At 41.4% G+C, this 57671-nt stretch carries 50 protein-coding genes (1 of these 50 running past the window's edge); 16 read left to right on the top strand and 34 right to left on the bottom strand.

Features of this window, described 5'->3' with window-relative positions:
• The 3 genes from L1267_RS14035 to gltB all read right to left on the bottom strand — a co-directional run.
• Positions 1–139, bottom strand: the 5' portion of a protein-coding gene (locus tag L1267_RS14035) for a hypothetical protein (protein ID WP_235383196.1). Its footprint begins 131 nt before the window's first position; only the first 139 of its 270 coding nucleotides appear in the window; the start codon lies at positions 137–139; the stop codon falls past the left edge of the window.
• A gap of 234 nt (positions 140–373) precedes the next feature.
• On the bottom strand, positions 374–1789 hold the full coding sequence (locus L1267_RS14030) for an FAD-dependent oxidoreductase (protein WP_135924238.1): 1416 nt from the start codon (positions 1787–1789) through the stop codon (positions 374–376).
• A gap of 9 nt (positions 1790–1798) precedes the next feature.
• Positions 1799–6256, bottom strand: coding sequence for a glutamate synthase large subunit (gltB, locus tag L1267_RS14025; protein WP_235383195.1), 4458 nt, complete (start codon positions 6254–6256; stop codon positions 1799–1801).
• A gap of 697 nt (positions 6257–6953) precedes the next feature.
• Here gltB and L1267_RS14020 point away from each other — a divergent pair.
• The 6 genes from L1267_RS14020 (at position 6954) to L1267_RS13995 (ending at position 14170) form a co-directional block, all read left to right on the top strand.
• Complete coding sequence (locus L1267_RS14020) at positions 6954–8207, top strand: efflux RND transporter periplasmic adaptor subunit (RefSeq protein WP_235383204.1); 1254 nt, start codon at positions 6954–6956, stop codon at positions 8205–8207.
• A gap of 21 nt (positions 8208–8228) precedes the next feature.
• The gene (locus L1267_RS14015) at positions 8229–8936 is read left to right on the top strand and encodes an ABC transporter ATP-binding protein (RefSeq protein ID WP_054551528.1); all 708 of its coding nucleotides are present in this window, start codon (positions 8229–8231) and stop codon (positions 8934–8936) included.
• A 2-nt stretch (positions 8937–8938) separates the two neighbouring features.
• On the top strand, positions 8939–10252 hold the full coding sequence (locus tag L1267_RS14010; protein ID WP_062564569.1) for an ABC transporter permease: 1314 nt from the start codon (positions 8939–8941) through the stop codon (positions 10250–10252).
• Between the two features lie 10 nt (positions 10253–10262).
• On the top strand, positions 10263–11468 hold the full coding sequence (locus tag L1267_RS14005) for an ABC transporter permease (RefSeq protein WP_235383194.1): 1206 nt from the start codon (positions 10263–10265) through the stop codon (positions 11466–11468).
• An 81-nt stretch (positions 11469–11549) separates the two neighbouring features.
• On the top strand, positions 11550–12878 hold the full coding sequence (locus L1267_RS14000; protein ID WP_235383193.1) for a sigma-54-dependent transcriptional regulator: 1329 nt from the start codon (positions 11550–11552) through the stop codon (positions 12876–12878).
• Between the two features lie 38 nt (positions 12879–12916).
• A complete protein-coding gene (locus L1267_RS13995) occupies positions 12917–14170 on the top strand; it encodes a sensor histidine kinase (RefSeq protein ID WP_235383192.1) in 1254 nt (417 codons plus the stop codon).
• 77 nt (positions 14171–14247) lie between these two features.
• On the opposite strand, the gene L1267_RS13990 is transcribed toward L1267_RS13995, so the two are convergent.
• Positions 14248–14586, bottom strand: coding sequence for a Grx4 family monothiol glutaredoxin (locus L1267_RS13990; RefSeq protein WP_054551536.1), 339 nt, complete (start codon positions 14584–14586; stop codon positions 14248–14250).
• Between the two features lie 263 nt (positions 14587–14849).
• On the opposite strand from L1267_RS13990, the gene L1267_RS13985 reads away from it, so the two are divergent.
• From L1267_RS13985 to L1267_RS13965, 5 genes are all read left to right on the top strand, one after another.
• Positions 14850–15431, top strand: coding sequence for a superoxide dismutase (locus L1267_RS13985; RefSeq protein ID WP_054551537.1), 582 nt, complete (start codon positions 14850–14852; stop codon positions 15429–15431).
• A gap of 239 nt (positions 15432–15670) precedes the next feature.
• Entirely contained in the window at positions 15671–17593 is a 1923-nt protein-coding gene (locus tag L1267_RS13980; protein WP_135924231.1) for a PrkA family serine protein kinase, read from the top strand.
• Between the two features lie 26 nt (positions 17594–17619).
• Positions 17620–18906: a YeaH/YhbH family protein gene (locus tag L1267_RS13975; protein ID WP_135924230.1), complete on the top strand. Its 1287-nt coding sequence runs from the start codon at positions 17620–17622 to the stop codon at positions 18904–18906.
• Positions 18907–18926: 20 nt separating this feature from the next.
• Positions 18927–20441: a SpoVR family protein gene (locus L1267_RS13970; protein ID WP_235383191.1), complete on the top strand. Its 1515-nt coding sequence runs from the start codon at positions 18927–18929 to the stop codon at positions 20439–20441.
• 5 nt (positions 20442–20446) lie between these two features.
• Complete coding sequence (locus tag L1267_RS13965; protein WP_199525744.1) at positions 20447–21328, top strand: universal stress protein; 882 nt, start codon at positions 20447–20449, stop codon at positions 21326–21328.
• Positions 21329–21360: 32 nt separating this feature from the next.
• On the opposite strand, the gene L1267_RS13960 is transcribed toward L1267_RS13965, so the two are convergent.
• Positions 21361–22323, bottom strand: a complete 963-nt coding sequence (locus tag L1267_RS13960; protein ID WP_135924227.1) for a sensor domain-containing diguanylate cyclase — start codon at positions 22321–22323, stop codon at positions 21361–21363.
• Positions 22324–22326: 3 nt separating this feature from the next.
• A complete protein-coding gene (locus L1267_RS13955) occupies positions 22327–23331 on the bottom strand; it encodes a response regulator (RefSeq protein ID WP_135924226.1) in 1005 nt (334 codons plus the stop codon).
• Positions 23332–23536: 205 nt separating this feature from the next.
• Here L1267_RS13955 and tpx point away from each other — a divergent pair, with 205 nt between their 5' ends.
• The gene (gene tpx / locus L1267_RS13950; RefSeq protein WP_135924225.1) at positions 23537–24118 is read left to right on the top strand and encodes a thiol peroxidase; all 582 of its coding nucleotides are present in this window, start codon (positions 23537–23539) and stop codon (positions 24116–24118) included.
• Positions 24119–24193: 75 nt separating this feature from the next.
• On the opposite strand, the gene adk is transcribed toward tpx, so the two are convergent.
• The 10 genes from adk to L1267_RS13905 all read right to left on the bottom strand — a co-directional run bounded on the left by adk (position 24194) and on the right by L1267_RS13905 (position 33664).
• Positions 24194–24838, bottom strand: coding sequence for an adenylate kinase (adk, locus tag L1267_RS13945; RefSeq protein WP_036967590.1), 645 nt, complete (start codon positions 24836–24838; stop codon positions 24194–24196).
• 179 nt (positions 24839–25017) lie between these two features.
• Positions 25018–26931 carry a molecular chaperone HtpG gene (gene htpG, locus L1267_RS13940; RefSeq protein ID WP_199525745.1) on the bottom strand — a complete coding sequence of 638 codons (1914 nt, stop codon included), beginning with the start codon at positions 26929–26931 and terminating at the stop codon, positions 25018–25020.
• A gap of 160 nt (positions 26932–27091) precedes the next feature.
• A complete protein-coding gene (gene recR / locus L1267_RS13935) occupies positions 27092–27700 on the bottom strand; it encodes a recombination mediator RecR (RefSeq protein ID WP_054551546.1) in 609 nt (202 codons plus the stop codon).
• A 10-nt stretch (positions 27701–27710) separates the two neighbouring features.
• Positions 27711–28037, bottom strand: a complete 327-nt coding sequence (locus L1267_RS13930; RefSeq protein WP_036967566.1) for a YbaB/EbfC family nucleoid-associated protein — start codon at positions 28035–28037, stop codon at positions 27711–27713.
• Between the two features lie 59 nt (positions 28038–28096).
• Positions 28097–30547, bottom strand: coding sequence for a DNA polymerase III subunit gamma/tau (gene dnaX / locus L1267_RS13925; protein ID WP_235383190.1), 2451 nt, complete (start codon positions 30545–30547; stop codon positions 28097–28099).
• Between the two features lie 3 nt (positions 30548–30550).
• Entirely contained in the window at positions 30551–31096 is a 546-nt protein-coding gene (gene apt, locus L1267_RS13920) for an adenine phosphoribosyltransferase (protein ID WP_135924222.1), read from the bottom strand.
• Between the two features lie 151 nt (positions 31097–31247).
• Entirely contained in the window at positions 31248–31370 is a 123-nt protein-coding gene (locus tag L1267_RS23680) for a hypothetical protein (protein WP_254907726.1), read from the bottom strand.
• Positions 31371–31455: 85 nt separating this feature from the next.
• Positions 31456–32214, bottom strand: a complete 759-nt coding sequence (locus tag L1267_RS13915) for an HvfC family RiPP maturation protein (RefSeq protein ID WP_328247755.1) — start codon at positions 32212–32214, stop codon at positions 31456–31458.
• The gene (locus tag L1267_RS13910) at positions 32207–33070 is read right to left on the bottom strand and encodes an HvfB family MNIO-type RiPP peptide maturase (protein ID WP_235383189.1); all 864 of its coding nucleotides are present in this window, start codon (positions 33068–33070) and stop codon (positions 32207–32209) included. Before L1267_RS13910 ends, L1267_RS13915 begins: the two co-directional genes overlap by 8 nt.
• Positions 33071–33124: 54 nt before the next feature.
• A complete protein-coding gene (locus L1267_RS13905) occupies positions 33125–33664 on the bottom strand; it encodes an HvfA family oxazolone/thioamide-modified RiPP metallophore (RefSeq protein WP_235383188.1) in 540 nt (179 codons plus the stop codon).
• A gap of 170 nt (positions 33665–33834) precedes the next feature.
• Here L1267_RS13905 and L1267_RS13900 point away from each other — a divergent pair, with 170 nt between their 5' ends.
• Together L1267_RS13900 and L1267_RS13895 are read left to right on the top strand one after the other, a co-directional pair.
• Complete coding sequence (locus tag L1267_RS13900) at positions 33835–34812, top strand: tRNA-dihydrouridine synthase (RefSeq protein WP_235383187.1); 978 nt, start codon at positions 33835–33837, stop codon at positions 34810–34812.
• Between the two features lie 51 nt (positions 34813–34863).
• Entirely contained in the window at positions 34864–35199 is a 336-nt protein-coding gene (locus L1267_RS13895; protein WP_135924218.1) for a TraR/DksA family transcriptional regulator, read from the top strand.
• Between the two features lie 14 nt (positions 35200–35213).
• Here the strand turns inward: L1267_RS13895 and L1267_RS13890 are convergent, their stop codons facing one another.
• From L1267_RS13890 to pyrC, 10 genes are all read right to left on the bottom strand, one after another.
• Positions 35214–36221: a hypothetical protein gene (locus tag L1267_RS13890; protein ID WP_235383186.1), complete on the bottom strand. Its 1008-nt coding sequence runs from the start codon at positions 36219–36221 to the stop codon at positions 35214–35216.
• A gap of 56 nt (positions 36222–36277) precedes the next feature.
• A complete protein-coding gene (locus L1267_RS13885; RefSeq protein WP_138557978.1) occupies positions 36278–37537 on the bottom strand; it encodes a tetratricopeptide repeat protein in 1260 nt (419 codons plus the stop codon).
• Positions 37538–37548: 11 nt separating this feature from the next.
• A complete protein-coding gene (locus L1267_RS13880) occupies positions 37549–38166 on the bottom strand; it encodes an energy transducer TonB (protein WP_135924215.1) in 618 nt (205 codons plus the stop codon).
• Entirely contained in the window at positions 38166–38570 is a 405-nt protein-coding gene (locus tag L1267_RS13875) for an ExbD/TolR family protein (RefSeq protein WP_054551557.1), read from the bottom strand. The genes L1267_RS13880 and L1267_RS13875 overlap by 1 nt, the downstream gene beginning before the upstream one ends.
• A gap of 14 nt (positions 38571–38584) precedes the next feature.
• Positions 38585–39109, bottom strand: coding sequence for a MotA/TolQ/ExbB proton channel family protein (locus L1267_RS13870; RefSeq protein WP_135924214.1), 525 nt, complete (start codon positions 39107–39109; stop codon positions 38585–38587).
• The gene (locus L1267_RS13865; protein ID WP_135924213.1) at positions 39109–40473 is read right to left on the bottom strand and encodes a MotA/TolQ/ExbB proton channel family protein; all 1365 of its coding nucleotides are present in this window, start codon (positions 40471–40473) and stop codon (positions 39109–39111) included. Before L1267_RS13865 ends, L1267_RS13870 begins: the two co-directional genes overlap by 1 nt.
• Positions 40474–40479: 6 nt before the next feature.
• The gene (locus L1267_RS13860; RefSeq protein WP_135924212.1) at positions 40480–41250 is read right to left on the bottom strand and encodes a DUF3450 domain-containing protein; all 771 of its coding nucleotides are present in this window, start codon (positions 41248–41250) and stop codon (positions 40480–40482) included.
• 474 nt (positions 41251–41724) lie between these two features.
• Positions 41725–42339: a response regulator transcription factor gene (locus L1267_RS13855; protein ID WP_135924211.1), complete on the bottom strand. Its 615-nt coding sequence runs from the start codon at positions 42337–42339 to the stop codon at positions 41725–41727.
• Positions 42340–42829: 490 nt separating this feature from the next.
• Entirely contained in the window at positions 42830–43039 is a 210-nt protein-coding gene (locus L1267_RS13850) for a cold-shock protein (protein WP_036967526.1), read from the bottom strand.
• Between the two features lie 339 nt (positions 43040–43378).
• A complete protein-coding gene (gene pyrC, locus L1267_RS13845; RefSeq protein ID WP_235383185.1) occupies positions 43379–44425 on the bottom strand; it encodes a dihydroorotase in 1047 nt (348 codons plus the stop codon).
• Positions 44426–44615: 190 nt separating this feature from the next.
• Here pyrC and L1267_RS13840 point away from each other — a divergent pair, with 190 nt between their 5' ends.
• Entirely contained in the window at positions 44616–46988 is a 2373-nt protein-coding gene (locus tag L1267_RS13840) for a bifunctional diguanylate cyclase/phosphodiesterase (RefSeq protein ID WP_135924209.1), read from the top strand.
• 54 nt (positions 46989–47042) lie between these two features.
• Here L1267_RS13840 and L1267_RS13835 read toward each other — a convergent pair whose 3' ends face one another.
• Positions 47043–49322, bottom strand: a complete 2280-nt coding sequence (locus L1267_RS13835) for an acyl-CoA dehydrogenase (RefSeq protein ID WP_138557980.1) — start codon at positions 49320–49322, stop codon at positions 47043–47045.
• 169 nt (positions 49323–49491) lie between these two features.
• Here L1267_RS13835 and L1267_RS13830 point away from each other — a divergent pair, with 169 nt between their 5' ends.
• Positions 49492–51339: a M2 family metallopeptidase gene (locus L1267_RS13830; RefSeq protein WP_135924207.1), complete on the top strand. Its 1848-nt coding sequence runs from the start codon at positions 49492–49494 to the stop codon at positions 51337–51339.
• Between the two features lie 57 nt (positions 51340–51396).
• On the opposite strand, the gene L1267_RS13825 is transcribed toward L1267_RS13830, so the two are convergent.
• The 7 genes from L1267_RS13825 to nagB all read right to left on the bottom strand — a co-directional run bounded on the left by L1267_RS13825 (position 51397) and on the right by nagB (position 57645).
• Entirely contained in the window at positions 51397–52185 is a 789-nt protein-coding gene (locus tag L1267_RS13825) for a putative porin (protein WP_135924206.1), read from the bottom strand.
• Between the two features lie 219 nt (positions 52186–52404).
• On the bottom strand, positions 52405–52779 hold the full coding sequence (locus L1267_RS13820; protein ID WP_135924205.1) for a PH domain-containing protein: 375 nt from the start codon (positions 52777–52779) through the stop codon (positions 52405–52407).
• Between the two features lie 2 nt (positions 52780–52781).
• Positions 52782–53690: an ABC transporter ATP-binding protein gene (locus L1267_RS13815; protein WP_235383184.1), complete on the bottom strand. Its 909-nt coding sequence runs from the start codon at positions 53688–53690 to the stop codon at positions 52782–52784.
• Positions 53687–54505, bottom strand: a complete 819-nt coding sequence (locus tag L1267_RS13810; protein WP_235383183.1) for an ABC transporter permease — start codon at positions 54503–54505, stop codon at positions 53687–53689. The genes L1267_RS13815 and L1267_RS13810 overlap by 4 nt, the downstream gene beginning before the upstream one ends.
• 115 nt (positions 54506–54620) lie before the next feature.
• Complete coding sequence (locus L1267_RS13805) at positions 54621–55799, bottom strand: cystathionine beta-lyase (protein ID WP_135924202.1); 1179 nt, start codon at positions 55797–55799, stop codon at positions 54621–54623.
• A 19-nt stretch (positions 55800–55818) separates the two neighbouring features.
• On the bottom strand, positions 55819–56736 hold the full coding sequence (nudC, locus tag L1267_RS13800; RefSeq protein ID WP_135924201.1) for an NAD(+) diphosphatase: 918 nt from the start codon (positions 56734–56736) through the stop codon (positions 55819–55821).
• Positions 56737–56850: 114 nt separating this feature from the next.
• Positions 56851–57645, bottom strand: coding sequence for a glucosamine-6-phosphate deaminase (gene nagB, locus L1267_RS13795; protein ID WP_235383182.1), 795 nt, complete (start codon positions 57643–57645; stop codon positions 56851–56853).
• Between the last annotated feature and the right edge of the window lie 26 nt (positions 57646–57671).

The raw sequence follows: 57671 nt of genomic DNA, 5'->3' as shown, positions 1-57671 counted from the left end.
TAAGTAAATCATTTTCAGATTTTGAACTTGGTTGAAAACAGTTTAGTTGCTCATGATTAATGTGTTCGCAAAACATTTTCTTTTTTTCCATGTTGTTAGCATCAAATGTCCATACTGGATCCAAACTTCTTTGGAACATTAAAGCGTAACAATGTGGAGCAAATATGGAGCTAGCACTAAACTGTGAAGACAAATTAGAATCCAACCATTTTTACTGAGCAATTATACGTTGCTGGTTCTGATTTTTCATTTTCTTTATCGGGGATTACTCTCAACAAATCAAATGTTAGTTGAGGTGATGATTTTGCTTTGATTAAGCATAAAAAAAGCAAGCCATCGGCTTGCTTTCAAAATCGTACATTAAGTTAAGTAGTTATACGCCAAGATATTCCATTATACCTTCAGCTGCATTTCGGCCTTCGAAAATAGCTGTAACAACTAAATCTGAACCGCGAACTATATCACCACCCGCAAAGATTTTAGGGTTCGTTGTTTGGTGAGTAAATTCTCCTTGCTCAGGAGCATTAATGCCACCCCAATGGTTAATTTCAACGCCATACGGCTCCAACCAATCCATTTTATGAGGTTTAAAACCAAATGCCATTAGCACTTTAGTTGCTTCAATAACATGTTCAGAACCGGCCACTTCTTCGGCACGACGACGGCCATTCTCATCTGGTTCACCCAACTGAGTTTTAACCATTTTTACGCCTGCAACTTTGCCTTGTTCGTCAACCACAATACCTTTAGGTTGAACGTTAAAGGTAAATTCAACACCCTCTTCACGGGCATTTTTAACTTCACGTTTTGAGCCTGGCATGTTTTCTTCGTCACGACGATAAGCACAAGTTACTTTTGTAGCACCTTGGCGAATAGAGGTTCTTACACAGTCCATTGCTGTATCACCACCGCCTAACACGACGACTTTTTCGTTAGCCATATCGATATAAGCTTGTTTGTCTTCGGCATAGCCCATAACACGGTTGGTATTACCAATTAGGAATGGTAGTGCATCAAACACACCATCAGCGTCTTCATTCTCAAGTCCTGCACGCATACTTTGATACGTACCAACACCTAAAAACACGGCATCATATTCAGCGAGTATTTCATCAAGGGTAACATCTACGCCAACCTCAGTGTTTAACTTAAACTCGACACCCATTTCAGTAAAAATTTCACGACGCTTTTGCATCACTTCTTTTTCAAGCTTGAATGAAGGAATACCAAACGTAAGAAGTCCGCCAATTTCTGGATGACGGTCAAACACCACAGGTTTTACACCGTTACGTACTAAAATATCCGCACAGCCCAGGCCTGCCGGGCCTGCACCAATAATTGCTACTTTTTTGTCAGACCAAACCACATACGACATATCTGGTTTCCAGCCCATCTTAAAGGCTGTATCTGTGATGTACTTTTCGATATTACCGATAGTAACAGCACCGAATTCCTCTTCAAGTGTACATGAGCCTTCACACAAACGGTCTTGTGGACAAACTCGTCCACACACCTCTGGTAAGCTATTTGTACGGTGAGACAGCTCTGCCGCTTCTAAAATACGGCCAGTACGAATGAGCTTTAACCATTGTGGAATATAGTTATGTACTGGGCATTTCCATTCACAGTACGGATTACCACAATCTAAACAGCGATCCGCCTGTGAGTTAACTTGTGTCTCAGAAAATGGCTCGTAGATTTCTACGAAAGATTGTTTACGTGCTGAAATTGGCTTTTTACGCGGATCAACACGTTGTACATCGATAAACTGGTATACATTTTCGCTCATACTACCCCCTTACTGAGCCTGAACACGAAGCTCTGCGCTGCTGCGCGCTCGGTGTCCGAGTAAACTTTTTACATCACTAGATTTTGGCTTAACTAATTTAAACATTGGAATGTATAAATCAAAGTTAGCTAAAATCTGCTCAGCGCGGTTTGAGCCTGTAAGCTCTAAATGCTCAGCAATTAGGCCGCGTAAATGTTCTTGGTGTGATGCCAACCCTTCGAGTGTGACAATTTCAACAAGCTCAGGGTTAATGCGTTTTTCAAAGTCATTGCCTTCATCAAGAATATAAGCAAAACCACCTGTCATACCTGCACCAAAGTTGATACCTACTTTGCCAAGTACGCAAACCACACCACCGGTCATATATTCACAGCCGTTGTCACCAACACCTTCTACAACCGCTTGAACACCAGAGTTACGAACTGCAAAACGCTCACCAGCACAACCTGCCGCAAATAATTTGCCGCCTGTAGCACCATATAAACAGGTATTACCGGCAATAGTCGCTTTGTGGCTTTCGAACGATGAACCCAGCGGTGGACGAATTACCAGCTTACCGCCAGCCATCCCCTTACCAACATAGTCATTCGCATCGCCTACTAATGTCATTTCAAGGCCACCAGCATTCCATACACCAAATGATTGACCCGCTGTACCATGAAGCTCAATAGAGACAGGATCAGCAGCCATACCTTGGTTACCATGTTTAGAGGCAATATAGCCCGATAACATCGCACCCACTGAGCGGTCAGTATTACAAATACGACTTACCAATGAGGTGCCCGATTTTTCATCAATCGCTTGTTTTGCTTTTTCAAGCAAGGTTTCATTTAGCTGACCTAAATAATGCGAGCTATTTGGCGCACTACAATACAAGGTTTCACCCGTAGGGTTGTTAGGCACAGCAATCACAGACGACAGATCTACTTTCTTTTGCTTCTCTGTTTTGCCTTCAATAGCTTCAAGCAGGTCCAAACGACCAATTAAATCGGTTAATCGAGTAACCCCTAAGCTTGCCATTATTTGGCGCGCTTCTTCGGCAATAAACTTAAAGTAGTTCATCGCCATTTCTGGCAGACCATGATAATGCTTTTGACGAAGCGTATCGTCTTGCGTTGCAACACCGGTCGCACAGTTGTTTAAGTGACAAATACGCAGATACTTACAACCAAGTGCCACCATAGGGCCAGTACCAAAGCCAAAGCTTTCAGCACCTAAAATAGCCGCCTTGATGATATCTAAACCCGTTTTAAGGCCACCATCAGTTTGTAGACGAATACGATGACGTAAACCATTTTCTACTAGCGCTTGCTGGGTTTCAGCAAGACCAAGCTCCCAAGGACTTCCTGCATACTTAACAGAAGTAAGTGGGCTTGCACCTGTACCACCGTCATAACCAGCAATGGTGATTAAATCGGCATACGCTTTTGCTACGCCAGTTGCGATAGTACCTACACCCGGCTCAGAAACAAGTTTCACCGAAATCAGTGCATCTGGGTTTACTTGTTTTAAATCGAAAATAAGCTGGGCTAAATCTTCAATCGAGTAAATATCGTGATGCGGTGGAGGCGAAATCAAAGTCACACCTGGCACTGAGTAACGTAATTTTGCAATATACGGCGTTACTTTTTCACCCGGTAATTGACCACCCTCACCTGGTTTTGCACCTTGCGCCACTTTAATCTGAATTACATCAGCGCTACGTAAGTAGTGCGGTGTTACGCCAAAGCGGCCAGATGCAACTTGCTTAATACGCGAGTTTTTCTCTGTGCCGTAGCGAAGTTTGTCTTCACCACCTTCGCCTGAGTTTGAACAACCACCTAAACGGTTCATTGCAATCGCGAGCGCTTCATGAGCCTCTGGCGATAACGCACCAATACTCATTGCTGCTGAGTCAAAACGCTTGTAGAGCTCAGTTGCCGGCTCAACGTCATCGATATTCACCCCAGCTTCAGGTATTTTCACTGCCAACATGTCACGTAAATTGGTGATCGGGCGGTTATTTACTAAATCAGCGTAGGCTACATAGTCGCTATATTCCCCAGAACGCACAGCTTTTTGCAGTGTTTGGATAACGTCTGGGTTATAGGCATGGTATTCACCACCATGAACATATTTTAATAAGCCGCCGTGGCTTAATAATTTACGTTTACTAAAAGCCAACTTATGTAGTTTGCGTTGGTCATCATCAAAGTCAGTAAAACAAGCCCCTTTGATGCGACTTGCCACGCCATTAAAACAGGTTTCTACAACTGCATCTGATAAACCTACGGCCTCAAATAACATCGAACAGCGATACGAAGCAACAGTACTAATGCCCATTTTCGACATGATTTTATATAGACCTTTATTTATCGCATTACGATAAGCAAGGGTTACTTCACAGTAGCTCTTGTTTAAGATCTTTTTGTCAGTCATCGCAACTAACGATTCATACGCAAGATACGGATAAATTGCTGTTGCACCAAAGCCTAGTAATACAGCAAATTGGTGTGCATCACGGACACTGCCCGATTCAATAATGATATTTGATTCACAGCGTAAGTTGTTATCAACTAAACGTTTTTGAACAGACCCTACCGCCATTGCAGCCGGGATAGGCAAGTGCGTTTCACTAAAGTTACGGTCACTTAGAATAAGCATGACACAGCCCGACGCTGCTTTTGCTTGCGCTTCATCACAGATACGGGTGATCGCTTTCTCTAAACCTTCTTCTTTGGTGTAAGTAATATCAATTTTACAATAGCTGTAATGCTCATCGTCAGCATTGATAAGCTGTTGCATGTCTGCATACATCAAAATTGGCGTATCAAACTGTAAACGCTTAGCATGGCCTGTTGTTTCATTAAATACGTTTTGCTCACTACCAATACAAGTAGCTAAAGACATAACGTGATTTTCACGAAGTGGATCAATCGGTGGATTGGTTACTTGCGCGAATTTTTGTCTGAAGTAATCGAACAGTGAACGATGACCTTCTGAAAGTACCGCAAATGGCGTGTCATCACCCATTGAGCCTGTTGCTTCTTGACCATTTTCGCCCATTACACGAATAACGCTATCAAGTTCTTCGTTGGTGTAACCAAACATTTTTTGGTACTTAAGCAGAGTTTCATCATCAAATGAACGGTTGCCCGCATCTTTCTCTGAGAGTTGCTCAAACGGTGTTAAACGCTTAACGTTTGCTTCTAGCCATGCTTTATATGGATGGCGTGATTTAAGGTCTTGGTCAATCTCATCTGAATGCCAAATCTTCCCTTGATGAGTATCAATAACTAATAGCTCACCAGGGCCAACACGGCCTTTCTCAACCACTTCGTCTGGTGCGTAGTCCCAAATACCTACTTCTGAGGCAAGGGTAATGAAACCATCTTGAGTGATTACATAGCGAGCTGGACGCAAGCCATTACGGTCAAGGTTACAGGCTGCAAAACGACCGTCAGACATTACAATACCTGCCGGGCCATCCCATGGTTCCATGTGCATTGAGTTGAAGTCATAAAATGCACGTAAGTCATCATCCATGGCACGGTTCTTTTGCCATGCTGGTGGCACAAGCATACGCATAGCACGGAATAAATCCATACCACCCGCTAAGAACAACTCAAGCATATTATCTAAGCTTGAAGAGTCAGAGCCGCTTTCATTCACAAAAGGCGCTGCTGATTGCAAATCAGGAATAAGTGGTGAGGCAAACTTGTACGCACGGGCACGAGCCCACTGGCGGTTACCTTGAATAGTATTAATTTCACCATTATGCGCTAAATAGCGGAATGGTTGCGCTAATGGCCAACGAGGTTGTGTATTAGTAGAGAAACGTTGGTGGAATACACAAATCGCACTGGTCATGCGAATGTCAGCTAAATCTAAATAAAAGTTAGGTAAGTCTACAGGCATCATTAAGCCTTTATAGACGGTAACTAAACCAGATAAGCTGGCAATATAAAAATGTTCATCGTTTTCGAGGCGCTTTTCTGCACGACGACGAGCTACATACAAGCGACGCTCTAAATCTTTTGGACGCCAGCCTTCTGGTGCGCTCACAAAAATTTGTTCAAAGCCCGGTAGTTGTTTTTTTGCAATTGGCCCTAAACATGATGAATCTGTTGGCACTACACGCCACCCCTGAATACTCAAGGTTTCTTTTTCAAGTTCTTCACTCAGCACATCTTTAGCTGTTTGTGCAAGTACAGGATCAGCATTTAAAAATACCATGCCGACTGCGTAGTTCTTACCTAAATGCCAATCATGTTCGCTGGCAATAGCACGAAAGAAACTATCGGGTTTTTGCATTAATAAACCACAGCCATCACCGGTTTTGCCATCTGCAGAAATACCGCCTCGGTGTTCCATGCGATCTAAGCCCGTGATTGCTGTTCGAATCAAGCGATGACTCGCTTGACCATTGACCTGGGCTATTAAGCCAAAGCCACAATTATCTTTTTCTAATTTTGAGTCATATAACATAGACCCCTCCCCTTGCTACAACGACTAGCGATTCAGTCTTTTGCGACAGTGCTAGCAGACGAACAAAACTATCGCCAATTGTTCCATGAGTCAATAGAGATTTGAATACATATTCATATTCTTGAATATTTCTCACTTGGAGGCACATATTAAATACTAAGCAATTTCTTTACATTTAGACGTATTTTTACCGTTATTTTTTTATGACACTGGTGTCAAATTTAACAACTTGTAAAAAACCAATCTAAAAACCCGCACCTTTACGTTAACGTAAACTGCACCAACAAATGAATAATTATTCAACTTATGAATATCAATGCAGCTTTTTATGGGGTCTCACCTAGCACAGTTGCATCATTATTTACTCTTGGCTTTAGCATAGTTACAAACTATGTATCTGAGCAGACTACCTTAGTCGCAATGACTGAGTTTCTTTACCTATGCGTCAACAAACAGCAATTTAAAAGTGTCCGCTGCGGACACTTTTTCTGTCCGCGGACAGGCAGTAACTCATTAAACAAAATAAAATGCATTAAAAATCAATACATTAAATTTTGGCACGCTACTAGTATAGATAAGACATCAGCGAAATTGAGGATTTCAAAATGTTCACTATCAGTTTGTTTATGGCTTCTCCACTTACCATGCTTGCCGTTGGCTTCATGATTGTGTGTTTTGAGAATCGTAAGGAGTTATGATGATTAAGGATACCAGCGCCCAAGATATTACCGTGGCTAAGAAAAACACTATAAAAAAACCACTTATGTTAGCAGCGGGTCTAATACTTGTTGGTGCGCTTGGCTTTCAAGCTTTGTTTGCCAGTAACGATGGCAGCATTTCGGTTGATGCAGCAAGCCTACAAATTAGTGAAGTGAGCCAAAAGACGCTCACCAGAGATGTGGCAGCGAGCGGTAAAATCGTTGCAGCTAATGCGCCAAAGGTTTATAGCCCTGAACGTGGTTTTGTCGATTTAAAAGTAAAAGCCGGTGATAGCGTTGAAGTAAATGAAGTGATTGCAACCGTTACCAGCCCTGAGCTAACCAACGAATTAAAACAACAACAATCAGTATTAGCGCGATTAGAAGGCGAATTACAACGCAAGCAACTTGAAGCGCGCAGGCAAAAGCTGAGCCTTACCAAAGCACTCGATTTAGCTCAGGTAGAACTAAATGCCGCAGATAGAGAAAACCGTCGCGCTAAAATCTCTATCGAGAAACATTTAATCAGCCAAATAGATTTAGAAAAAGCCGTTGATGATTTAGCTCGTGCCAAGCTTTCTTATAAGCATGCTGAGCAAGAAGTCAGCTTAGCTAAAGATACCCTCGCATTTGAGCTAAAAGCAGCAGAGCGCGATCTGGCGCGTCAGCAATTGATTGTTGATGACTTACTAAGGCAAGTAAATGAACTCACCATTACAGCCAGCGTAAGCGGCATTGTGGGTAACTTATTAGTGCAACAAAAAGAGGCGGTAACACAAAGCCAACCGTTAATGACATTGGTCGATTTAAGTAACTTTGAAGCAGAACTGCAAGTACCAGAAAGCTACGCCAACGAGCTAGGTCTTGGTATGCAAGTAGAACTTACTTTAGGCGCACGTCATGTAACAGGCACCCTATCGGCTATTTCGCCTGAAGTGAATAATCGCGAGGTCACTACCCGCGTACGCTTTGACAATGAGATTTCTGGCATTCGCCAAAACCAACGCTTAACCGCACGTATTTTATTAGAGAATCGCGACAATGTATTGCAGGTAAAACGCGGCGCATTCTTACAACAAGGTGGCACCCATGCTTATAAAGTTGACGGTGACATGGCTTATTTAATCGATATAAAAACCGGTGCAAGCAGTATCAATGCTGTCGAGATTATCGAAGGCGTAGAGCCTGGCGATAAGTTAATTATCTCGAATTACGATCGCTTTAAAAAAGCACCCACACTGGTTTTACGCTAACAAATAAAAGGAATAATCAACATGCTTACAATGAACAACATCAGCAAAGTATATCAAACAGATATGGTACAAACGCACGCCCTTCGCGACTTCAACCTACAAGTAGAAGAAGGTGAATTTATTGCCGTAACGGGTCCGAGTGGCTCAGGTAAAACCACCTTTTTAAACATTGCCGGTATGTTGGAGCCGTTTAGCGAAGGCCAATACATGCTAGACGGTATTGATGTGGGTAAATTAAATGACAACCAGCGCGCAGATCTCCGTAATCAAAAAATTGGTTTTATTTTCCAAGGCTTCAACCTTATTCCAGATTTGAACTTGTATGAAAATATTGAAGTACCACTGCGTTATCGCGGTATCAAAGCTGCTGAGCGTAAACGCCGAATTGAACAATGCCTTGAGCAAGTTGGTTTAGCCTCACGCGCTAAACACTTACCGCAACAACTTTCTGGTGGTCAACAGCAACGTGTGGCCATTGCAAGAGCCCTTGCAGGTGAACCACGCTTTTTACTCGCCGATGAGCCAACTGGTAATTTAGATAGCCTAATGGCGCGTCAGGTAATGGAGCTGCTTGAGCAAATCAACCGTGATGGCGCAACCATCATCATGGTAACCCATGATCCAGAGCTTGCCCGCAGAGCACCTCGTAATATCCAAGTTGTTGATGGCCAACTCGCAGACTTCACTTTGTATCAAGGCACCCAAAACCTTAAAGCGGCTGGAGTGTAACCATGTTCCTTCATTATTTAGATTTAAGCTGGCGCAGCTTTAAGCGCACGCCACTAGTAAGCTTTTTAATGGTGCTGGCTATTGCCATTGGTATTGGCGTAACCATGACAAGTTTATCTGTGTATCACATGATGTCGGCAGACCCTATTCCTGAAAAAAGTAGCGATCTTTATTCTGTGCAGTTACAAACCATGGATGAAGGCCGTACGTGGTGGACAGTCGATAACATGCCACTGCAATTAACCTATCAAGATGCGGTTAATCTTAACCAGGCCAAAGCTGGTGGCAAACGTGTCACTATGGTTAGAACGGGTTTTTCGGTTTATTTAGACTCAGATAAAGTTAAACCTTTTATTGGTCAAGCCCGTCTAACCACCCCTGATTTTTTCGATATGTTTAACCTATCGTTTATTTATGGTGGGGTTTGGAGCGCGCAACAAGAAGCCGATGCAGCACCTGTCGTGGTTATCAATAAAGAATTAAACGACAAACTATTCGCAGGTGAAAACCCCGTAGGCAAAATGGTGTACCTCGATGATGCTAGTTACGAAGTCATTGGCGTGATTGATGATTGGGATATCACTACTAAATACTATGACTTGAATAACGGTGCATTTAATAAAACCGAACAACTGTTTTTACCATTTAGCCTAATGAAAGCACGCCAGCTTGAAAACTGGGGTAATACCAATGGTTGGAAGCACGAAAAAACCAATACCTTTAATGACAAGCTCAATTCAGAAATGGTGTGGTTACAGTTTTGGGTTGAACTAAAAACACCTGCAGAAAAGCAAGCTTACCAAGACTTTTTAATGGCCTATATGCAAGAACAACAGAAGCTAGGTCGTTTTAACCGTGAAAAATTAACCGCCACCCTACGTGATGTAAATGAGTGGATGAAGTACAACAATGTTGTCAGCGAAGACAACGAAATTCTGGTTGGCCTAAGCTTTATGTTTTTAGCGGTATGCCTTGCCAACATCTTAGGCTTGTTACTTGCGAAATTTTTACGTCGCGCTCCTGAGGTCGGTGTACGCCGTGCATTAGGTGCCAGTAAACGCCAAATATTCTTTCAACATATTGTTGAGGTAGCCATGTTAGGTTTCTTAGGTGGCATCTTCGGAATTATTTTGGCGCAAGTGGGGTTATTAGGCGTACGTCAAAGCTATAGCTACTACCAAAGCTTAGCCACAATGGACTTGAGCATGTTACTCAGCGCACCTGTGATTGCAATTAGCACCTGTGTTATAGCGGGTCTGTACCCTGCTTGGCTGGTGTGTAAAACCAACCCAGCAATTTACCTTAAGAGCCAATAAGGAAGACACCATGTTAGAAATCAAACCTATCTTTCACGCCTTATGCCGCTCAAAAGTTGGCGCTATTTTATTGCTGATCCAAATTGCCATCACCACTGCAATTGTTAGTAATGCGGCGTTTATTATTCAAGACAGGATTAGCTATTTAAGCCAAGAAACAGGCTACCCTGAACAAGACATTTTCGTTTTTAATGTCATGATGTTTGGCAAAGATGTGTCTCCGTCTCAGCAATATGAGCTTGATGAAGCCATGCTTCGTCAAATACCTGGGGTAGTTGATGCTGCTTATTCGAGTAACACACCGCTTTCGGGCAGTGGTTCTTCGTCAGATTTTAGCTTAAAACCAGCACCTGAAGAGAGTAAATCAGCCCGTACTTCTTACATGTTTATCGATGAGCATGGCATTAATACCTATGGCGTTAAACTCATTGCTGGGCGTAACTACACTGAAGACGAAGTGATCGTTACCGATAACTATGATGAGCTTTCAAAAGTAACCGTTGTCACTAAAACCCTACTCGATGAGCTGTTCCCTGACGGCAATGGTTTAGGCCAAACAGTCTACTTTGGTGACATTCCAATGAAAATAATTGGTGTTATTGATCTAATGAAAGGCCCATGGCTTAAAGACAGCCGTCCAGATAACGTAGCACTGCTGCCTTTTATTAAGCCTGGAACAAATGCACGCTTTGTAGTTAGAACAGAGCCAGGTCAACGTCAATCAGTCATGAACCGTGTTGAAGAAGCCATGCTAAAAAACTACAACAAACGCGTTATCTCTCGCATTCGTGGCTTAGATGACGATAAAGAGTCATACATGGCTGAAGATACATTAATGATGCGCATGCTGATTGTACTAATTACTATTTTAGTGTTGGTGACAGCCCTAGGTATTTTCGGCCTAACGCTGTTCAATATTAGCAAGCGTACTAAGCAAATAGGCACTCGCCGCGCTTTAGGTGCCAGAAAGTCAGCCATCATCAGCTACTTCTTAGTTGAAAACGCCATGATATGTGTTGTTGGTTTAGTGATTGGTGTGATTGCTGCCGTGTATTTAGGCCAGTTGCTCATGCAGCACTTTTCAATAGCTCAGCTTGATATTAGCTACGTGCTTGCTACAGCGCTGGCAGTGTTCGTTATGAGTTTATTAGCGGTACTTGCACCTGCAAAACGGGCGGCGAATATCTCACCGAGCATTGCAACTCGAACAATTTAGTTCTCCCAACCTATGCTACACTGGATTAACAGTGTAGCATTCATCTTGCACCCTTATTAGGAAAATAACTAAAACAATAATATGGAAAAAATACTTATCGTCGATGATAACCCAGCCATTTTGGATGCATTGTCGTTATTACTCGAAATTCACGGTTTTGATGTTGTTACAGCAAGTAACCCGTTTGAGGCAATTCAGGCCGTACAATACCAACGCATAGCGCTTGTTATTCAAGACATGAACTTTACCGCCGACACCACTTCCGGCGAAGAAGGCAAGGAACTTTTTTATGCCTTACGAGACATTAATCCTCACCTACCGATTATTTTGATCACCGCATGGACAGAGCTTTCTACTGCGGTTGAACTTGTCAAAGCAGGGGCTGCTGATTATTTACCAAAACCATGGGACGATGCCAAGCTACTTACTTGTGTAAATAACCTAATAGAGCTGGGTAAAGCAAAACAGCAAAACGAAACCTTTACCCGCCACCAGCAAGAGCGTGACGCATCTGTGCAACAAGCAAATTTGGTGGGCTTGGTTTATAAAAGTACCGCTATGGAGCACATTGTTAATCTTGCGATTCAAGTGGCTAAATCGGATATTTCAGTGCTGATCACAGGCCCTAACGGCAGTGGTAAAGAACGCATTGCGCAAATAATACAGGCCAATTCATTATTAGCAGATAAACCCTTTATCACTGTTAATGCCGGTGCTTTGCCTAGCGAACTTATTGAGGCTGAGTTATTTGGTGCCGAAGCGGGCGCCTATACAGGTATTACAAAACAGCGTATTGGTCGTTTTGAAGCGGCCGATGGTGGCACCCTATTTTTAGACGAAATTGGTAACTTACCACTTTCTGGGCAAATGAAATTATTACGCATTTTACAAACTGGTGAATTTGAACGTTTAGGCTCAACACAAACACGTAAAGTGAATGTGCGGGTGATTTCAGCAACCAATGAAGATTTAAGCCATGCAATTAAAACAGGTCAATTTCGGGAAGACCTTTACTACCGCTTAAATGTTATTGAGTTAAATTTACCAAGCCTTGCCCATCGCCCAGATGATATTTTAGCTTTGGTCGCACACTTTTTACCTGAGCGCACACTGTCGCTTAGTACAGAAAAAGCCCTGCTCGCCCATAGCTGGCCGGGTAATGTTCGTGAGCTTGAAAATGCCTGTAAACGCGCTGGCGTTTTAAAACCCACAGGGGTGATTGAGCTTGCTGATTTTGGCTTACAAGTTGAAACAAACAGCCCATCACAAACAAGAGCAGAGCCTAACAAACAAGAGATTGAACTTGCCATGCGCGAGTACAAAGGTGTGATTGCTAAAGTGGCTCGCCATTTTGGCCTAAGTCGCCAAGCGCTTTATCGCAGGCTTGATAAATTTAAGATTGAATACTAATGCGTTTTTCGTTTCGATATAAAATCATAACCTTATGCATGGCAGCGTCTGCATTGCCACTTATGTTGGTTTGTTACTTTGCGGGTATAAGCTTGTTTTACAGCCTATTAGCCCTGCTCGCTTGCGCTTTGATCAGCGGACTTTTTGCCGCGCAATTATCAACCCCGCTTATTGATGGCATGAACTCACTCGAAACCGGGTTGCTTAATTTTAAAGATGGTGAGCTGGCTACATTATTAGCCTATGATGGCAGTGATGAGCTAGGTGATTTATGCCGGCTTTATAACCAAACCGCAAAACAGCTTCGCCAAGAAAAGCAATGGATATATCAGCGTGAGTTGATGCTCGACAAAGTACTGCAAAGCTCCCCGCAAGCTGTGCTTTTGACTAACGACCAAGGCTTTATTGTGTATAGCAACCACAGTGCTCGTAGCTTACTCGATGCTAAGTCAGCCCTTGAAGGTGCCAAGCTCGAAAACTTATTAGATTCAAGCTGCGAGCAATTAACGCGTGCCATTCACAAAGGCGTTGATGGCTTATTTACCCTCGATAAAGCAGATCAAGAATCACAAACTTGGCATATGGCAACAGGCCGATTATTACTTAATAATCAGTTTCATCAACTTTATGTTTTTAAACAACTGACCCGTGAACTAAGCCGCCAAGAAGTAGAGGTATGGAAAAAAGTCATTCGTATCATTAGCCATGAGCTTAACAACTCACTAGGGCCAATGTCATCGATGCTTCATAGCGCGCAACTATTAACAAAAGAAGTCGACGAGCCACGCTTAAAACGGGTATTTACCACCATTGAAGACCGCATAAAACACCTTAATGAGTTTGTGCAAGGCTATGGTAAATTTGCCAAGTTACCCACCCCTCAACTATCAACGATTAACTGGCCGACGCTGATTGAGCAATTAAAAAGTCAGTGGCAGGTTAAGGTATCACTTGATGAACGTGTAATAACTGATGCTGATCACACTCAGCTCGAACAATTACTTATAAACCTATTAAAAAATGCCTATGAATCGGGTTCAAACCCCGAAGATGTCAGCTTAACTGTGCAACAAGAAACAATTGGCACACACATCACAGTGAGTGATAAAGGCAAGGGTATGAGTGAGGCTGTAATGGCCAACGCACTAATCCCCTTTTACTCAACCAAAGCAACTGGCAGTGGTTTAGGGCTAGCACTGTGCAGAGAAATAGTTGAAGCGCACCACGGGCAAATTAGCCTACATAACCGTGAGCACGGTGGTTTGAGCGTGCATGTTTTATTACCCGGGTAATACCACCGCTTACTAATCTTAAGCGAATGGCTATAAAAAAAGCCGCAGTTTGCGGCTTTTTTCTACACTAAATATAATTATTCAGCGTCTTTTTCTTTGTACTTTGCAGCTGTTTCAGTGATTAGTGGCTGTAATTCACCACGTTGAAACATTTCGATGATAATGTCACAACCACCGATAAGCTCGCCTTCTACCCATAATTGTGGGAATGTTGGCCAGTTTGCGTATGCAGGTAACTCTGCACGGATATCTGGGTTAAGTAGAATGTCAACGTAAGCAAACTGCTCACCACATGCCATAAGTGCTTGTGATGCTTGTGAAGAAAAACCACAGTTAGGTAACTTTGGTGATCCTTTCATGTAAAGAAGGATTGGATTTTCAGAAATTTGCTGTTTAATTTTATCGATGGTTTCCATTTACAACCTCAAAAAAGACATTAGCTTACTACATTGGCCTTGAAAAAGTTTCACAGTGGCCTCAGATATATAACTTAAATCGGCATTCGTAGCCACAATTTAAAATAGTCTTTAGCAATAGCATTGCTGTTTGCTAAAACTTGAGTAAAATACTCAACAATTATAGTAACACTATAATACCACTTGGTATAGGGAAGTACGCTGTTTACCTTGCTATTACCTATAACTGAGTGGACTATCAACCAAGAAGATGGAGATAAAAAATGGCATTTGAACTACCGTCACTACCATACGCAATCGATGCATTAGAGCCACATATTTCAAAAGAGACTCTAGAGTTTCACCACGGTAAACACCACAACACTTACGTTGTGAAATTAAACGGTCTGATCCCAGGCACAGAATTCGAAAACAAATCTTTAGAAGAAATCGTATGTTCTTCAGAAGGTGGCGTATTTAACAATGCTGCACAAATCTGGAACCACACTTTCTACTGGAACAGCCTATCTCCAAACGGTGGTGGCGAGCCTACAGGCGCAATCGCTGACGCGATCAACGCTAAATGGGGTTCTTTCGACGCATTCAAAGAAGCGTTAAACGACAAAGCAGTAAACAACTTCGGTTCAAGCTGGACTTGGTTAGTTAAACTAGCTGATGGCACACTTGATATCGTAAACACGTCAAATGCTGCAACGCCATTAACTGATGAAGGTGTTACTCCAATCCTAACTGTGGATCTGTGGGAACACGCTTACTACATCGATTACCGTAACGTACGTCCTGATTACCTAAAAGGTTTCTGGGCATTAGTTAACTGGGACTTCGCGAACGCTAACTTCGCTTAATCTTCTGTTACAAACAGTAATCAAAAAAGACGCTTCGGCGTCTTTTTTATTGCCCTTTGCACGCCCCTTCTGACCCGCAGCCAACCACTCACCCAAAAAGCCTAATCAGGATGAGCTTTTTTCAATTAAATTCTTAATTTTCTTGCGCAAAAATTCAAAATCGTGACTAAGCTTTAATTAACCTTTGCTTTTCTCTTAATCTAATTACACGTCATTTTAGCGGGTTTTCGGAGGTCTCTATGAGTATTTTTGAGCATTACCAATCACGATACGAAGCAGCGCAAGAAGAAGAATACAGTATTGAGGAATTTCTCGAGATCTGTAAGAAGGATAAATCAGCTTATGCCAGCGCACCTGAACGGTTATTGATGGCTATTGGCGAACCTGAAATTATCGACACATCAACCGATGCGCGCTTAAGCAGGCTGTTTTCAAATCGTGTAGTTGCACGCTACCCGGCATTTCACGATTTTTATGGTATGGAAGATGCCATAGAGCAAATCGTCTCTTATCTAAAACATGCTGCGCAAGGCTTAGAAGAATGTAAGCAAGTGCTGTATTTACTTGGCCCTGTAGGGGGTGGTAAATCATCCATTGCTGAAAAACTAAAATACTTAATGCAACAAGTACCTATTTATTCAATTAAAGGCTCGCCTGTTAATGACCACCCTTTAGCCTTATTTGATCCAAATGAAGACGCCGAGCTTTTAGAAAAAGAATATGGCATTAAACCGCGTTATTTAAAAACGGTGATGTCACCGTGGGCTGCAAAACGCTTAAGTGAATTTAATGGTGACATTAGCCAATTTAGAGTGGTTAAGCGCTACCCATCTATTTTAAATCAAGTTGCGATTGCTAAAACTGAGCCCGGCGATGAAAACAACCAAGACATTTCAGCGCTCGTTGGTAAAGTCGATATTCGCCAGCTTGAGCACTTTGCACAAAATGACCCCGATGCGTATGCCTACTCCGGTGCACTTTGTTTAGCTAACCAAGGTTTAATGGAGTTTGTGGAAATGTTTAAAGCACCAATCAAGGTGCTACACCCACTACTTACAGCAACGCAAGAAGGTAACTACAACGGCACAGAAGGCATTAGCGCCCTACCGTTTAATGGTATGATTCTGGCTCACTCTAATGAATCTGAGTGGCAAACATTCAAGAACAATAAAAACAATGAAGCATTTTTAGACCGTGTTTACATCGTCAAAGTACCTTATTGTTTACGTGTTTCTGAAGAGGTTAAAATTTACAATAAACTACTCGAAAATAGTGAGTTACATGACGCCCCTTGTGCACCCGGTACATTAAAAACACTGGCGCAATTTACCACCCTTTCACGCATGAAAGAGCCAGAAAACTCAAGCATTTATTCAAAAATGCGGGTGTATGACGGCGAAAGCTTAAAAGACACCGATCCGAAAGCGAAGTCGTATCAAGAATACCGCGACTACGCAGGTGTTGATGAAGGCATGACTGGGCTTTCTACCCGCTTTGCGTTTAAGATTCTGTCGCGGGTATTTAACTTCGATACTACCGAAGTAGCTGCCAACCCTGTGCACTTATTTTATGTGCTTGAGCAACAAATTGAGCGTGAACAGTTTTCAGCCGATGTTGAAGAGCGTTACTTAAGTCACTTAAAAGGCTACCTCATTCCTCAATACGTAGAGTTTATTGGTAAAGAGTTACAAACGGCCTATTTAGAATCTTACTCAGAATACGGGCAAAACATCTTTGACCGTTATGTCACCTATGCTGATTTTTGGATCCAAGATCAAGAATACCGTGACCCAGATACCGGCCAGCTATTTGACCGTGCAGCACTTAACGCAGAGCTTGAAAAGATTGAAAAACCTGCGGGCATTTCAAATCCGAAAGATTTCCGTAATGAAATAGTCAATTTCGTACTGCGTGCACGCGCGCACAACCAAGGCAAGAATCCGCTTTGGACTAGCTACGAAAAACTTCGCACGGTTATTGAGAAGAAAATGTTCTCAAATACAGAAGATCTCCTGCCGGTTATTTCGTTCAATGCGAAAACATCAGCTGAAGATCAGAAAAAACACGAAGACTTTGTCAATCGTATGGTTGAGAAAGGCTATACCCAAAAACAAGTACGTTTACTTTCTGAATGGTATTTACGCGTTAGAAAATCGCAGTAAAAAACGTTTGTTTTAAGGGGGTTGTTATGGCGCATTTTATTGACCGACGCCTGAACGGAAAAAACAAAAGTACCTTGAATCGTCAACGGTTCATCAGGCGTTACAAAAAACAGATTAAAGAAGCGGTGTCTGATGCCATTAATAAGCGTAGCGTAACCGATACCACCAGCGGTGAGAGTATTTCTATTCCGCAACGTGATATCAGTGAGCCTATTTTTCATCAAGGACGTGGTGGTGACCGTGAACAGATCCATCCAGGCAATGACCAATTCTCTACGGGCGACAAAATTAAGCGCCCGCAAGGAGGCGGTCAAGGTGGTGGCTCTGGCGAGGGGGAAGCCAGTGATTCGGGTGAAGGACAAGACGACTTTGTGTTCTCTATTTCAAAAGATGAATACTTAGACTTATTGTTTGAAGACTTAGAGCTGCCTAACCTGCAACAAAACCAGCTCGATAAACTGGTGCAAATGAAAACCCATCGAGCCGGTTTTTGTAACGATGGCATGCCAAGCAACATTGATATTGTGCGCTCTTTACAGGGCTCACTTGCGCGAAGAGTTGCAATGACTGCTGGAAAAAAGCGCCATCTTGCTGAACTTGAAGGTCAGTTAGCGCTTTTAAAAGCCGAAGATCAGCCAGATAAAGCGGCTATCGCTTTGCTTGAACGGCAAATTGAGGAGCTGCAAAGTCGCATTAAAGCAGTGCCATTTATCGATAATTACGATTTACGTTTTCGTAATTATGAAAAACGACCACACCCCACAAGCAAAGCTGTGATGTTTTGTTTAATGGATGTGTCCGGCTCGATGGATCAAGCGACTAAAGACATGGCAAAACGCTTTTATATTTTGCTTTATCAATTTTTAACCCGTAGCTACAAAAATATAGAAGTCGTTTATATTCGCCATCATACCCAAGCGAAAGAAGTCGATGAGCAAGAGTTTTTCTATTCTCAAGAAACGGGTGGCACCATCGTCTCCAGCGCATTAAAACTGATGAACGAAATCATCGCTGAACGCTATAACCCTGAAGAGTGGAATATATATGCAGCGCAAGCGTCTGATGGCGACAACTGGGCAGATGACTCACCAAATTGTGGAGAAATTTTACGTAACAAGCTTCTAAAAGCAGTACGCTACTATGCGTATATTGAAATCACAGCCCGTGCTCACCAAAGCTTATGGCGAGAGTATCAATCAATAGCGCAAACCCACGACAACTTTGCAATGCAACATATTCGTGGCGTTGAGGACATTTACCCAATTTTCCGTGAATTATTTAAAAAGAATCGTCAGCAGCAAGGCGCCGCATAGCCTTGCGAGTGAGGTAAAGTATGGCCGATAAACGTATTAGCGACGGTCCTGATTGGACATTTGATTTATTAGCAGAGTATCAAACTGAGATTGAACGGGTCGCGAAAATTTATAAACTCGATACCTACCCGAATCAAATTGAGGTGATCACTGCAGAACAGATGATGGATGCCTATTCGAGTGTGGGTATGCCAATTGGCTACAGCCACTGGTCGTATGGTAAAAAATTCATTCAAACTGAGCAAAACTATAAACGTGGGCAAATGGGCCTCGCTTATGAAATTGTTATTAACTCAGACCCGTGTATTGCCTATTTAATGGAAGAAAACACACTGCCAATGCAAGCCTTGGTTATGGCCCACGCCTGCTATGGTCACAACTCATTTTTTAAAGGTAATTACTTATTTAAGACTTGGACCGACGCCAGCTCAATCATCGACTACTTATTATTTGCAAAAAACTACATTGCCAAATGCGAAGAAAAATATGGCATTAATGAGGTCGAGAATCTCATCGACTCATGCCATGCATTAATGAATTACGGTGTGGATCGCTATAAGCGCCCACAACGTATTTCGCTTTATGAAGAACAAAAACGCCAGCAAGAGCGCGAAGATTACTTACAATCACAAGTGAATGAGCTGTGGCGCACTATTCCTACCTCGCAACAAGAGTCTAAAAAACGTGAGCGCCGTTTTCCTGAAGAACCGCAAGAAAATATTTTATATTTCATCGAAAAAAATGCCCCATTACTTGAATCATGGCAGCGTGAAGTAATCCGTATTGTGCGTAAAATTTCGCAATATTTTTATCCGCAAAAACAAACTCAAGTAATGAATGAAGGCTGGGCAACATTCTGGCATTACACCATTTTGAACCATCTGTATGATGAAGGTAAGCTCACCGATGCCTTTATGCTCGAGTTCTTACAAAGCCACACCAATGTTGTGTACCAACCGCCTTACAACAGTAATTATTATTCAGGGATTAATCCTTACGCCCTTGGTTTTAACATGATGGTTGATATTCGTCGTATTTGTGAAAACCCGACCGAGGAAGATAAAAGATGGTTTCCGGAGTATGCCGGCAGTGATTGGTTAGAAACGCTGCACTTTGCAATGCAAAACTTTAAAGACGAGAGCTTTATAAGCCAGTTCTTATCGCCAAAAATTATCCGCGATTTTAAGTTATTTACTATTATTGACCATGAAAAAGAACCCACCCTAAATGTGGGTGCAATTCATGATGAAATGGGTTATCACCAAGTACGTGAAAGTTTGTCAGCGCAATACAATTTAAGTAACCACGAACCCAATATTCAAGTTTACGATGTTGATGTTAGAGGTGACCGCTCTTTGACCTTACGCTATGTGCCACATAACAATATCCCCTTAGCAAACTCAAAAGATGAAGTATTAAAACACCTTTACAGGTTATGGGGCTTTAAGGTAAAACTGGAACAAGAGTCTTCAACAGGGGAAGTGTCACTACTGGGAGAATGCCCAAAAAGTGATGCCCGACACACTACAGAGTGAACCGAATGAATAAAAAGTTACTGGTTATCATCGATTCTGTCGACGATGCAAAAACGTCGTTATTACACGCTAAACAAAAAGCTAAAGGGGTTAAGCATATTGATATTGTTGCTTTTAGCTATGAAGACACCAGTAGCATTTTATTTTCTCTTCCGCCAGATGAAGCTTTGGCTATTCAAGATAAAGAGTTAGCGAAACTGCGTACCTCATTAAGTCCGCTAATTAATGACTATTTAGAAGTCGGTAGTTACACATTACAAACACTGTGGCACGAGAGCCCCGTGCAGTGGCTGGCTAACGAAGTAACCACCTCAGACTATGAGATGGTAATTAAAACCCGCCATATTGATGAACAAACGCAATTTAGCGAGCTTGACTGGCAGCTTATTCGATTTAGCCCGCTGCCTCTTTACCTAGCTGCTGACAACAAGTGGCGTAACAATACCAATGTACTCGCCGCGCTCGATTTAGGTAGCGAGAAAGCCACAAAATACTGTTTAAATGAAGCAATTATAAAAACCGGCCTTGCCTTCGCAGAGGATTATCAGAGCGAATTTTTTGCCTGCTATACTGTCCATGTGTCGCCTTTCTTGCGAGATTTAGGGATTGTTTTTTCTGATGAGCAGGTAACTAACGCTTATGAAAAATTACCGGTTGCGCAACGTGCACTAATTGAAGCTCATAATTTAAAAGAGCAACTCAAAATTAAAGCTGGGGTGGTTGAACAAGTTATACCTAGTGTCGCCGCAAAACTTAATGCTGATTTAGTAATTATGGGGTCAGTGGGTAACACGGGCATAAAAGGGCATTTAATCGGTAATACCGCTGAGAAGGTCATGAAACTGTTAAAAACAGATATTCTCGTATTACCACCAATTGGAGTGTAAAAAAGGGTGAAGTTTCGCCCTTTTCCGTTAAGTTATAAATCTGAATACGCTGTAACTTTATTACGGCCGTTTTCTTTAGAGTGATATAAAGCTTTATCTGCAGCTTCAACCCACTTTTCATAACGATCGAACTTTTCGTCAAAACAAGCAAAACCAATACTGACGGTTAACTGAATTTGTTTTTCACCAAAATAAATTGACGAGTTCTCAATCATTGAACGCAGACGTTCAGCAAAAATATGCGCACCATCGAGATCAGTATCCAGTAAAGTTACTGCAAACTCTTCGCCACCATAGCGACCTGCCAAATCAGTTTCACGTAATGTTTTTCTAAGTAAATCAGCAATGTGACGCAGCGCTTCATCACCGCCACGGTGACCGTGTTCATCATTGACCTTTTTAAAGTGGTCAATGTCAAACATTAATAAGGTACTGCAGCCGCCACTGCGTACGATACGCATATACTCTTTACGCAGTTTTTCTTCCCAATATCCCCTATTCGTTAATTTTGTAAGGGCATCAGTTCGACTCATTTGCTCAAGCTTACTATTGGCTTCTTCTAGCTCTTTTTTATTTACCGCTTCATCGGTTACATCATAAATAATGATACAGATATGAGACACTTCACCAGTGGTCGTGGTTAAAGGAATAAAGGTAGCATTTTGATACATATGATCCGCTTTACCAGTAATTGGGCGGTAATTTTTAAAGCGGAAAATATAAGGCTGCTGCTCCCAGATAGTAAAAGAGCGATTATTTAAAATGAACACTGACTCTGATTTACTACGGAACCATTTCTCGTCTATTGACGGAAACAAATCAAACAAATCTTTGTCTTTCACGGCACTTGGTAACAAGCCTGAATGGTTTTCCATAAACCCATTCCAAATGCAGACTTTGTAGTCTCTATCAAGCACCACAAGACCTACATCAACAGTATTAAACATATCCATTAACCAATGGAGTTCATTCATATTAAAATCAGATGCAGGCATAGTTTAATCTTCTAGTAAATAAGCGACTTTGTATTTTAAGGTTTTGAGCGAATCCTCAGTAAATAGCAGCATTAAATCACAATTAATATTATGATTTTCGATGCCATAGCTGATCTCAATCGCCAGCGTTCGTTGCCAGCGAGATTTATTAGCCTTTACCAAATCAGACACATCACAATGTTGACCCAGAACCACAGGGTGCCCTTGACTAAAGCGCATATCAAGCTGCTTTGAAAGACCACTTAAAATAGCCCCGATCAGAATATTGCTCACATCCATTAGCAACTCAAGCTCAATCTTGTTGTTAAGCTCACCTTCGTAATTCATGAGTGACGCAATTTCTTTAAAGCTTGAGTCATTTAACAGCAGCAAAGCTTCACCAGAAACACCGCCGCCTATAAAGCCTTGGCAAACTCCAGAGGTAGTCGCATTGGCATCAATAGAACGCAGTGCCATGTCTAGTTCATTAACTTCTAGGATATTAACATTCGGGATAGGCAACTTTACAAACACATTCAGTAAGCGTGCAAGCAAGTCCCCTGCTTGTCCCATTGCAACATTGGTAAGCTCTTGATAGATATCACGTACATCGGGGTCAACTTGTTCGCCCAGCCGGTGTGATAGACGCTCACGCATGGCTTTGTCTTTAATACCATGATGTTCAATGATATTAGCAAGCTTTTCTGCAGAGCAAGGTTTTTGAATAAAATCAATGGCGCCTAACTCAAGCACACGTTGATGAGCATTAGGTTGGATATCACCTGAAACAACCACAGTAAGCACATGAAGATCTTGGTCTTGAATGGCTTGAAGTACTTCATAGCCATCCATTTCAGGCATATTTAAATCAAGAAATAGTATTTCAGGCTGAATTTTTTTGATTTGCTCAATACAGTGCACACCGTCTTCAGCAAACTCAATTTTAATATCCCAATCATCGGGTAAAGAGCGTGCTAATTGCCGACGAGCTAACTTTGAATCATCACAAACTAATACCGATGTTGACATATACTCTCTCTAAACCCACACTTTTTTACTAGCCATCTTTAAGAGTGCTAACTTTATTCTTATTTTAATTCATAAAAAATAGCGGCACGGACACATGTTAATCAAACTGCTCGTTTTTTACAATTTTAAATTAGAGTAAACCTTGGAGCAATTAGATGAGTATAATACACTCAGCTTAAATGCGTTAATTTGAAGGAATTATATTATGTTACGCCCACTTATTTTTGCACTCAGTGCAGTTTGTACGTTTAGTTACGCAAATGACTTACCAGAAAATAGTCTTGATGCTGGTAAGGTATCAGCTCAGTCAAAGCCTGTTACCCTACTAGGACAAGGGGTTGAAGTCGGTCAAAAAGCACCTAATTTTAAAGTAGTAGATGATAGCTTTACACCTGTCACATTAGACAATTATCAAGGTCAAGCTGTTTTGCTTAGTGTTGTACCAAGCTTGGATACAGGGGTGTGTAGCATTCAAACCAAACACTTTAATGAAAAAGTAGCTGCTGAGTACCCGAACATAGCTATGCTCACATTAAGTGCTGATTTACCGTTTGCACAAAAACGTTTCTGTAAAGCAGAAAATATCGACAAAGTCGTCACCTTATCTGATTCTGTATGGCGTGACTTTGGTAAGAACTACGGCTTAATTATCAAAGATATGGGCTTATTAACTCGTGCAGTATTTGTGCTCGATAAAGAACATAACATCGTTTACAAGCAACTAGTCGATAACCTCTCAAAAGAGCCTGATTACGACGGTGCTATTGCCGCATTGAAGAAACTGTAATATCAGAAGACAGTTAAACAGATACAAAAAAACCGCCCTGAGGCGGTTTTTTTATTAATGAATCTAAAAGGTTAATTAACCTAATAGCTCACCAAGTTGTTGGCTAACAGCTTCAACAGCTTGGGTACCGTCTAGTTTATGGTACTGAGTGTTGCCTGCTTTTGCTTCAGCTTGGTAATAATCAACTAATGGCTTAGTTTGGTCGTGGTAGATACCTAAACGCTTACGTACTGTTTCTTCAGTATCGTCATCACGAATGATTAGGTCTTCACCTGTAATGTCATCTTTACCATCAACTTTAGGTGGGTTATAAACTACGTGATAAACACGACCAGAACCTGGGTGTACACGACGACCGCCCATACGCTCAACGATAATTTCGTCAGCAACGTCAAATTCAATAACGTGATCAACCACCACACCATTCTCTTTCATTGCATCAGCTTGAGGAATAGTACGCGGGAAACCATCTAGTAAGAAACCTTTTTCGCAATCTGGTTTAGCGATGCGCTCTTTAACTAGACCAATAATAATTTCATCAGATACTAATTGACCTGCATCCATTACTTTTTTAGCTTCAAGACCAAGTGGTGTACCTTCTTTGATTGCTGCACGCAGCATATCGCCCGTAGAAATTTGTGGAATACCGTATTTGTCCATCAAAAACTGAGCTTGAGTACCTTTACCTGCACCCGGCGCGCCCAAAAGAATAATGCGCATATCATTGTCCTCTGTGTGATACTAATCTTAAAAATGGTCGATCAGTGGAGTTTTGTTCTTAGAGCCTGAATTCTTCCACAACTGAGGCTATACCTCAAGTAACTTATACCAATTGCCTATATTAGCAGCAATAAAAAAGGGAGCACTGCTCCCTTTTCCAACTCATTCAGCTAAAACGCTTATTTGCTTAAATCTAGCATAAGCTTGTTCAAGCGAGTTACAAAGCCAGCAGGGTCTTTTAGAGTACCGCGCTCTGCTAATAATGCTTGGTCAAGCAGGACATGTGACCACTGGCTGAACTTGTCTTCATCTTGCTCAACGTTTAAGTGTTTAACAAGCTGATGCTCTGGGTTAAGCTCAAAAATAGGCTTTTGCTCAGGCACAGTTTGACCAACAGATTCCATTAACTTTTGCATTTGTGAACTCATATCGTGTTCATCGGCAACAACACATGCTGGAGAATCAGTTAGACGGTGCGTAAAGCGCACATCTTTCACGCTGTCGCCAAGTGCTGACTTAATACGTTCAACTAGACCAGCTACTTCTTTTTCTGACTCTTCTTGCGCTTTTTTGGTTTCTTCGTCATCCATGTTGCCTAAATCTAAGTCACCACGGGTGATTGACTGGAATGATTTTTCGTTGAACTCTGTTAAGTAGCTCATCATCCACTCATCAACACGGTCGCTTAATAGCAATACTTCGATGCCTTTCTTACGGAAGATTTCTAAGTGTGGTGAGTTTTTCGCTGCAGCAAATGAGTCAGCAACCACATAATAGATCTTATCCTGCTCTGGCTTCATACGTTCGATGTATTGTTCAAGCGATACATTTTGCGTGCTTTCGTCAGTATGTGTAGAAGAGAAACGCAGTAGCTTAGCAATGGCTTCTTTATTTGCCATATCCTCAGCTGGACCTTCTTTTAACACCTGACCAAACTCGTTCCAGAACGTTTGGTAATCTTCTTCACGGTTTTTCGCCATACGCTCAAGCATTTTAAGTACGCGTGATGTACAACCTTTACGGATCGCTTGCGTTACTTTGTTGTCTTGTAAAATTTCACGCGACACGTTAAGTGGTAAGTCGTTTGAGTCAAGTAGACCTTTCACAAAGCGTAAATAACTTGGCATAAACTGCTCTGCGTCATCCATGATGAAAACGCGTTGCACATACAGTTTTAAACCAGTTTGACGGTCACGATTCCATAAATCGAATGGTGCTTTTTTCGGGATGTATAACAAGCTTGTATATTCAGTTTTACCTTCAACCTTGTTGTGAGCCCAGCTTAGTGGCTCTTCCCAGTCATGACCAATGTGCTTATAAAACTCTTTGTACTCTTCATCTGTTACTTCTGACTTATCGCGAGTCCAAAGTGCAGTTGCGCGGTTAATACCTTCCCACTCGCCCGGCTGCGCTGGGATTTTCTCACCATCAGGGCCTTCAGATTCAGGTACTTCTGCTTTATACATTTCAACTGGAATAGAAATATGGTCTGAGTATTTAGTTACGATGCTACGTAAACGGTACTCATCAGCAAATTCTTTCTCATCTTCACGTAAGTGTAGAATGATTTCGGTACCGCGTGTTGGCTTGTCAATCTCTTGTAATGTGTACTCGCCTTCACCTGCAGATTGCCATTCAATACCTTGGCTTTCACCTGCTTTACGAGTACGCACGGTTACTTTATCTGCAACGATAAATGCAGAGTAAAAACCAACACCAAATTGACCAATCAATTGTGAATCTTTGCTTTGGTCGCCTGTTAGGTTTTGGAAAAATTCTGCGGTGCCTGATTTTGCAATGGTACCCAGTGAATTGATCACATCTTCACGGCTCATACCAATACCGTTATCAGTAATGGTTACCGTGTTTGCTTCTTTATCGGCACTAATACGTACTTTTAGATCTGCATCGTTTTCGTATAAATCGCCATTAGAAAGCGCTAGGAAACGTAATTTATCTGCCGCATCTGACGCGTTTGATACCAGCTCACGTAGGAATATCTCTTTATTAGAATAAAGAGAATGAATCATCAGGTTTAATAGTTGTTTGACTTCTGTTTGAAAGCCTAATGTTTCTTTTTGTGCTGCAGTCATTGTGTAAATCTCCAATTAACAAAGTGTCTAATCTGCACTATGACTCATATATGGGGCAGGCTTTTGGAACTTCAAGGCAAAAAATTAAATTAGCGGGTAAATTCGGGGGCTAACTACAAAAAAGCCTGCATAAAGCAGGCTTTTGATACCATATCAGGTATTAGTTTTGATTTACGGCGCGTCGTCCGCTAAATGCGTGCATCAATGTCATACCATCGAGCAAGTCGAGCTCTCCACCGACAGGGACACCGTGAGCAATACGAGATGCACCAACCTGATACTTATGACAAAGCTCAGCAATGTAGTGAGCAGTGGTTTCACCTTCAACACTTGGATTGGTTGCGAGGATCACCTCATTAATACCGCCTTGTTGCAACTTGCTTTCAAGGATATCAAGGCCAATTTCTTTTGGTCCTATACCATCAATTGGCGACAAGTGACCCATTAAAACAAAGTAAAGCCCTTGATATTGACCGGTTTGCTCAATAGCGAGTACGTCGGTTGGTGACTCAACCACACACAGTAAACCACTATCTTGGCGTTTAACACTTGAACAAATATCGCACACAGCTTGCTCTGTGAAAGTGCGACAAGATTGACAATGCCCTACTTCATCCATTGCTTTGGTTAATGCATGGCCAAGTTGCTTACCACCTTGACGGTCACGCTCAAGCAAATGAAAAGCGATACGCTGTGCCGACTTTGGGCCTATGCCCGGCTGGCATCTTAGCGCTTCAATTAGTTGTGTTAAACTAGGAGATAGTTGCATACAAGATCACTTAGAATGGCATTTTCATACCTGGTGGTAATTGCATACCGCCAGTTACTTTACTCATGCGCTCTTGTGTTTCTTCTGCAACACGACGTACTGCATCGTTACACGCTGCCGCTAGTAAATCTTCGATCATGTCTTTGTCGTCTTCCATTAGGCTTTCATCTAATTCAACACGACGTACATTGTGGTTACCAAGCATAGTTACTTTAACTAGGCCTGCACCTGCTTCACCTACAACTTCAAGGTTTGCGATTTCTTCTTGGGCTTTTTGCATGCGCTCTTGCATTTGCTGCGCTTGCTTCATCATGTTACCCATTCCACCTTTAAACATAACTGTCTCTCTTTCTAAACTACTTTAATTGGCATGAAGATAAGGGCTATTGCAACTAATTACAATGCCTGAATACTGTTTTCATCGATTATAGCGCTAAATAACTGTTGAAATTGCACTATATTTTCATCGCTATTTATTACATCAATCGCTTGTTGATGACGACCCGCATCAATTTTTTGTTGAATCAAATACGGTGAATCAATTACGCCATCAGCAAACTCGATACTAAGCTCTACATTATGACCATAAATTTCACTTAATGCAGCATTGAGCTTTTGTCTAAGCACTGCACTGTCTAAATGGCGCTGTGATGAGTCAACTTCAATGTGTAACTGATTATTCTGCTTGGTAAAGATCGAATGCAGCGCAAATTGGCGCATGCGGCCACCAAGTCCCATACGCTTTATTAAATACGCCCACTCGTCTTGTTCGTGTGCAAATTTAATACTGCTGATCGGGCTTTCAAAATCATCTGGAACCGGAATACTGGCTTCTTCAGCTACTGGCTCTGGCGCTTTTTGCGGGTTAATTTGCTCAAGCAATTCAGGCGCTAGGTTTTCAGTGATTGTTTGATGCTTTTCTCGAAAATCGACTTTTTTTACTTTATTGCTGCTCTCCCCCGTCTGCTGGGGGATGGGCTTTTTTACTTCAGCAGCCATTGCTTGCTGCTGAGGCTGAGTATTGGTCGTGGCTGTGCTTTGTTGCGCTGGCGGTTCTAATGTTGGCTTAGCTTCAGGCTGTTGTTCTGCTTTAACATTCGTTTGCGTTGCCGCACCACTTAAGCGACCAGCACCTGAGATATTGCGGTCTTGTAAAATACGAGCAATGGCCGATTGCGCCTGACTTTGCTGTTGTTGCAATTGTGCGGGTGCAGTTTGCTGTTGCTGGGACGCAGGTGCTTCATTTGCGCTAAAGCCCTGATCATAAGCGCTATTCATCACATCATCATATTGCGCAGCAAGTGATGAATCCATTTGTGCATCGTACTCATCCATATAGTCTTGCGAAGAATAGTCAGATGTAGAGTACTCTGGTGAAGAATAATCAGCTGCTGGAATGTGCTCTGAGCTACTCTGCTGTTGTGGCGCTGGTTTGACTTCAGTTTCAGCTGGCTGAGCGGATTGCTGAGGCTGTTGATTAACATTAGGCTGCTCTACTGCTGTTGCTTCAACTTGCTGGGCAGGCTCATGGCTATGTGCTGTTTCTGCTTTGGCTGCTTGAATAGGCTCAGCTTCAACTTGTGTTGGCTGAGGCTCTGAAGGCACAGAAGTTGTATGCACTGAACTTTGTGCTACTGATGCTTGCTCTGAAGCTGCTTGCTCACGTTGCGCCGTTGATTTTTTTAAAATATCACGTAGTGCTCCGGCACCACTTGGTTTAACCTGCTGCTGGGTATTCGTGGGTGTTTGGTTTTGTGCAAATTGCGTTGGTTGAAATGCGAGCAGTCGCAACATGATCATTTCAAAACCAAGTTTAGCATCGGGTGCCCATTGCAAATCCTTTTTACCATTTAATAGCAACTGGTAATACACCTGCATTTGCTGTGCATCAGTTGTTTGTGCCACCTGCTCAATAAATTCACGGTTAGTCTCATCAAGTGCCGCAGCACTAGGCACGAGTTGCACAAGCTGAATAAGGTGCGTCAGGGCGATTAAATCGTCGAGCAAGGCTACAAAGTTAGGGTTTCGGCTAACCACTGCTTTTACTTCTTGAAGTAATGCATCGCCATCTTGGCACAGTAACGCTGCTAACATGGTTTGGCTATATTGGGTATCCATTAAGCCAAGCATAGTTTGCACTGCTTGATGATTAATATTGCCATTGGTTTGCGCAATTGCTTGGTCTGTAAGACTCAGTGCGTCACGCATACTACCATCAGCTGCTTTCGCTAAAATTGACAGCGATTTATCATCAAAACTTAGCTGTTCTTGATTAAGAACATGGGCAAGCTGATCATGAATTTCTGATTGCGACAATGCATTTAAATTAAACTGTAAGCAACGCGATAAAATCGTCACGGGCAGTTTTTGCGGATCGGTTGTCGCTAATAAAAACTTCACATGCTCTGGTGGCTCTTCCAATGTTTTTAGTAATGCATTGAAACTATGCTTTGACAGCATGTGAACTTCGTCGATTAGGTATACCTTGTAACGACCACGTGTTGGCGCGTATTGAACGTTATCAAGGATTTCGCGGGTATCTTCTACTTTGGTTCGTGATGCCGCATCGATTTCTAACAAATCAATATAGCGACCAGCTTCAATGTCAGTACAGCTTGAACATTGGCCGCACGGCTCAGCAGAGATACCCTTATCGCAGTTGAGGCTTTTTGCGAATATTCGTGCGATGGTTGTTTTACCCACCCCACGAGTTCCAGTAAAGAGATAGGCATGATGGAGTCTATTTTGTGTTAATGCATTAACCAATGCCTGTTTAACATGAGACTGCCCCACTAACTCGTGAAAGGTTTGTGGTCGCCATTTCCTTGCTAGAACCTGATAACTCATTAATTATTCGCCTTCGAATTCAACCAACTTTAAGATTTTGATGCCCATATCAGCAACACGTTGTTCACCACCAAGCTCAGGTAAAGATACAACAAATGCGGCATCCGTTGCATTACCACCCAGTTTTGCAACTAATTTTGCTGTTGCTTCAATTGTGCCACCTGTGGCAAGTAAGTCATCTACTAATAACACTTTATCACCAGAAACGATAGCGTCTGTATGAAGTTCAAGCGTATCTTCACCATATTCTAATTGGTAGTTTTGTGAAATCACTTCGCGAGGAAGTTTGCCTGGTTTACGAACTGGAATAAATGGAATACCAAGAGCATAAGAAAGTGGCGCACCAAAAATAAAACCACGAGATTCAGTACCAATGATTTTAGTAAAACCTTGGTCTTTATATGCCGCAATAAAGCTGTCTATCGTTGCTTTAAATGCCTCAGCGTTAGCCATTAAAGTTGTTACATCGCGGAACATAATGCCCGGCTTAGGGTAATCAGCGATCGTTGCAATGCTCTGTTTGATGAGCGTTGAAGTTGCTTGAGTCATAATTATACTGCTCAAAAAGTTTATCTAACAAAGCTCGAGAGTATAACATCACCTTAGTGGAAAGTCGGTAGCAAGTTTCGAAATTAATCACCTAACTACAACAAAAAAGGCTGCATGGTGCAGCCTAGTGTCTTAAATTTGCTTACGCAGATTAAGATAAAGATGTGATCCAACCCAGAATAGCGTTAAGACAGCCAATGCCACCGAATACAGCTAAAAACGCAATGAAATAAGTTGCATTGAACGGATCTTTAAAGTCTTTATCATTCGACATAGTTACTACCTTTATTTAAGCACGACAAAATAAGGCGGACATAATAGTCGAACTGCCCTCATCAATAAAGGGGTTTAGCCGATTTTTAAACCAATGTATTAGTAACTACGATACCACGCTCTACCATGGCACTTAAGGTATTGAGCGCTCCCTGATAAAGCTGCTCTTGGCTAAATTGAGGAGCATGCTCTGCAACTACTTGGCATACATCATTTAAGTTTATACCTGGCTGAGATTCAATAATATTAAGTAGTAATGCGGTCATCGCATTTGTTGATAAAAACTGCACTTCGTCATCGCCATCCCGATATACCACAAAGTAGCTTGCCTCAGCTGCGGGCTCACTCGGCTGGTTATCGACACTGATGGTATGAACTGGGAAGCTATAACTCAAATTACGAGCCAGTGAACTTAAATATAATTGGGAACTTGTCACTTGATGAGCCGATAAGCCAACTTCATTTACAAGTTTTTTAGCAACCGACACATCTAGCTCAACCCACTCATAATGAGCCAGTTCTAACATGAACGCAGGATCATCACTTTGCATTTCATAGTCATTAGCAAGAAAGGCCAAAAACTCGCCTGCTATATCTAAAAAATAAGGAGATTTACAGTTGTGCTGACTGAAAAATTGCCTAACGAGTCTGTGCCAAGCTTGCTCTGAATATAAACTTTTAAGTACTGGATATGCAGAGCTGACAAAACCATCCACATTATTAAAAAATAAATCGCGGTAAATCGCCATGCGACGCTCTTCAACATCACTAGGCTTAGCATTATTCTCAGGGTCGCGAATATGCGCCATAAACGCTTGTTGTACTTGCGTAAAATGATTATGCACTGTGTTTCACCGTTACTTGGTTTTGCTTATTGGCTGCGTGCTGCAAGGCTTCAATAGTTTTCAGCTCAGCTAATAACTCAGCCATAGGTGGAATATTAAAGTCACGCTCTAACAAAGTAGGAAAAACTCCATGAACTGCGTAGGCTTTTTCAAGCAATTGCCAAACAGGATCGATGACTGGCGCACCATGGGTATCAACGAGTAAATCTTCAGCCTCAGTGTAATGGCCCGCAACATGCCCATAAGCGATACGTTTAGTTGGTAATGCTGCTAAGAATTGCTCAGCATCATAACCATGATTAATAGAGTTTACATAGATATTGTTTACATCAAGCAATAGTTGGCAATCAGCTTCCTCTAAAACTGCATTAGTAAACTCAAGTTCAGTCATTTGCTGCCCAGGGGCACCGTAGTAAGATACATTTTCAATAGCAATTGGCTGTTCAAGAATATCTTGTACTTGTCTGATCCGCGAGGAGACATGCTTAATTGCATCTTCAGTAAACGGAATAGGCATCAAATCGTACATCTGCCCTTCGCCCGAACAGTAGCTTAAGTGCTCACTAAACAAACGAATATTATGCTCTTTAAAGAAGGCTTTAAGTGATTTCACAAAGTCAATATCAAGCGCTGCAGGTGAGCCGATCGATAACGATAAACCATGACAAACAAAGGCATGCTGCTCGGTTAGCTGTTTAAATTGTTTACCAAAACGCCCGCCTAGCTTTAGCCAGTTTTCTGGTGCAACTTCTAAAAACTCAATGGGTTTAGGAACATCGATGAGCATTTCATCAAGCATTTCCCGGCGTAAACCTAAGCCAATTTGCCCGAAATCAGCTACTGATTCTTTTAACATACTACCTCCTACTAAAAAGGGCCATTACGGCCCTTTCAAAAGCTAAATGAGCGCTTAGTGGTTAGAGCCACATTTACCTTCGCCACACTTACCTTCTTTAGCTGCTTTTTTGTCTGCGCCACATTTACCTTCGCCGCACTTACCTTCTTTAGCTGCTTTTTTGTCTGCACCGCATTTACCTTCGCCGCACTTACCTTCTTTAGCTGCTTTTTTATCTGCACCGCATTTACCTTCGCCGCACTTACCTTCTTTAGCTGCTTTTTTATCTGCACCGCATTTACCTTCGCCGAACTTACCTTCTTTAGCTGCTTTTTTATCTGCGCCGCATTTACCTTCGCCGCACTTTCCTTCTTTAGCTGCTTTTTTGTCGCCGCCGCATTTACCTTCGCCGCACTTACCTTCTTTTTCAGCTTTTTTATCGCCACCACACTTACCTTCGCCACATTTACCTTCAGCGGCATCTAGCTGATAACCAGCTTGCATTTGCTGAAATTCAAATGGGTTAGCGTTAGCATCAGTGGCTGCAAAACTTGACGCACCAACTACAACCGCACCTAATGTTAATGCAATTGAATTTTTCTTAACTGTGTTCATTATCGACTCTCTTTTTTATAAAGGGTTATTAAACAAGACCTGCGAACTGAAAATTACTTTCAAAATTACTAAATTATTTTCTGAAACCGATGATAAAGCAAATTACGATTTATCAAATATAGAATAGCAGGTAGAATACGCGTCCAATTTTTATTAAGTATACAGGTATCATGCGACTAGTTTTAGCACCAATGGAGGGAGTTGTCGATTTCAAAATGAGACAGCTACTCACTGATTTAGGTGGATTTGATTTATGCGTTACAGAGTTTGTTCGTGTCGTTGAAGACACACTACCCGAGCGTGTATTTCATCGTTATTGCCCTGAATTAAAAGCCGGTGGTTATACCCGTGCTGGAATACCAGTGCGGATTCAATTACTAGGCCAAGTTCCTAATGCATTGGCTGAAAATGCAGTCAAGGCAATACGCTTAGGATCTCATGGTATCGACTTAAATTTTGGCTGCCCAGCAAAAACTGTTAATAAAAGTAAAGGTGGTGCTGTACTTTTGAAAGATCCTGAGCACATGTACGAAATAATCAAAGCCGTACGTGATGCGGTTGATCCACGTCATGAGGTCAGTGCAAAAATCAGACTAGGGTTTGATGACGATAGCAACAGCCAAGAAATTGTTGATGCTGTTGTCAGTGCGGGTGCATCAAGTCTTGCTATTCATGCAAGAACTAAAAGAGATGGATATAATCCACCGGCATATTGGGAAAAGATCCCTCCGTTAATAAAAAATAAAAACATTGCTGTGGTTGCTAATGGTGAAATTTGGCAAGTTGAAGATGCATTGCTGTGTCAAAAACGCAGTCATTGCCAAGACTTAATGCTTGGTCGTGGTGCTCTAGCAATGCCTGATTTAGCTAAGCAAATAAAAGCACATGTCGAAAATGAGCAGTACACTCCGATGCTTTGGGAGCATGTGATTTACCATATTATTCACTCTTCTATGCATCAAGATGAAAGCAAGTGTGAGAAATATTTTGCTTCTCGAACCAAGCAGTGGCTTGGATACCTAAAACACCAGTACCCACAGGCCAACGCACTTTTTGATGAGATTAGGCGTTTAAAAGCCAAAAATGAAGTTGCAGATGTACTTAGAAAGTATGCCAAAGCGCCGAGTATTGATGCAAATCATAACTAGCTAACTTGTTTTGTTTGATAATGTCAGTATTGCCCACTTGGAATAAACGCGATGAACAATACTGAAATTCAAACAAAGTTATCTGCAGAACTTGCGCAGGTTAGACAACGTTTACTCGATATGCTAACTAATTCTGATCAAGGCTATCACCAACAATTGCTTTCGCAGTTAAGCGAAACCCCTCCTGCAGATTGGCTAGAATTAACCTCAAATAAGCTGGGTCCTGAATATCAAATTTTAATTTCTAGACTCGAAAAGCTAGAGGCAGCGTTATGCCAAATAGACATTGGGCAATATGGCTATTGTTGTGATTGCGAAGAAAAAATTGATGATGAACGCTTATTAGCAGACCCTGCTAGCCAACGCTGTAGAAGCTGCGCTCCTTAGAGCGCAGCAAGGTATTATGAAGAAAATATAAAGCTCGTTGCAGGATGAAGTATAATATCTTCGATAAGCCAATCAGCTTCTTGTTTCGTCACCCCCAAACGCTTTATTAGATTTACTCGCGCTTGCTGTTCACTCCAAGTGTGATAATGAATACCAAGATCTGTTTCCATCATCACTAACCAAAAATACTGCTCGCCCGCTGATAACTCGCGCTTACTTTGTAAAGGGTCTCGATATTCTAGCTGCCAGTCAAGACCCGCCATATTCTCATCTTGACTAAAAAACTGCATCACTAGAGGAGTACTGTGTGAGGTCGGTAAATGAAACGCCACATTGTGTATCGCTATTTGCTTTAATTGAGACTGAATATTGCTCAGCCACGTCAGAGGAGGTTGCGTTTTCGCTCCAAAGTAATTCAACTTGCTCTGGTACCAATCTTTACCATTTGCAAGCCCCACTAAACCTAACTTGCTACGTGGTGTGTATTGAGATAAATATTGTTCAAGCTTTGAAAGTGCTGAGTATACCACTTCATCATCATTATTATTTAGGTGGTTTTGCACCATTGAATGTAACAACTTAAGCTCAATTTTATTTAGTTTTAAACTACTTTCCTCTGCTTGCATTAATTGTGTTTGTACTAATTCCAACCACGTAGCTAATTTTTGAGCAGAATAATCTTTTTTATTAATAGCACGACTAACAACATCGCGCTGCTCTGGCCAAACAAAATAACGTTCTGGATAACGCTCAGCGATGATCAGGTAATTTAATTGCGCCTGTTGCGATTCATCTAGCGCGATACTTTTCAAGCCTTGATAATTGAGGTGACGAGCTTGTAAATACTCGTTCGAAAAAGGCCAACTTGTTACCGAATCTGAGCTTGATTGATTAGATAGTAAGTTATTTATGTTACTGAGTGCTTGCTGGCCTTCATCAAAGTGATTGAAACGAGGAGGTTGCTCTGAGCAAGCTGTTATCATCACACTTGCGACAAGTAAAAATACGATCTGTCTTAGCATTATAAAATTCCATAAAAAAAGCCCCAGAGGGGCTTTTTAATTTAAAACAACATCAATTAGATTTTCACGCCATTACGGTTCGCTTTATCTTTGATGAAGGTTGACCAGCTCTTCGCGAATTTACGCGTACGCGGATCGTCCATTGCTTTAGTGATAGCGTTATAAGCTTGCTTGTACTTCTCTTGGTAGTAATAAGCTTCAGCTAAGTCAGAGTAGATAGTTCCTTTTTTATCAGAACCTAACTCTAACGCCTTGTTCAAACGAACAACGGCTGCACTATAGTTTTGCGATTGTAAAAGTAATGAACCTGCTTTGCGGTAAAGCTCTGCATCGTCATCAAATTTAGCCGCTTCTTCATAGTATTTAGCTGCTTTCTCAATATCTTTTGAGCGGTGGTAGTTAGATGCCACTGCACTGATATTTTGCTTATTACGCTTAACTTTATTTTCGTTAATTGCCTTTTCAAGCACAACTGCTGCTTTGTAAGGAATATCGTTTAACGAATAGAAGTTAGAAAGTACTTTGTATTCAACTTCATTTTCAAAATAGCCATTTTTATAGGCAACTTCCATGGTCGCAAGACCTTTCTTGAAGTCTTCGGTTTGTAGGTAATATTTACCTAAACCAACCCAGGCTTTTTTGTCTTCAGGCCAAACACGAACAATCTCTTCAGCTACTTCTACCATGTTTTTGTACTGTTTAAGTTCAAAATAGGCAGCAAGCTTTAATTGGTAAGAGGCTTTAGCAGGCTCTTTTGCCAATTCGATTGCTTTGTTTGCAGCAGGAAGTACGTCTTTATAAAGTTTTAACTCGTAGTTTGCTTGTGCAATACGTGTATAAACTTTGTCGTCTTCCTCACCTGTGAAGTCCATCCAAGCTGCATAAGCTTCTTTTGCTTTTGCATATTGCTCTGTACCTGCGTACATGTCACCTAATAGTTTTAGGCCTTGCTCTTGGTCAGCAAAGTTTAAAACATCAGGTTTAACAGCTGCTTGAATGTGCTTGATAGCTAACTGGTACTGCTCTTTTTGAGCGTACATTTGACCTAAATAACGGTCAACAGTTGCTCTGTCGAAGTCATCCGATGCATCAATTTCTTTAAGCAATGCAATGGCTTCGTCAAGCTTTTCTTCATTGTACAAGTCAAACGCTTTAATTACTTTCTTACCAACGCGCTCACCCATAACTTTAGTTTTTGCTTTTTTACGCGCTTCAATTTTCGCGTAGTCTGGCGCCGCTAAAGCAGGTGCAGTAAATACCACACCCGAAAGTGACATAAGAAGCGCAAGAGCAGTTACTTTAGATAAATTTCTCATTACTCGCCTCCTTAGTTGCCTTGATTAAGTTTAAAGTCTAGTTGTACTTGAAGACCAAATTGTTTTTGTGGCTTACCATCAATAACTTTAGGACGGTATTTCCACTTAGATAACGCTCGCTTAGCTTCGCGGTCGAAGATACGTTTAGGATCTGCATCGATCACTTCGATATCTTCTACACCACCTACTTCGTTGATAGTGAATGAAAGTTGAACCCAACCTTCTTTACCATCACGCGCTGCTTGCGTTGGGTATTTTGGTTCAATACGAACGATAGGTGTAGCATCACCATCACGTCCAAATGCACCAGGACCACTTAGGCCACCAGCTGTGCTTCCCACATCGATGCTTGGCATATTAAATGACAAACCACCAGTATTTGGGTTGCTGTTTTCCGGCTGAGGCGGCTGCGGTTTAGGCGGCTGCTTTGGCGGTGGCGGAGGCGGAGGCGGAACACGCTTCCTCTCCTGCACCTTAGATTCAGGCGGATTCGTCATAATTTCGACTACAATCTGTTCTTTTTGTTCAGTCGCACGATCAGCTCCACCGGAGATGAGGTACGCCATGAAGTAGAACAAGCCGAAAGTAACTGCCCCACCTGCAATCAGTGAAAACAGAAAACGAATCATTACTGATCTCCAGCTATTGAAATTTTAAGGTTATCACCCGTCGCTTTGATCTGGTCCATAACTTTAACTACTACGCCGTGTTTTGCTTCTTTATCAGCTTGCAAAATTACAACTTCAGTAGGTTGTTCTGCTAATAAACTTTCAAGTTTAGCTGATACACGCTCAACGTCTACTTGTTGTTTATCAATCCAGATTGCACCGTCAGCACGGATAGCAACAAAAATGTTTGCATTTTTTTGCTTCGTAGCTGCAGCTGCTTTAGGTTTATTGACTTCGATACCAGCCTCTTTAACGAACGATGTAGTTACGATAAAGAAAATAAGCATGATAAATACGATGTCAAGCATTGGCGTCATGTCAACCGCTGCTTCTTCTTCTTCACGAAAACGTTGTTTACGTGCCATATTTAATTCTCTCTCTAGTGATGAGGCATGCTATCTACAAGTTTAGCTTTCGCCATTCTCGCTCTTGCCTCAAGGCGTGAGCTAAAGAATACTCCAGATAGTGCCGCAACCATTCCAGCCATTGTTGGGATTGTTGCCATTGAAATACCTGATGCCATTAAACGTGCGTTACCAGTACCTTGAGTAGCCATGGTTTCGAAAACCGCGATCATACCCGTTACAGTACCTAGTAAGCCGATTAAAGGACAAACAGCTACTAATGTCTTAATCAACAACATACGCTGATCTAATTTTTCAGACGCTTCAGAAATCCATGCTTCACGGATTCTGTGTGCGTACCAAGACGTAGTGTCTTGGCGGGCATCCCACTGAGCTACGATATCCTTCGTCATACGAGGAAACTCAGCTAGTAGGAACCAATAGCGCTCAATCATTAAAACCCACATAAGAAAGAGTGCTATCGCGACCACGTATAAAACCTGGCCGCCTGTGCCAACAAAATCCCTGATAGATTCCCAGATCTCCATCAGGACTAGCATTAGGCTTTCTCCTTCTCCGCGTGAGCAGCGATAATACCAGCGCTTTGCTCATCAAGGACATGTAAAACCGACTTACTACGACCCGCAACAATTGAGTGAAGTAGGATAAGTGGTAGAGCTGCAATTAGACCTAGCGCAGTAGTAACAAGTGCTAGAGAGATGTTACCAGCCATGATCTTCGGATCACCTGTACCGAACAATGTGATTGTTTGGAACGTTAGGATCATACCGATAACCGTACCTAGTAGACCTAGTAATGGAGCGATTGCTGCCAAGATCTTGATGATGTTGATACCAGCTTCGATGCGAGGCGTTTCACGTAGAATTGCTTCGTCAAGTTTAAGCTCAAGGTTTTCAACGTCTTGATTCTTGTTGTCAGCGTAAACCTTAAGAATACGACCCAGTGGGTTGTTTGTATTCGGAGTAGAAAGGTTTTTAAGCTGGCTCTTAATCTTAGTGCTAGTAAGCGCAAGATCAATGAAACGAACGATGAAGATAAGTAGACCAACAACAAGTAATACTGTGATGATGTAACCTACTTCAGCACCTTGCTCGTAGTATTCCATTAACGATTTCTTCTGTGTGTTGATACGTAAGATCGCGCCGCGAGTCGGGTCGATGTATACGCCAGCGTAGTTATCTGCAGAAGTTTTTTCTAAATCGCTGATACCCGCTAGGATGTAGCTATCAGGTTGCTTACCTAGAGGTTGGATCGCTTTAGTTTCTGGAGAGTAGATTAAGTAACCTTCGTCAGTAACTAAGTTGAAGTTACCAATACGCGTTACTTTCTTCATTGAAGATGAACCGTCAAGACCTGCAACTTCAGTTTCGAAAGTTGAAACTTTAGCTGATTCAGTCATTTCAGTTTGAAGAGAAATCCAAAGTTCTTCAAGTTCACGTACAGTTGGAAGCTCTTTCGCAGCAGCTAGTGAGCGAAGTACTTCAGCACGTCCTGGTTTTTCAGCAGAAACAAGTGATGCTTCGATTGAACCGATTGCATCAGCAGCTGCACGACGTACAACACCGAACATCTCACCTAACGTACCTTGAGCATTTAAAAGAGCTTGCTCTTTCTCAGCTAAAGTATTTTCGTTTTGTGCGTATTCTTTAGATAAACGGTCACCACGTGCTTTTTCAGCAGCTAGATCGCTTTTTGCTTTGTTAAGTAACGCTTGCTTGTCAGCGCGAGCTGAAAGGAACTCTTGTTCACGTTGCTTGTTTAATTTACCTTCAGAAATACGTTCTTGCTTAACTTGCTCAAGAATTTTGTCTAAAGCATCAGTGTTTGCGTGTGCATTAAGCGCGGTACCTGCAGAAACAGATAGTACTGCTGCAACAGCAAAACCTTTAAATAGTTTCTTCATTATTGATTACTCCGCGCCAAAGATTGGTAGTTTAACAAGTTCTAATGTCGCTTGTTTACGCGCCATACGGATAACTTCTTTAACAGGTTTTAGGTATTCTTCACCTAATTCTTTCCACTGTTTAGTGTTGTTATCCCACACCCACGCGTGCTTAAGGTCAAAAGACTGTGCTACGTAAGTGATACGACCTAAACGACCGAAGTCTACGTTGATGTTTTTGCCATCAACTTCAAGCGTACCTTGTGAAGCTGTAACAGCTGAGCTGTATGCAGTTTCAACAGTGTAAGCTTCAAGAACTTGGCGGAATTTTTCAGATGTAGTAACTGAAGCTGATGCCATGATGTCACGTAGTCTTTCAACACGTGCTAGGCGGTTTTCAAGATTGAACGGAACGTCCGCTTTGATGAATTGCTCAAGCGTATCGATCATGCGATACATCAAAGGCACAACGTTTTGTTTCGTGTTATCGATTGTTGCGATTTGACGGTCAAACGATTCGATAGACGCGTTTTGGTCAGCGACCAAACGTGCTACGTGATCATTATACACCTTCATTAGCTCAGTTTCGTCAACAACGCTACGGTACTCAGCGATTAGCTCCTGAGTTTGACCATATACATTGTCAATTTTAGTTTGAGACTTAACAGCAGCCTTTTGAATTTGTTGACCTGCATCTTGCACATCTTTCAAAGGATCTGCAATCACATTGCTGCTTGCAAATGCAAAAGCGCCAACCAACGCTGATGCTACAAGACTCTTTCTGATTTTAACAGACATAGTTCCCAACCAATTAAGTAATGTTACTTTTATAATTTAATTACCTTCCGAAGAAGACAACCCTGATATCTTTTAATAGATATCAACCCTCCAATAATGCTAAATGCATCAGAGTCTGTCAACTTGATGTTCGGCTTTCGTCCGAAAAATTTGGTAACTCGTCGTTGATAGGAAAATAGCTCGAACAATCAATTAACAAAAATATAACAGACCCATCAAGGAGAAGGTTCTAAAGCCCTTTACTAGCAAACACCACGTTCATGCTGGGTTCAACCTTAAACATAAATGTAACATTTAATAAAACCAGAAAAGGCATAAGAAAATTTAAAAAAAAATTCTATTTAGTGATCTAAAAAATCTAATTTGCAGAATTTTTATGCACTCATCAGTAGGTAATGTTTAGTAAATGCACAATTGCCTTACTAAACACAAGGATGAGCGAGAATTTATCTCTCACCGCTAAGGGTGAGAGTCTCAAAATATGGCGCGGTCTTTAACAAGCTTTGCTAAAGAGATAATTGAATCAACCTCAAGCTTTTCAAAGATTTTTGTCTTGTAAGTACTTACTGTTTTGTTACTAATAAACAGCTTTTCACCGATATCTTTGTTTGAGAGGCCCTGTAGCAAGTAATTCATCACTGCAAGCTCTCGCTCTGTCAGTAATTCATCAATATCTTTTTCAGATGCTATTAAATGCTCTTGAGGAAAGAAGGTATAACCCCTTAAAATCATCTCTACTGCAGATGAAATATCTTCAAGACTTTCAGCCTTGTTAACAAAACCTTGCGCGCCTAATTTAGCCGCTGTTCGAATAATGTGTTTATCTTGCTTTGCTGATAAAAATAGCACTTTACCAGAGAAGCCACTGCTAACTGCGCGTTTGTATAAACTAAAGCCATCTGAATCTTCTAATTCGATATCTAAAATAGCTAGCGCGACATTATTACTTTTTAAAAACTGTAATGCTTCCTTTTGACTCGCAACAGCTTTTACTTCATTAACCAGAGTTGACTTTGATAGTACCATCTTGATTGCTGTTGCAACCATTGGGTGGTCGTCTACCAAAAGTATATTGTTTCCTATGCTCATCGATTAGCGAACCTTCATTATATTTCATCAAACAAGTATAAGTTACTCAGAATTTATTCCACTTGTGAATACTTTAAGTTTAGCGGGTAATTTTGAGATTGTTGAAAATATCTCAAACATTATAAAAAAGAGGTAACTTAACCTGTTGATCAAAACTACTAGCCAATACAACAGTCAATGTTGCATTGAGTAAATCCCGTCTATGAAGCATATAATACTTTAGTTATGGAGAGTAGCTTTTAGAGGATTGTTATCGAACTTTTAGCTTAATGTCTGACTAAAAAAACCCGAGACAATGCCTTTGGGGGATTAATAATTCGGTACAGACTACCAAGTATGAGGTACAAAGGAATTATTTATATAGAAGTAGTAAAAAATGGTTTAGGAGAAAGCGTAGTATGAATGAGGTAGAGAAAGTTGATAAGAGATATAAATGAATTTTGGTGAAACAGAAACTGTTTCACCAAAATACTTAGTTTCGCATAACGAATTATGCTACTTCTACGTTCTCAGCTTCAGGGCCTTTTTGACCTTGTTTGATGCCGAAAGATACTTGTTGGCCTTCGCTTAAAGTGCGGAAGCCTGTACCTGTGATAGCACTGAAGTGTACAAATACGTCAGGACCATTTTCTTGTTCAATAAAACCGAAGCCTTTTGCTTCGTTGAAGAACTTAACTTTACCAGTAACCGTGTTTGACATACCAAATTTTCCTGTAAGTCAATTATTAAAATTCAGCCATAATGGCTCTATCCTCCCTGAGTGAATGCCCAAAAACTAGGGGGTAAAGTACAGGAAGAACCAATAACCAACCGGTAACCGAACAAGCCGCACATTATCCGTAAATTCTATACGCAAAAACTCAAAGCAATTTAAGACTAACACATTAAATAGCTTTTAGCTCTATTAATCGAAAATTATTTTGAGGTCAACGGCTAAACTTGTAAATATGACAGGCATATTTCTAAACAATTAAAAAATAATAAAAAAGCCCAACGTAATGTTGGGCTTCTGAATAATATTAGCTAACAGTAAGCTCGCTTACTTAACTTGCCAATCCATGTTAGCTTCAGCTTTGATCGGCACTACCTCAGAGTCTCCTAGTTTGTAACTTGCAGGAACAGTCCAGCTTTCTCTTACCAGTGTGATCGTGTCTTTATTACGCTCTAAACCGTAGAAGTCAGGGCCAAAATGGCTCGCAAAATCTTCCAGCTTATCTAATGCTCCCGCCTCTTCAAATGCTTCAGCATATAATTCAATCGCTGCATGTGCTGTGTAAGCACCTGCACAGCCACACGCAGCTTCTTTTTTATCTTTATAATGAGGAGCAGAATCAGTGCCTAAGAAAAACTTTTTGCTACCGCTTGTCGCTGCAGCAATCAATGCTTGCTGATGAATATTACGTTTTAAAATTGGTAAACAATAATAATGTGGACGAATACCGCCCGCTAGCATGTGGTTACGGTTATAAAGTAAGTGGTGAGCTGTGATTGTCGCCGCTACATTATCAGGTGCGTTATTAACAAACTCTACGGCATCTTTAGTCGTAATATGCTCAAGTACTATTTTAAGTTTAGGGAAGTCAGTTACTACATCGGCTAAAATTGTATCGAGGAAAACTTTTTCACGGTCAAAGATATCAATTGATGAATCTGTCACTTCACCATGCACTAGCAGCAACATCCCTACTTCTTGCATTGCCTCAAGTACTGGGTAAATGTTTTTGATTGATGTTACACCCGAATCTGAGTTGGTCGTTGCACCGGCTGGGTATAATTTTGCCGCAACAATTTTACCCGTTGCTTTTGCTTTTTTGATTTCTTCTGGTGAGGTTTTGTCCGTTAAATAAAGCACCATCAAAGGCTCAAAATCACCCTGAGGGCCTGCGGCTTTGATTCGCTCATAATATGATAAAGCACTGTCAGTGCATGTGGCCGGTGGAACAAGGTTTGGCATAATAATCGCGCGCCCCATATAGCGGCTTGCATCACGTACAGTATCGGTTAGCTGATCACCGTCACGTAAATGAATATGCCAATCGTCTGGGCGGGTAATTGTTAGTGTTTCAATCTTATTTATATCTGACATTGCTGGTTTCCACGGCTAAAGTTAGAGGGATAGCGCAAACTTTATACAAATAACGAAGTTATTTTTTGAAGTTTGTGTTCAGATGCCTAGTTTACACCAGTTGCTGTTTTTTTTGAAAATAACTTTGTAGATAGTTTGATAGTAGGTTAACGTAATAAGTTAATAAAACATTTGGGTTACTTTTCTTTCTATGTCTAAGAATTTAGATACAGCGTTTGCACTTGAGGTCAAAACTGACCAACTCCATATTATTAATCAATTCTCTTCATCGCTAATGCAATTAGATACTGTTGAAGAATTATTAGAGTATGTGACTTCGCAAGTAGTAAGCAGGCTTGGATTTATAGAATGTGTTATATTTTTAGTCGATGATGAGTCTCGTACATTAAGAGAAGTTGCGTCTATGGGAACCACTCTCGCAGACGATACATACCATATTGTGCGCACCGAAATTAGTTTTGAGCAAGGTATTACTGGGTATGTCGCTTCAACCGGTAAACCGTTAATGATTGGTGATGTAACAAAAGACGAACGCTATATTGCCGATGCCCGCCCTGCACTTTCTGAACTCTGTGTTCCTTTAGTATATAAAGAAAAGGTATTAGGTGTTATTGATTGCGAGCACCCGCAAAAAAACTATTTTAATGACGCCCATTTAGAAATTTTATCTACAGTCGCACATTTACTCAGTGCAAAGTTAAATCAAGTCAGAACTGTAGAAAACCTTCAGCAAACAGTAAAACAATTGAACGATGCTCAAAAGTTGGAAAATTGCATGTTGCAAATCGCCAACCTTACTTATCAGTCAAGTGAACTCGATAGCTTTTTTGAGTCTTTACATAGCATTATCACCTCGTTACTCAGAGCAGATAACTTTTTCATTGGGCTATATGATAAACAAAGTGATGTTTTAGATTTAGTTTATATTATCGAAGAAGGTGTCCGTTCTAATGCACATACTAAAATTTCTAAAGAACTCTTAAAAGATACAGCCTCTTACTACCTTTTAAAAATCGATAAATCACTGTTGTTTAATAAAGAGGCGTTTCAACAACATATTGATGCGGGTCATTTTAAAATGGTTGGTCGACAAGCAGAGTCTTGGCTTGGTGTGCCATTTAAAGTAAATGATCGAATAAGTGGAGTCATTGCAGTTCAAAGTTACAGTAAACACTACCACTATAATGAACATGACCGTGCTTTACTTACTTATGTCAGCCGCCAAATCAGTATGGCAATCGACAGGCAGTTATCACGTCAGGAGCTAGAACATCGTGCATTACATGACGAACTTACCGGACTAGCAAATAGATCGCTCCTCATAGAACGAATTAAACATGGTATTTTGCGCTTAGCACGCGCAAATAAAGGCACACACCATGCTCTACTCTATTTAGACTTTGATCGTTTTAAAAGCATCAATGACTCACTCGGCCATGAAGTGGGAGATCATTTTTTAGTAAAAATCTGCGAGCTCATACAAGGTACGATCCGAAATACAGATACATTTGCTAGATTAGGTGGAGATGAATTTGCCATTTTCATGGAAAACATTACAGATAAACAACAAGTTCAAGATGCTCTTGAGCGTATTAAGGCAGCTTTAGCAAAACCACTGAATATTGATGGCCATTTATTACAAGCATCAACCAGTATTGGCGTAGCATTCTGTGAAAGCACAAATGACAAGGCTTATAAACTTTTGCAACATGCCGATGCAGCTATGTATGAAGCCAAGTCATCAGGACGTGGGCAAGTTAAGTTATTTAACAATACCATGCGCAAAAAGTTAAAAAATCATGCCGACATTGAAAATGACTTACAACATGGCATTGAGCATAATGAGTTTGAGCTTTATTACCAGCCCATATTCACAATTCAAGATACACAGGTTGTTGGTTTTGAGGCACTTGTTCGCTGGCATCATCCAACCAAAGGTTTTGTCTCTCCTGCCGACTTTATTCCTGTTGCAGAAGATACTGGTCAAATAATCAATCTAGATTTACATCTTCTAGATTTAGCTGCGCAACAAATAGCCAATTGGACAAAACAAGGCCTATCATTTGGTAGAGTCACTGTTAATGTTTCCTCACGACACTTTGCAAGTTTAGACTTTGTTTCGCAAATACACGCATTATACGCAAAGCATCAATTACCTTTAGGCTCGCTTTGCATTGAAATCACAGAATCTGGCTTGATTGGAAATTTAGAGCTTGCGACTAAAATTATTGAGGGATTATCGCCACTAGAAGTTAAATTATGTCTAGATGACTTTGGCACTGGTTATTCTGCACTTGGGTATTTGCATCAACTACCAATCCACATTTTAAAAATAGATAAAAGCTTCATTGATCACTTAAGTAAAGGACAAAACCCATTAGTAGATGCGATTTTATCCTTAGCACAATCTCTGCAATTAGATGTTGTAGCCGAGGGTATTGAAACGAATCAGCAACTTGCTATTTTAAAACAAACTCAGTGTAAGTTTGGCCAAGGTTTTCTCAAGGCCCGTCCTATGCCGGTCAGTGAAGCAGAAAACATTATACGTAATGGTCTTCACTAAGAGTATGAAGATGAAAGCCTTACACTAGCAAGGCTTTCATTGATATCTACTATACTACAATTCCCCAGGCGCAAAGTTATCTACTGCTATTGCCTGCTTGCGAAGCGAGTTCGCCTCATTCATTCGTGTAGCTACGGTTTCGTTTATGAGGTTTTTATCTGCAGCAGCAGCTATCGCATCTTCCAATTCTAAGTGACGACCAATCGTGCCTTCTTTTTGCCATTTGCGTAATTGTTTAAAGTCTTCATGGGTATCAATCATCGCGATAAACGCATTTTCCATTACCCCGGTGCCTGCATTTTCATCAACATAACAAAGGTGTGTGAGTCTGTCTCTGAAGACGCCTGGTTTACTCATATGCTCACAAATAGTCTGAGCAATGTCATCACTAGGACGGTGATAATGATTTCCCACAGGGAACACAATGCGTTTTAATAAGAAATTGACCACAGGGTTAGAGAAGTTCTTAAAGAAACCATCGAATGCTTGGCCAATACAAAATAGCGAATGCTCAACCGCATATTTTACAAAAGGTAAATCTGCTTGTTGACGCCCTTCGTCTTCATAGCGCTTCAAAACACATGATGCAAGATACAAATGGCTAAGCACGTCGCCTAGACGCGCCGAGATCATCTCTTTACGTTTTAACTCGCCCCCTAACACTAGCATAGCGACATCTGTACAAAACGCTAAGCCACGACTCATACGGCTTAATTGTTTGTAATACACCGAGGTTGCCCCACACACTGGCGCTTTTGCAAAATAACTGCGAGTTAAAGCATGAACAAATGCCATGCCTGCATTGCTTGCAGCAAATAGAATGTGCTGAAGCAGTAACGAGTCAAATTCTTTCAATGCAACATCATGATCTTCCATTGCGGCTGCTTCCATTTCTTTTAAAACAAACGGATGACAGCGAGTCGCACCTTGACCAAATATCATCAAGTTACGAGTTAAAATGTTTGCACCTTCAACGGTAATTGACACGGGGATCCCCATATAACCATGGGCTAAATAGTTATTAGGGCCTACTTGAATTCCCTTGCCTGAATGAATATCCATGGCATCATTCATTACCGTACGCCCCATTTCAGTCATATGATATTTAGCTATAGCAGTAACAACCGAAGGGCTCAGTTTTAAATCAATCGCTCCAGCAGTCATTAACCTTGCTGACTCTAGCATGTAGGTCAAGCCACCAATACGTGCGAGTGCCTCTTGCACACCTTCAAATTGACCAATCGAAACACCAAACTGCTGACGCACTGTTGCATAAGCCGATGTCATTCTTGACGCTAAATGACCTGTTGCGGTGCTAAGTGCCGGTAACGAAATACCACGGCCTGCACTTAAACATTCAACTAGCATACGCCAACCTCTACCAGCCCCCTTTTCACCACCAATAATCCAATCAAGTGGTATAAATACATCTTTACCGTAGGTGGTACCATTCATAAATGCCATGTTCAGCGGATAATGACGCTCGCCAGTTTGCACGCCTTCATGGTCTGTAGGAATGAGTGCACAAGTAATACCGAGCTCTTTTTTATCACCTAATAAGCCATCTGGGTCGTACATTTTAAATGCAAGACCAAGTACTGTAGCAATGGGTGCAAGGGTGATATAGCGTTTTGACCAGTTAAGTTTTAAGCCAATAACTTCTTCACCGTTATGCATGCCCTTACAAACCACACCAGTATCAGGAATACTGCCCGCATCCGATCCGGCCTCAGGGCCTGTTAAAGCAAAACAAGGCACATCATCACCTTTAGCTAAGCTTGGTAACCAACGCTCTTGTTGCTCTTTAGTACCGTAATGTAAAAGCAGCTCACCGGGGCCTAAACTATTTGGCACCATTACCGTAACTGCTGCAGTTAAACTTTTGGTGGCAATTTTTGCTACAATCGTTGAGTTAGCGATTGCTGAAAACTCTTTCCCTCCAAACTCTTCTGGAATAATTAGAGCAAAAAAGCCTTCATTTTTTAAGTAATCCCAGACTTCTTTTGGTAGGTCTTTATCTTTTTGCACGATTTGATAATCATCAAGCATGGCTAGCAAGGTTTCGACTTGCTCACTCATAAATGCGCGCTCTTTGTCACTTAATTCAGGCTTGGGAAAACCGTGTAATTTTTGCCAATCGGGGTTACCGCTAAATAACTCACCATCCCACCACACATCGCCCGCTTCCATCGCTTCGCGTTCTGTTTGAGATAAAGGTGGCAACACTTTTTTAAACATACTAAACGTGGGCCGCGTAACAAGATTAATGCGAATGTCTTTCACTGCAAAAATCACAATTACAGCAACCAATAGCAAAATAATTACGGTCGTCATTGTGCAATCCTTTTATTTAAGTCAGTTTTCTCAAGTATGACTGATCGTGCCATAAATACAACGTAAGCAGCGGTAACTTCAGTTGTTTTAGTACGCACTGTTTGTGGTTTAGTAAGACACTGCTATTATGCTAAAGCAATAAAAAACAACAAACTTCTAGGGAATAAAAATGAAGACTCCATATAAGCTGAGCATCAGCGCATTAATGGTCGCAAGTGCATTAGCGCTTACTGGCTGTAATGACGACGCTACGAGCACTAAAACAACAACTGCTGAAGTCAAATCAAGCCAAGTAACAGCACAAGATGCTGATAAATTTATCGCCGATACTGAAAAAGAATTAAGCGCACTATATTTAGAATCAAGTCGCGCTGAATGGATTTATGCCAACTTCATCACTCACGATACTGCTGAATTATCTGCTGAAGTAAATCGCAAAATGACCGAAGCCGTAGTCCGCCTAGCAAATGAAGCTGCAAAATTCGATAGTTTAGAGCTTGATTATGATGCACGTCGTAAACTAGATAAACTTAAACTAGCGCTCACTTTACCTGCACCACAAGATGCTGAAAAAACAGCGAAGCTCTCACAATTAGTGGCTGAGTTAGGAGGCATTTATGGCAAAGGTAAATACTGTAAAGAAGATGGTAGCTGTTTAAGCCTTGGCGAAATGACAGCTAAAATGGCAACGAGTCGTGATTACAATGAATTGCTTGATTTATGGCAAGGTTGGCGTCAAGTTTCAAAACCTATGCGCCCGCTTTATGAGCAACAAGTTGCACTGACCAATGAAGGTGCAAAAGAGCTAGGTTATGCAGATACAGGCGCTATGTGGCGTAGTAAATACGATATGCCAGCCGATGATTTTGCAAAAGAACTTGACCGTATTTGGGGCCAAGTTAAACCGCTTTATGATTCATTACATTGTCATGTTCGTGCCAAGTTAGGTGAAAAATATGGCGAAGATAAAGTACCTCAAGACCAACCTATCCCAGCACACCTGCTAGGTAATATGTGGGCACAAACTTGGGGTAACATTTACGATGTTGTAGCACCAGAGAATGCAGATCCTGGTTATGACGTTACAGAACTATTAGCTGAACACGATTACGACGAACTTAAAATGGTACGTGGTGCCGAGAAGTTCTTTACATCAATGGGCTTTGCACCATTGCCAGATACCTTCTATGAGCGCTCATTATTCACTAAACCACAAGATCGTGACGTACAGTGTCATGCATCAGCATGGAACATAGATAGTAAAGACGACCTACGTATTAAAATGTGTATTCAACGTACAGGTGAAGAGTTCTCTGTTATTCATCATGAGTTAGGTCATAATTTCTACCAACGCGCGTACAACACGCAACCTATTTATTATCAAGAAAGTGCGAACGATGGTTTCCACGAAGCGATTGGTGACACCATTGCTCTTTCTGTGACACCAGGTTATTTGAAAGAAATTGGTTTATTAGACGAAGTGCCTGATGAATCTAAAGATATCGGCCTATTAATGAAAATGGCATTAGACAAAGTAGCGTTTATCCCGTTTGGTTTATTAGTAGACCAATGGCGCTGGAAAGTTTTCTCAGGTGAAGTAACGCCAGAGAACTACAACAAAGCGTGGTGGGAGTTACGCGAAAAATATCAAGGTGTACAAGCGCCTATCGCACGTAGCGAAGCAGACTTCGATCCAGGTGCTAAGTATCACGTACCGGGTAACACGCCTTATACACGTTATTTCTTAGCGCACATTTTACAATTCGACTTCCACAGAAGTTTATGTGAAATTGCCGGTAATAAAGAAGCGATTCACCGCTGTTCAGTTTACAACTCTGCTGAGGCGGGTGAAAAACTAAATGCAATGTTAGAAATGGGCTCAAGCCGCCCATGGCAAGAAGCCCTTGCCACTATCACTGGTAAAGAAGAAATGGATGCAACAGCAATCTTAGATTACTTTGCACCGTTACAAAAATACCTTGATGAGCAAAATAAAGGCCGCCAGTGCGGTTGGTAATAACAAAAACGAAAAAGCCCGCATAATGCGGGCTTTTTTATGTCATCAAATTAATGATTAAAACTGTAAGCTTACGTTTGCGAAGTATGCATCGTAATCTGAGTCATCCCAGTTGTTTGCATAACCTGCTTTTAAGCCAACGTTTTTGTTAAAGAAGTGCTGTGCACCAAAGCTGTAGTCATCTTCTTTGTTAAACGTTACAAATACTGATGTTGCTTTAGAGAAGTAGTAGTTAGAACCTAGTTCCCAAGAGCTACCGCTATCATCTGTATCAGCAATAGTACCTTCAATTGTTAAGTAGTTACCTTGTTGAAGATCCATGAAGTATTTTGCATTTACAGCACGGTAATCAAACTCATCGTCAGCTGTGAATGTGAAACCTAAGTAATCAGTGCTGTTAAGCTGGTGATTATATTTAAGGTCAAACATTACCGTGTTGTCACCGTCTTCTACGTCGATAAATGTCGCTTTAAGAAGAAGGTTAGGATTAAAGAAGTAACCTGCAGACACATTGAATAAATCAGTGTCTGAACCGTAATCGTAGTTGCTGTAACCCGCACCGATTACAAAATCTTGTACGAAGTACTCACCGCCGATGTTAGTTACATCACCAAAGTCGTCATCAGAGTAAGAACCAAATACATTGGTTGTTTTGTTGATGTATTCAAACTGGTCGTATGGACCCATCGTTTTCTTTGGCGCGAAGTAATATGTTGAATCAACACTTACTGTGTCGTTGCCATCGGTGTCCATGTATCCTAAATGGCTGATTGATTGGTAACTATCCGCAGCAGTCGCGGCAGTTGACAGAAGCATACTCGAAATAATAACTGCTAACTTTTTCATAAACAGATTTCCCTATTAACATTGTTTCATTGCTGTTGAAAACTAGCCTGATGGCTAAGTTGGGCACATGCTAACGTGAGAAAACTGAACGGAAACTTAACTAAGCGTTTGTTTTTACTTGATTAATTGTAATAAAGTGTCGGTAAATGTAAAGAAAAAGTTGGCCGAATAATTCTATTCAAAGCCAACTTATAATTTAAAGTCTATAATTTCAGTACCTTATAAAGAGAATTCACTAATAATTCTGTAAACCTCATTAATGTTATCTCCTGCTTTAAAGTCTTTACTGATTGGCGTTGGATCTGAACCAACCCAAATTTTCAGTTCAGCATCTAAGTCAAAATGCCCGGCACTTTCTTTACTAAACTTAGTAATTTTTGAGTAAGCAATGCTCAACATTTCAACTTTAGAACCAGTAACACCTTGTTTATCAATAATAATTAATCTCTTATTGGTAAAGATAAACATATCACGAATGACTTTATAGGCTTTTTGAACTGTTTCACCATCAATCAGAGTATTGGCAAGCAGCTCTTCTAAATCATCATTATCGACTTCACTTGCGTTACCCATTAATCCACTTAATAGACCCATAACTAGCTCTCCTTATGAAAAATTTGGTTTTCGAGTGTGTGACCATTCACCAGTTGACGATACTGCCAACCTTGTTGATAACAAAAGTGTAGAAGATTGATATCAAAAGGCTCAGCTGTTTTCTCAAACTCGATCACATATTCTTTTGCTTGGCTCATATAAACATGATGTACATGGGCAAGGCCTGCAAGCTTTGCTTCTACATCATCATATTGTTGATTCAACTGTAGCGTAATAAAGTGTTTGTTATCTTGGGTGCTAGAACGGGCTTGATGCTCACTTAATACCCCTTTATCTAGGTGTAAAACTTGTGAGCATAAACGCTCAAGCTCTGTTAAGTCATGGGAGCTTAAAATAAATGTTGCCTCGTTACTTAAAGAGCTTACCAGCTCTCGAACCTCACGGGCATGGATTGGGTCAAGACCCGCTGTTGCTTCATCAAGCATCACTATTTCAGGTGAACCAATTAAAGCTTGTGCAATAGTCACTCGCTTACGCATACCATGAGAAAGGTCATCCGGTCGCTGCTTAGCCACTTCTGACAAACCAACTAGCTCTAAAACCCGAGCCGTTTCTTTTTTACGAACCGCGCCACTGAGCCCCTGTAATTGACCATAAAAGTTAAGTTGATGCGCAATACTAAAACGAGGATCAAGCTGGGCATCTTGTGGTAAAGCAGTTAATTTACCAAATAACGCAGCACTACCTGGGTTATGCCCCATTACCGATAGCTTTCCTGAACTTGGTAAAATATAGCCACATAACAAGCTGAATAAGGTTGTTTTACCCGCACCATTTGGACCAACCAGCGCCACTGGTGCCCCTTTATTTATTTCAAAGCTGACGTTATCGAGCGCTCGTTTAGTCCCATAGTTTTTTGACAAGCCTTGTGCTTGAATTAAAACGGTCATAATGAGCTCCTCGCAAAAATTCGTTCACCAGCAGTTAATAACACTGCCGTTTGTAGAAGTGGTAAACCAAGAGCAAGTGTGATGCCGGCACGTTGACCAGCCATTAAATCAAGTTGATAGCCCGGAAATATGTAATTTAAAACCTCAAATGCAGGCCATTGCCATGTTAGTAAGCCAATCACAATATTACCGCCAGCAAAGAACAAAATGGCCAACACAAATGCAAGACGCGATGAACGCGCAAAGGTATTCAAAAAGCTCATCAAAGCAATAAATGGCATAACCGCAACAAGCAAATAAAATAACAACATAAAGCTTCGCGTTAAGCCAGAAAGCAGCAAACTGGGCTCACGATAGCCAAGCATTGCAACGGTTGCCATCAAGGTAACAAATAACAGTGCCGCTAAAATGAGCAGCTGCCCTAAAAAGCGACCTATGATAATTTCTGAGCGAGTGGCTCTAAGTGATAAAAAGCGTAACGTACCCCGTTGTCTGTCGCCCACAGTTTGGTCGCTGCATAAAAACAAACAAAAGCTTGGGAAACTAAATAAAGCAATCAGCCAATAAACAGCTAGTTCAGATTCAGGCCAATCAAGTAATTTACTGATGCCAATGGCGCCAAAGGCTTGCCTTGCAAAGTCAGCAAAATCAGGTGAGCTAATCAAGGTCACAGATTGGGCAATGGGATAGCGTAAAATAAGTAGCCAACAAATGGCAAAAGCGGCAACCGCCAGCAAACCACGTTTGGTCAAAAATAGTCGTACCAGCTCAAATTGGGCAATTTGTGCAAGACGTTTAGGATGTAACTGCGTCACTCATAATCCTTAATGAATTTTATTATTAGAATTACACTAAGTTGAAACAGCTTGAATTACCAGAAAAAAAAGACCCGACAAGCGGGTCTTATGTAACAAAGTATAAACCTTTTACCTAAAGGTGGCTTTCGTACACAGCCAGTGCTTGATCAAGGTCGGCTAGTAAATCTGCTACATCTTCAAGGCCAATGTGAAGTCTTATCACTGGACCTTGCGACCAACCCGTTTCTGAGCGAAGCCCTTTCATGCTCAGGTTTGCCGTGACTAAGCTCTCATAACCGCCCCAAGAAAAGCCCATTTTAAAATGGTGCAGGCTATCTAAAAACGCATCAATCGCTTGTTGATTACCTTGCTTCATTACAAATGAAAATAAGCCATTACTGCCATCAAAGTCTCGTTTAAAGAACTCATGACCCGGGCACGTTGCAAAGGCCGGATGGCGAATATGATCAACCAATGGGTGTGTTTCAAGCCATTTAGCCACTTCAATGGCTGCTTGTTCATGCTGTTTTAAACGCACAGCCATAGTACGTAGACCACGTAGCGCTAAATAGGCATCATCCGCAGAAGTACATTGACCAAGTAGGTATGAATTTTCTCGAAGGGTTGGCCAATACTTTTTATTGGCGACCGCCACACCCATCATCACATCTGAATGACCAACAATGTATTTTGTAGCAGCTTGAATACTAATATCAACACCATGCTCAAGCGGTCTAAAATGCAGGCCATTACCCCAGGTGTTATCTAACATAGTCATAACACCGCGCTCATTTGCTTTAGCAACCATCGCAGGCACATCTTGCACTTCCATGGTGATTGAGCCCGGTGATTCTAAAAACAATACGCGCGTGTTCTCTTTAATAAGCTCACTAATACCTGCGCCAATTCCCGGCGGATAATAGGTTGTTTCAATCCCTAATCCAGCCAGTATTTTGTCACAAAAATCCCGAGTCGGTTCGTAGGCAGTATCCACCATTAAAATATGATCGCCCGTTTTCACAAACGATAACAGCGCATTGCTTATTGCGGCCGCACCTGATGGGTAAAGCGCACAGCCTTCACCGCCTTCTAGTTCTGCAATTGCTTCTTGCAAAGCAAAATGTGTTGTCGTACCACGACGGCCATAAAATAACGTTTTGTCGCCACGCTTCTTCGCCGCAGCTTTTAAATCAGCCACTGAATCGAATACCACAGTTGATGCACGTTGTACCACAGGGTTAACAACCCCTTGTGTGTACGCTTTTTTACGCCCTGCAGAGACGATTTGGGTATTTTTATTTGTCTTTGTCATAATTTATCCAAGCTGTACTTTACAGGTTGCGCCAGTGCTCAACCAAAAATCGAGAAATAGAATCTTGTCGGGTTAGTTTAAGATGACTACCCTGTTCATGCCATTGGCCGAATTCATTAAGTTCAGCGCGGCTAAACCATCTTGCGTCATCCAACTCGTCTTTATCTACCTGAATATCTTCTGAAACCGCTGTGGCCATAAAGCCAAACATAATTGATGATGGAAAAGGCCAAGGCTGTGAAGCGATATATTGAATATCTGTCACCGCAACACCAGCTTCTTCCATAACTTCGCGAGCCACGGCTTGCTCTAGTGTTTCACCTGGGTCAACAAAGCCCGCAAGTGTTGAAAAAACGCCTTCTGGCCAGCTTGCTTGACGGCCTAGCAAGCAGCGCTCAACTCCGTCTGAAAAGGTTTTAGTCACGATCATAATCACGGCAGGATCGGTACGCGGAAAAGTTTGATGCTGGCAAGTTTGGTTTTCACATAAACGCGAATGCCCTGCTTCAACCATATTATTTTCATGACCACAACGCCCACAAAAACGGTGTGTTGCGTGCCAAAAACATAAGCCCCTTGCCAGTGCCGCAATAGACCCTTGTTTAAGCTCAACTTGTGGGCCTAACTTGCGAATATCAACAAACTCAGCGCCATTGAGCATAGGCTCAATGAGTGAGTCTGGTTCATGGCTGACATCTAAAGCAAAGTGAGCCACATTATCGTCGTCTAACCCCAATAAAATGCCTTTTGATAAATCGAGGTGATCGACTTGAGATAAGCGTAAATAACACACTTCAGGACTGTCTTTAACAAATAAACTTTGATTGTTATTGACCAATAACCAGCGACTCTGAGAATTCATTTGAGCCTTTAACCACTTAGGATCTTTACGGCGATTTGATGCACGATCCAATGGCATTTGAGAGTAATTCAGCATGGCGTTCCTTGAAAATAGTTTACTAGCTAAAACTACCATAAGCTGATGATAAACCCAATTTATTACAGGCATAAAAAAAGCCCAACCAGGGCTTTTTTATTCTCTCTCACAATTTTACAAGGTCGCGAGGTGCGCTTGTAGTTTTTGGTTCTCAGCTTCAATATGCTGATAAAACTCTAAATCTTCTAGTTTACTTGCGGCAGCTTTATCTATGATGATCACCGCATCTTTATGAAGTTGTAGAGCCGAAGCTGGGCATTTGGCCATTAACGGGCCTTCTACCATGGCGTGAACGGCATCAGCTTTACTTGCACCGGTTGCTAAAAGCACTACTTTTTTGGCTTCTAAAATAGTACCAATACCCATAGTGATTGATAAATGCGGTTGATATTCACCTTCTGCAAAAAATCGCGCATTGTCTTCAATCGTCGCTTTTGTCAGTGTTTTAACTCGGGTGCGTGATGTCAAACCTGAAGAAGGTTCGTTAAAGCCGATATGACCATTACGGCCAATACCAAGTAGCTGTATATCAATACCACCAGCTGCTGTGATTTTTTGTTCATATTCAGTGCAAGCAACAAGCGGATTTACTGCATCACCCGGCGGTACATGGGTGTTCTGTTTGTCGATATCTACATGGTTAAATAGCTGTTCATTCATAAAGTAGCGGTAACTTTGTGGATGTTCGCCAGTTAAACCTAAATACTCATCTAAATTAAATGTTGTCGCTTGGCTAAACGAAATCTCGCCAGCTTTATTTTTAGCAATCAGCTCTTGATATAAAGCAACCGGCGTTGAACCAGTTGCAAGGCCTAGTACTGATGCAGGTTTTTTTAATAGTTGTTTAGCAAAGATGTTAGCACCATACGCTGCAACTTGGGCTGCATCATCAAGAATTACTATTTGCATATCGATTAGCTCTAATTATTTAAATT

This window comes from Pseudoalteromonas sp. OFAV1 (genome assembly GCF_021532595.1).
Lineage (GTDB): Bacteria > Pseudomonadota > Gammaproteobacteria > Enterobacterales > Alteromonadaceae > Pseudoalteromonas > Pseudoalteromonas lipolytica_C.
Note: the sequence above shows the minus strand (reverse complement) of the source record. Positions and strands in the feature narration are given on the sequence as shown.

What these genes read in the sequence shown, in the direction of transcription:
- L1267_RS14030 (WP_135924238.1), bottom strand. Translation starts at nt 1,789, where the DNA reads ATGAGCGAAAATGTATACCAGTTTATCGATGTACAACGTGTTGATCCG.
- gltB (WP_235383195.1), bottom strand. Translation starts at nt 6,256, where the DNA reads ATGTTATATGACTCAAAATTAGAAAAAGATAATTGTGGCTTTGGCTTA.
- L1267_RS14020 (WP_235383204.1), top strand. Translation starts at nt 6,954, where the DNA reads ATGATTAAGGATACCAGCGCCCAAGATATTACCGTGGCTAAGAAAAAC.
- L1267_RS14015 (WP_054551528.1), top strand. Translation starts at nt 8,229, where the DNA reads ATGCTTACAATGAACAACATCAGCAAAGTATATCAAACAGATATGGTA.
- L1267_RS14010 (WP_062564569.1), top strand. Translation starts at nt 8,939, where the DNA reads ATGTTCCTTCATTATTTAGATTTAAGCTGGCGCAGCTTTAAGCGCACG.
- L1267_RS14005 (WP_235383194.1), top strand. Translation starts at nt 10,263, where the DNA reads ATGTTAGAAATCAAACCTATCTTTCACGCCTTATGCCGCTCAAAAGTT.
- L1267_RS14000 (WP_235383193.1), top strand. Translation starts at nt 11,550, where the DNA reads ATGGAAAAAATACTTATCGTCGATGATAACCCAGCCATTTTGGATGCA.
- L1267_RS13995 (WP_235383192.1), top strand. Translation starts at nt 12,917, where the DNA reads ATGGCAGCGTCTGCATTGCCACTTATGTTGGTTTGTTACTTTGCGGGT.
- L1267_RS13990 (WP_054551536.1), bottom strand. Translation starts at nt 14,586, where the DNA reads ATGGAAACCATCGATAAAATTAAACAGCAAATTTCTGAAAATCCAATC.
- L1267_RS13985 (WP_054551537.1), top strand. Translation starts at nt 14,850, where the DNA reads ATGGCATTTGAACTACCGTCACTACCATACGCAATCGATGCATTAGAG.
- L1267_RS13980 (WP_135924231.1), top strand. Translation starts at nt 15,671, where the DNA reads ATGAGTATTTTTGAGCATTACCAATCACGATACGAAGCAGCGCAAGAA.
- L1267_RS13975 (WP_135924230.1), top strand. Translation starts at nt 17,620, where the DNA reads ATGGCGCATTTTATTGACCGACGCCTGAACGGAAAAAACAAAAGTACC.
- L1267_RS13970 (WP_235383191.1), top strand. Translation starts at nt 18,927, where the DNA reads ATGGCCGATAAACGTATTAGCGACGGTCCTGATTGGACATTTGATTTA.
- L1267_RS13965 (WP_199525744.1), top strand. Translation starts at nt 20,447, where the DNA reads ATGAATAAAAAGTTACTGGTTATCATCGATTCTGTCGACGATGCAAAA.
- L1267_RS13960 (WP_135924227.1), bottom strand. Translation starts at nt 22,323, where the DNA reads ATGCCTGCATCTGATTTTAATATGAATGAACTCCATTGGTTAATGGAT.
- L1267_RS13955 (WP_135924226.1), bottom strand. Translation starts at nt 23,331, where the DNA reads ATGTCAACATCGGTATTAGTTTGTGATGATTCAAAGTTAGCTCGTCGG.
- tpx (WP_135924225.1), top strand. Translation starts at nt 23,537, where the DNA reads ATGTTACGCCCACTTATTTTTGCACTCAGTGCAGTTTGTACGTTTAGT.
- adk (WP_036967590.1), bottom strand. Translation starts at nt 24,838, where the DNA reads ATGCGCATTATTCTTTTGGGCGCGCCGGGTGCAGGTAAAGGTACTCAA.
- htpG (WP_199525745.1), bottom strand. Translation starts at nt 26,931, where the DNA reads ATGACTGCAGCACAAAAAGAAACATTAGGCTTTCAAACAGAAGTCAAA.
- recR (WP_054551546.1), bottom strand. Translation starts at nt 27,700, where the DNA reads ATGCAACTATCTCCTAGTTTAACACAACTAATTGAAGCGCTAAGATGC.
- L1267_RS13930 (WP_036967566.1), bottom strand. Translation starts at nt 28,037, where the DNA reads ATGTTTAAAGGTGGAATGGGTAACATGATGAAGCAAGCGCAGCAAATG.
- dnaX (WP_235383190.1), bottom strand. Translation starts at nt 30,547, where the DNA reads ATGAGTTATCAGGTTCTAGCAAGGAAATGGCGACCACAAACCTTTCAC.
- apt (WP_135924222.1), bottom strand. Translation starts at nt 31,096, where the DNA reads ATGACTCAAGCAACTTCAACGCTCATCAAACAGAGCATTGCAACGATC.
- L1267_RS23680 (WP_254907726.1), bottom strand. Translation starts at nt 31,370, where the DNA reads ATGTCGAATGATAAAGACTTTAAAGATCCGTTCAATGCAACTTATTTC.
- L1267_RS13910 (WP_235383189.1), bottom strand. Translation starts at nt 33,070, where the DNA reads ATGTTAAAAGAATCAGTAGCTGATTTCGGGCAAATTGGCTTAGGTTTA.
- L1267_RS13905 (WP_235383188.1), bottom strand. Translation starts at nt 33,664, where the DNA reads ATGAACACAGTTAAGAAAAATTCAATTGCATTAACATTAGGTGCGGTT.
- L1267_RS13900 (WP_235383187.1), top strand. Translation starts at nt 33,835, where the DNA reads ATGCGACTAGTTTTAGCACCAATGGAGGGAGTTGTCGATTTCAAAATG.
- L1267_RS13895 (WP_135924218.1), top strand. Translation starts at nt 34,864, where the DNA reads ATGAACAATACTGAAATTCAAACAAAGTTATCTGCAGAACTTGCGCAG.
- L1267_RS13890 (WP_235383186.1), bottom strand. Translation starts at nt 36,221, where the DNA reads ATGCTAAGACAGATCGTATTTTTACTTGTCGCAAGTGTGATGATAACA.
- L1267_RS13885 (WP_138557978.1), bottom strand. Translation starts at nt 37,537, where the DNA reads ATGAGAAATTTATCTAAAGTAACTGCTCTTGCGCTTCTTATGTCACTT.
- L1267_RS13880 (WP_135924215.1), bottom strand. Translation starts at nt 38,166, where the DNA reads ATGATTCGTTTTCTGTTTTCACTGATTGCAGGTGGGGCAGTTACTTTC.
- L1267_RS13875 (WP_054551557.1), bottom strand. Translation starts at nt 38,570, where the DNA reads ATGGCACGTAAACAACGTTTTCGTGAAGAAGAAGAAGCAGCGGTTGAC.
- L1267_RS13870 (WP_135924214.1), bottom strand. Translation starts at nt 39,109, where the DNA reads ATGCTAGTCCTGATGGAGATCTGGGAATCTATCAGGGATTTTGTTGGC.
- L1267_RS13865 (WP_135924213.1), bottom strand. Translation starts at nt 40,473, where the DNA reads ATGAAGAAACTATTTAAAGGTTTTGCTGTTGCAGCAGTACTATCTGTT.
- L1267_RS13860 (WP_135924212.1), bottom strand. Translation starts at nt 41,250, where the DNA reads ATGTCTGTTAAAATCAGAAAGAGTCTTGTAGCATCAGCGTTGGTTGGC.
- L1267_RS13855 (WP_135924211.1), bottom strand. Translation starts at nt 42,339, where the DNA reads ATGAGCATAGGAAACAATATACTTTTGGTAGACGACCACCCAATGGTT.
- L1267_RS13850 (WP_036967526.1), bottom strand. Translation starts at nt 43,039, where the DNA reads ATGTCAAACACGGTTACTGGTAAAGTTAAGTTCTTCAACGAAGCAAAA.
- pyrC (WP_235383185.1), bottom strand. Translation starts at nt 44,425, where the DNA reads ATGTCAGATATAAATAAGATTGAAACACTAACAATTACCCGCCCAGAC.
- L1267_RS13840 (WP_135924209.1), top strand. Translation starts at nt 44,616, where the DNA reads ATGTCTAAGAATTTAGATACAGCGTTTGCACTTGAGGTCAAAACTGAC.
- L1267_RS13835 (WP_138557980.1), bottom strand. Translation starts at nt 49,322, where the DNA reads ATGACGACCGTAATTATTTTGCTATTGGTTGCTGTAATTGTGATTTTT.
- L1267_RS13830 (WP_135924207.1), top strand. Translation starts at nt 49,492, where the DNA reads ATGAAGACTCCATATAAGCTGAGCATCAGCGCATTAATGGTCGCAAGT.
- L1267_RS13825 (WP_135924206.1), bottom strand. Translation starts at nt 52,185, where the DNA reads ATGAAAAAGTTAGCAGTTATTATTTCGAGTATGCTTCTGTCAACTGCC.
- L1267_RS13820 (WP_135924205.1), bottom strand. Translation starts at nt 52,779, where the DNA reads ATGGGTCTATTAAGTGGATTAATGGGTAACGCAAGTGAAGTCGATAAT.
- L1267_RS13815 (WP_235383184.1), bottom strand. Translation starts at nt 53,690, where the DNA reads ATGACCGTTTTAATTCAAGCACAAGGCTTGTCAAAAAACTATGGGACT.
- L1267_RS13805 (WP_135924202.1), bottom strand. Translation starts at nt 55,799, where the DNA reads ATGACAAAGACAAATAAAAATACCCAAATCGTCTCTGCAGGGCGTAAA.
- nudC (WP_135924201.1), bottom strand. Translation starts at nt 56,736, where the DNA reads ATGCTGAATTACTCTCAAATGCCATTGGATCGTGCATCAAATCGCCGT.
- nagB (WP_235383182.1), bottom strand. Translation starts at nt 57,645, where the DNA reads ATGCAAATAGTAATTCTTGATGATGCAGCCCAAGTTGCAGCGTATGGT.